The sequence below is a fragment of the Megasphaera paucivorans genome (assembly GCF_900103535.1).
GTDB lineage: Bacteria > Bacillota > Negativicutes > Veillonellales > Megasphaeraceae > Megasphaera_A > Megasphaera_A paucivorans.
Window position 1 is genome coordinate 1 of sequence record NZ_FNHQ01000019.1, and the last position, 53527, is coordinate 53527.

The window sequence follows — 53527 nt, forward strand, 5'->3', positions numbered from 1 at the left end:
AAATCCAAGAAATAGAAGTATCAGAAGCATTGCTTGAAGAAGTGGATTGTAATGCCCAGTTGGAACGTATTGATGATTTGAAGGAAATGCCTTTTAATGTGCAGGGCAATTTATTTTAGTTTTATGGATAATCCCTATGTTTAATCTATATAAAATAATCAATTTTTTCTTATAAATTCATTATACAAGGAGTGGATATTATGGAAAAATTTTTAGGAAAACCATCAAAAGTAAGATGGTATGTTTTTGCATCTTTATTGGCATTATGTACTGTAAATTATGTTGATCGGGCAGTTATTTCAATTTGCATGCCAACAATCGAAGAAGATTTGCATTTTGGTCCCGCCTTAGTAGGTATTATATTGAGTGCTTTTTTTTGGGGATATACACTTATGCAAATTCCGGCGGGCTGGTTTGCCGATCACTTTGGACCTGGAAAGACAATCTTAGGATCTGGAATTTTATGGGGTATTTTTCAAATTCTGACAGGTACATTGAGCAGTAGTACTGCCTTTATGGCTGTTCGTGCGTTGCTAGGGGCTTCTGAAGCCCCTATTTATCCTGCTAGCAGTAAGTTACAATCTGTTTGGCTGACTAAACATGAACGTACACGAGGAGCTGCATTAGTGGATTGTGGATCTGCGTTGGGAACTTCTATAGGAGGGCCTTTAATTATAGCATTTTTGACTTGGTTTGGCGGGTGGCGGGGAGCTCTTATTGGAGCAGGTGTATTTACAATGCTGGTTGTTTGTATTTGTTATAAATTTGTTCATACTACTCCAGATACCAATAAAATGATTAATCAGGAAGAACGGGACTATATTGATAATGCTTTGAAGGAAGAATATGAAAGCGAACAAATGGCTTCTGGGGGGAAAACTTCTATTGGATTACTGCGGTATCTTAATAGTTTTACATTTTGGGGAATGGTCATTGGATTTATTTGCTATGATTGTTTTTGGTATGGATTGATGACATGGGGACCTATGTATTTATCTCAGTCTTTCCATGTTAATATTATGACGGTAGGTGGTTCCATTTTTATTATTTTTGGCTGTGGGGCTATTGGTTCTTTATTTGGAGGATCTATTGTTGATTATTTCAATACTAAAGGCTATGATTCCAATAAGGTAGTAAAATATACGCTGGGGAGCTTAGGTATTGTTATGGCATTTTTTATGTTTATGTTAAGCGAAGCTTCTAGTATTACTATGGCTATTGTATATATGTCATTGGCTATGTTTTGTGAAAAATGGGTTGGTGCGACTTTCTGGATGATGCCAGCTGTAATTTCTCAACGTGATGATGTGGGAATTGTTGCGGGAGCTATGAATTTTATGGGTAATATTGGTGGTGCCATTGTTCCTATTATTGTAGGGATCATTGTGACGGCTACAGGAGGCGATTATTATTGGGCGATTATTTTGTTTTTAATTTTTGCTCTCGGTGTTAGTGTATTTCCTCTTATGATAAATATGAAAAAAAAGGTAGGTGCTGCTTAATTTTAGACTTTATGGTTACTATTGAAGGAAATTAATTACTGTATATTTTTAAAGGCACGTTCAATTGGAATGTGCCTTTTTTATATCTTAATTTGGTAAAAAGAAGAGCATGAAAAAAACATTAAGTAAAATAATATTTTTAAAAATACATTTATAATTGCAGTGGCAGTGTATTGTGCTATAATAAGCAATATGCTCTTGTCTGCAATTTATACATGCATAGTAAGATGTAAAAAATGAGATAAAATGGGTATCTTATTTTGGAGAATTTTTTTTAATAAAGATTGTGGTGTAATATAAACAGAATGGCTTCATTTTGTTTTTTGGACTGTATGATATAGAAACTACATTTTTTACAAAGGTGATGTTGAAAAGAGGGTTTTTATATATGATAGAAACTATTGCAAAGGCGGGTACTCTTGTCTCGTTTATTGTTTGTGGATATGTTTTAAAGCAATTAGGTTTATTTAGTAAGGAGTCTTTTAATACAATTTCGACTATTGTATTTGATCTTACACTGCCATCCGCTATTATTGTTAACCTAAACGGCGTTCATTTTGAGAGCCGTTTATTATTTATTAGTGCATTAGCTATTCTGTTTGATTTAATTTTTATTGGTCTGGGATATGTTCTTGGCAAAAATAAAGTAGAAAAAAGTTTCTATATGCTTAATTTAAATGGATTTAATATTGGTAATTTTGCATTACCTTTTGTTTCTTATTTTTTTGATAGCGCAGCCGTGTTGATCGTGTGTCTTTTTGATGCGGGAAATTCCATTATGTGCTTGGGAATTGCTTATGGACTAGCCTGTTGTGTCCGTGGTCATGCGGATGAAAATATTTTTCACTTGCTGGGCCGCTCTGTTCTATCTTCTGTTCCGATATTGTCTTATATTGTGATGATTTTATTGGCAGTTTTCTCGATTACTTTACCCTCTGCATTTATCAATTGGGCAGCTATCCCGGCATCGGCTAATACTTTTTTGTCTATGATGATGATTGGCGTTGCATTAGGTGTTTCATTAAAAAAAGACTTTATTCACGTTATTTATACGGATATAGGAGTGCGATTTACGGGATCTGCTGTTATGACCGCGGCAATTTATTTTTTTTTGGATTATCCCATGGAAATCAAACGGGTATTGATGATTTTACTTTTTTCACCTATTGCAGGAATGGCATGTTACTATACTGCTAAATTAAAGGGAAATATTGGAGTGGCAGCATGTATTAATTCATTATATATACTTGTTTCTATAGTCATGATGTCTACTTTGATTATTTTTCTTAGTCATGGTATTTGAATTTTTGTAATTACAAAATAGTATATATCATATTTTATGATATAATGAAACTACGTTGCGATAGATGTTCGGTATAGATATCTGTATGGAGGTAATGGTATGTCTTTCACTGTTCGAAAGGCACTGCAGATGGATCACATGAAAGATGCCGAATTAATCGGTGGATCCGGAGGCCTTGACAGAATTATCAGTTGTGTCGATATTTCAGAAACTCCCGATTTATATGAATGGCTGAGGCCGAATGAGTTTTTGATTACGACGGGATATTCCATACGAGATAATCTGGAATCACAGATGAAACTGCTGCGTTCTTTATTACAAACACAGGGAGCTGTGCTGGCGGTTAAGTTTGGTCGTTTTATTGGAAGTATTCCTCAAGAACTAGTTGATTTATCTGATGAATTTGACATTCCGCTTATTTCTTTGTCCGATAATCTTCCTTTTATTGATATTACATATCCGCTAATGCAGTGTATCGTCAATAATCAGGCACGGCAGTTGGAATATTCTGAGAAAATTTATAAAATGCTGACAAAAGTCGCATTAGAAACGAATAATTTGGAAAGTATTTCTTCAGCATTAGAGTCGATACTGGATGGAATTAAAGTTATTCAGCATGGGGCGTTGGATGGTATGACAAGAGAAGCGTTAAAAATACTGAACCGAAGGAACAGGATTGTATACTTGTAACACACTTGTCTGAGGGGTGCAGATTGCAGAAAAATATATTTTGCCGCGGATCCAAGAACATATTAATTATTTGATAAATTATGAAGAAGTAACGGGGGGGACTTATGCTTTGTACAGGGGAGTTTCCTTCATTTGATTGTCCTGTTCCGCTGCTATATCCACAAGTACTTTTGCAACATTTTACCATGACTGTTTTAGGTGATCGGATACTGGGCGTTTTAATTCCTGCATATGGACAAATTCGACAAGCTGGTCAGCGCTGGCATCGAAATGGAGCAGCAAAGGTCCTTGTTAATGCAGCATCTCCATATGAATCTTTTGATTTGGTAGTGGAGAAGGCCGTTGAACTTAAAAATTCAGGAGCACAATTTTTGGTCATGGATTGTATTGGGTATACGCAAGCTATGAAGGATGCTATTCGAACTAAAACGGGTATTCCCGTTATTTTAGGAAGGACTGTTGCTGCTCATGCAGCAGCAGAACTCTTTGGTTAAACAGAATATTTCAACATATGATATGCAGAAAGGAAGCTGGATGATGACTGCAAAAATTATATCACAAGATTTACTTGAATTTTTAGGAAAATCGACGTCTCCATACCATACAGTAGCTACCAGTGCTGATATTTTGGAATCATCAGGATTCATGGAATTAAAAGCAGGTGAAACATGGAATTTGCAAGTTGGAGGAACCTATTATATTCGTATTTATGATTCCAGTCTTATTGCGTTTCATATTAGCGGTATACCTCGAGCCGGTTTACGTATTGCTGCAGCACATACGGACTTTCCTTGTTTGAAAATAAAACCAGCCGCTTCTATATCGATGCATGGATACGGTAAAGTAAATGTAGAAGTTTATGGGGGGATGATTCGCAGCAGTTGGCTGGATAGGCCGTTGTCTGTTGCAGGTAAGGTTGTTTTGCGGGGAGAAAATCCGTTTCATCCTGTAATAAAACTAGTTGATGCTAGACGCCCTGTAATGACGATTCCGAATTTGGCTATTCATATGAATCGTCAGATAAACGAGGGAATTGAATTAAATCCGCAAAAAGATATGCTTCCGCTTATGACGATGACGGGAGAGAAAAAGAACGAAGAGTTTTTTCTTGATTTTCTGTCATCAGAGTTTTCTTGTGAAAAAAAAGATATTTTGTCTTATGAACTTACTATATATCCCACAGAAACAGGTTGCCGTATGGGTTTGAAGAATGAATTTATTTCTTCACCGCGATTAGATAATTTGACTTCTGTTAAAGCTTGTTTGACTGGTATTATTGAAGGAAAACGAGAAGATGGGATAGATGTTATTGCTCTTTTTGACAATGAAGAAGTAGGTAGTAGTACAAAGCAGGGAGCAGGCTCTTTTGTCCTTCCTCATGTTTTGCAGCGTGTGTATACGGCATTAGGATTTACTGCAGAGGATTATTTGGTTGACATAGCCTGCGGATTTATGCTTTCTCTTGATGTGGCGCACGCGATGCATCCTAACGTGCCGGAGAAAAACGATATTACTAACTTTCCGGTTCTTAATGGTGGAGTAACTCTTAAAATTGCAGCGAGTCAAGCTTATGCCGGTGATGCGGAAGCGATAGCTGTTGTTACGGCGCTTTGTCAAGATGAAAATATACCTTTTCAATATTTTGTAAATCGCTCTGATATAAAAGGCGGCTCCACGCTGGGGTCTATTTTATCAGCCAATCTTCCAATCCGAACGATGGATATAGGCGTGCCTATTTTGGCAATGCATTCCGCTAGAGAGACCATGGGGATAAAAGACCAAGAAGCAATGGAAAATCTTCTCTGCAAGTTTTTTTCATAAATAGAATTTAGCATATATGAACGGCATGTTTTATAACTTGTACCCAATTCCTTTGATCATTATAAATTTTTGAGGCATAAAAAAATATGCCTCATTTTCTGCAGGAGTAGATAGTGATATCTTATTTATGATTGACCGAGGGAAATCATTTGCATTACAATATAACAAAGGTAAGTTATATTCGTAGTTGTATAACGGCATAAAAATTTGTTTTTATTAGGAGAATACATATGAAAAAAATGCCTGTTTTATTTATCGGTCATGGCAGTCCTATGAATGCCATTGAAGAAAATGACTATGTGAAAACGTGGAGATCTATACCTTCTTTTTTTGAAAAACCAACAGCTATTCTTGCTATTTCTGCTCACTGGTATACAGCGGGCAGTTATATCAATAATTTGCTTAAACCGCAGCAAATCTATGACATGTATGGATTCCCAAAGACCTTGTATGAAGTACAATATCCTGTTTCTGGTTCTTCTGTATTAGCGTCACAAGTACAACAAGTACTTGGTGGAGATATTGCAGTTGATAATTCCTGGGGCATTGATCATGGAATTTGGACTGTTCTTCAGGCCATGTATCCGGAGGCAGATATTCCTGTTGTTCAGATGAGTGTTAACAGGAGCATAAGTTTGCAAAAGCAGTTTTTATTGGGACGGGCATTGCGGCCCTTGCGAAACCGTAATGTTTTAATTTTGGCCAGCGGTAATATAGTACATAATCTAGCCAGGGTAGATTGGGAAATGCAAGCGGGATTTCCTTGGGCAGATAAATTTGATAATACTGTTCGTGACTATATTATGCAGCATGATTATGATGCCGTATTTCGCCTAATGCAGAAAAAATCTTTATTTCAACTGTCCGTGCCTTCAGCAGATCATTTTTCTCCACTTGTATATGCGATGGGAGCATCAGTGGCCGAGGATAGTATAACTGTTTACAATGATTCCCGGACAATGGGGGCGTTATCTATGACTAGTTTTATGTTTTCCTAATCTTTTGCATAGATACAGATGGGTATATGAATAGGAGTTCGTTTAGAAAATAACATATTAAAAAAATATAAGTAAAAAATCTAATTATATATTGACAATTTTCTATGCGATGCATATAGTTAGTATGTACAAACTAATTATATGCATCGCATAGAAAATTGTATTTAAAATGATTGTGTTAGGGTATTTTAACCATATCTTATCAATGATGGAAAGGAGAAAAAGTAATGGAAACAGAAGAATTAATTGTAAAATATATAAATATATTGTCTGAAGATATGCGGAAAACCATGAGAAACTATCATGAAAAAGCGTATTGTTCCGTTCTTTTTAATTTATCTATTACACAACTTCATTATTTGCATGCCATTCAAACGATGGAGGGACCTACATTTACACAGCTTGCTGAAAAATTTTCTGTTCAAAAATCTACTGTAACAGAAATTATTCGAAAACTTATACAAAAAGATATTGTATTAAAAAAACAGTCCGAAGAGGATTTAAGGGTGTTTCATGTATATTTGACAAAAAAAGGAAGTGAATTGTTGGCTATTGAAAATATGGGATATCTTGTTTTTGCAAAAAAAATGACGCAATGTTTTGATGAAAAACAAAAAAAGCAGTTTACAGAATTTTTAGAAATAATTATTAATAATATAAGAAAATAGTATATTATATTATATTATATTTAATTAAATTTTAGGAGGAATACAAGTGAAATATAAACTTATAGTGGAAACGGTTGTTTCTTTATGCATGTTTTCCGGTGGGGTTTTGGCATTTAACGGAAACGGACTTTCTTCCAGCGGAATGGATTGGACATTGGCAAAAGGAACAACTATACCTGTGGAAGCAGTTAATTCAATATATTCCCAAAACTGCATAAAAGGACAGAAAGTAATATTTAAGATAAAAAAAGATATACTAAGTGAAAATGAAGTTATTATCCCTGCAAACACAATAGTAGAAGGGGTTGTAACAAAAGTAAAGAAAGCAGGTCCTTGGGGGAAACCAGGAGAAATTGATTTAGGATTTTCTGAAATAGATATAAAATCGGGACCTGTTATTCCTGTCACAGGGAGTTTGGTAGTAAAAAGGCATAATGCCAATTTCTTTGTCAGATATTCTTTGATGGGTGTGTTTATCAGAGGGAAAAATGCAGAAATAAAAAAAGGAACAGAAGTTGATTTAGATGTAACAAAAACAGTTTCTTCGCCTGCAGAGCATAAATATACTGCGAGCAACGTTGTATTATCTGAAAGCAGTATGAAGGAAGAGATCCAAAAATAGTTTAACCTGTCCGGTCTTAAAAGGGTGGTATATACCATGTTGTTTGTTGTTTTTTACGGAGTAAGTTTTATAATTGTGTTCGGTATTTTAGTATGTGTGGCGAGTGGTTTTTTTAAAAGACACATTATTTAGATCCATGGCAGCCATCCTATTCTGATCAATTTAATGATTTGCGTATTAAACTTACATCGTTTGGACTGCTGGCAGCTAGTAACCATAATATGCAGCCATGGAAAATTCATCTAGATACGGATCCCACTGTTTTTTATGTATTCGCAGATATCCAGCGTTTGTCCCGGGAGATGGATCCATATGCACGGCAGGTAATGATTACACAGGGAACTTTTTTGGAATATGTTACCATCGGGGCTGCGTTTTTAGGGTATCGGGCAGATATTTACCTTTTTCCGCGTGGTGCATATGATGATAATGATCTGATAGAGAGTATGAAGATCAAGCCGGTTGCCAAAGTAAATATATTTCGAACCAATCAAAGATGTCTTTCCTTTTATAAATATATGTTTTTACCAGGTACGGACCGAGGTCCATATAGCGCGCAAGAGTTAAAAAAGTCAGATATAGAGAAAATGCTTTCCGTGAATACGGACAAGAATATAGAAATAAAAATTTTTCAAGACGAAGAAAATAAGAAAAATATTGGACAGTATATTTTAAAAGGGGTTCAAATTGAATCGAGCATATATCGTATTTATCGAGAATCGGCAAATTGTTTTAGAAGTAATGAGTATAAAAAAAATAAGTACAGATACGGCTTTTCTTTAGAAGGGCAGCGAATAATGGGATTAAAGAAACATATCTTGCAGGGGGTACTTACTTTTTGTCCGTGCATATTAAATGATAAGAAATCTGCCGATATATATTTAACATCCACACAGAAGGAAGTGGAGCATACACCTGCCTATGCATTAATTATTACTGCTGGAAATAGTCGAAGCAATCAAGTGAAAAGCGGTATATTGTATAGTAAATTAGTTGTAACGGCACATGATTTGGGACTAGGAATACAGCCGGTAACACAAGTTATTGAAGAATATCCGGAAATAAAAAAACAATATGAAAAAATTCATCATGAGTATACAACGGAAGGACATGTGATACAAATGATTTTTTGTATAGGAAAGCCGATACAGAAATCTATGCTAAGTATGAGAAGAGATGTAATGGAATTAATTGATAGGACACATGTGTAAATAGTAATTAACTGCATTTTTCAGCAGTTGCTGAAAAAATATATGTATAGCCTAATCCTGTTTGCAATAAGGCAAGCAGGATTTTTTAATCCGTAAAAAATCCTTAATATAGTAAGTGATCGATATATTGACTAAGAAGTATAATAATTTTTATTAATATAAAATAATATAGATAATGCTTTTATTGACATATGTCAGAAAAAAGAATAAACTAAAATAAACGACATATGTCAACAACTTTGTGTGCTTTTTGTTTGGATGTAAAGACTTCAAAACATTGAAATGTCCGACACAGTTGTTGGAAATAATGCCTGCTGTTGTAAAAAAATAATTATAATGTATAGAATGGTGTTATTAAGGAGTTATTTATATGAAATTGAATCAAGCCACAGATTATGCATTCAGAATCATTTTGTATTTTTCGACGTTGCCGGAGGGAACTAAAGTCAGTGGTACAGAATTATCTCAAAGTCAACATATTCCTAAACGATTTTTATTAAAAATTATGAGAAATCTTATTGCCGCAGGAATTATAAAATCATATCGGGGCGTAGAGGGTGGTTTTGCTTTACAGCGGGCATCTTCAGAAATTACGTTATTTGATATTATTGCGGCGGTAGAGGGTGAACCTGAATTGCTGCGTTGTTTGCCGAATATGGAAAATTGTACTCGTAACTGTGCAGGTATGTGTGCTGTATATGATGTTTTTCGGGAGATTCAACAGGAGTTGATTCAACAGTTGCAGCGTATCGATTTTGAATCTTTAGAAAAACAAGAACATATGACTGATAGGCGTGTTTAATAAAATGTGTCAGACTATATTTCCCGTAGTATAGGCAAATTGATACGTATATTATCCTAGTTATGTAGTTTGTATTTATAGCAGTGCAATGGGGATAAGGTGTTGTTGAATATTGAATTTTGATATATTTCTTCAGGAAGAATCAATGTGTGGATAGGATACATCTTTCATTTATATTAACCATAAAGGAGTGTATTGCAATGGTATTATATGAACAGCAATTAAAAACACAAGATGCGGTACAGAAGGAGCATTGGAAACGAGCATGGGAATCATATCGGCAGCAAGAAACAGGTGAACATGACAGCACTGAAGGTGTGATAAAAAAACTCATAGAGAACGGAATGCTTAGTGGACAAAGAATTTTGGATATCGGCGGGGGGGCTGGCCGATATGCGATTCCTTTTTCTAAATATGCACAGGATGTTACGGTTACGGATATATCACCAAGAGCATTAGCGTATGCAAGACGATATGCTGAAAGAAAAGGATGTCAAAATATTCAGTATGTTGTGTTGGATTGGGATAAAATCAATATATCTACGTTGGGGTGGGACCGATATTTTGATTTCGTTTTTGCATCTATGTGCCCAGCGGTTAGAAGTAGGAAAGGGATAGACAATATGTCGGCAGTTTCAAAAGGATGGTGTCAGATTAATCAACTAATCTATATGGAGGATACTATTTTTGAAAAAGTAAAGATGCAATTTCCCGTTCAACCAGGATATGACCCACATAATGATAGAGCGGCACTGCAAGCTTTTTTTAATATACTTTGGGAACAGCAGTTTGATCCTGAAGTTACCTATTTACACCAGAGCGGATGCCAATCTGTTTCTGTTGATGAAGTTATTCCGTATTACCTTCGCCGACTGCAAGAAAATGTTAGTGAACAAGAACTTAGACAATTTTTAACTGGGTATAGCGAGGAGGGGCATTTATCTGTACATCAAAATACGATACTTTCGATGATACGCTGGAAAGTATCGTAGTAATATTAAATATACAAGAGCATGATAGTATTTGCAGACATGTATTTTTACAATTACAGTTATAATACGGGCATAATTCCCTTTTCTTTTTTATTGTTTGATTAAATTAGAAAAGGGAATTATGCTTTTTTTAAAAGGATAGAGAAAAGACCCATGTGTTCATCGAAGGATACACAATAAACCAATTGTTTTTTATAATGACGATAAGTATTTACCTATGTAATACATAGTAAAATAATATTTTACATATATTTAATATTGGACATATAATAATATAAAGTAGCTTTTTGTTGTACAAAAAGGGCGATAACCTGATAAAATTTAAAATTTCGAGTATATTTCTACGAAAGGGAGAATTTCTATGAAACGAGTCTTAGTTATTGGGGGCGTAGCGGCAGGAACCAAGACTGCTGCTAAATTCAAACGTCTTGATCAGCAGGCAGAGGTGATTCTTTTATCTAAGGGGCAAGATATTTCTTATGCAGGATGTGGACTGCCCTATTATATTGGCGGTGTTATCAACAGTTATAATGAACTTATCGTAAATACACCGCAGAAATATACGGCATTAACGGGTGTAACTGTTTATACCGGCTGGGAGGCAATTGTTGTAGATGTAGAAAATAAAGTTGTTACTGCACAGAGTCAAGAGGGAATAAAACAATTTTTTTATGATCAATTAGTTATCGCGACAGGTGCATCGGCCAGTGTCCCGTCTATTGCAGGCACCGATATGCCGGGATTTTTTACGCTGCGGACGCCAACGGATGCAGCACAGATTCTGGATTATATAGAAAAGCAAAATGTACAGCAAGCGATTGTCATTGGTGCTGGTTTTATTGGTTTGGAGGTCGCTGAAAATCTTTTAGCTAGACATATTCAGGTACGTGTAGTTGAAGCCTTGCCGCAAATTATGGCAAATGTGTTTGATTCAGATATGGCTCTATTAGTACAACGTCACCTGCAAGAAAACGGTATACAGATTTTGACGGGTGTTAAGGCTTCGGCAATGGTAGGAGAAAAAGTTGTACAAGGTTTACAGACTGATGCGGGAGTATTGGCGGCGCAGCTTGTTATTTCTGCAGCTGGAGTGCGCCCTAATACTGATTTTTTAAAAAATACAGGGATTGCAATGGTTAAGGGTACTATTCTTGTTGATGAAACATTGCAAACGAATGTTCCGGATATTTATGCTGTTGGTGATTGTGCTATGGTTTCCAATCGCTTGACTGGACAAGCTCAGTGGTCTCCCATGGGATCCAGTGCTAATATGGAAGGCAGGGTATTGGCGCAAATACTGCATGATGGGCAGGTACACTATCCGGGAGTATTGGGAACAGGCGTTATTAAGCTTCCGCTATTGAACTGCGGCAGAACAGGCTTAACGGAAGAAGCGGCAGTAAAAGCGGGGTTTCAGGCTTGTACTACGACGATGGTTATGGATGATAAACCCCATTATTATCCGGGTTCGGCTTCTTTTATCATAAAATTAATTGCTGATAAAAACACAAGGAAAATACTTGGAATGCAAGTTATCGGTGTGGGTGCTGTCGATAAAATTACAGATATTGCGGTAACTGCGATTTCGATGGGTGTAGCTTTGGATACTCTGGAATGTTTGGATTTAGCATATGCTCCACCTTTTTCAACGGCAATTAGTCCTTTTGTACAAGCTGTACATATCCTGCAAAATAAAATAAACGGCTTATATCATAGTTTAACTCCGTCAGAGTATAAAAGTGGGAAAGCTAAAGATTATGAAATTATTGATGTGTCGATACAGCCGGCGATTCCGGGAGCTCGTTATATAAATTTAACCGACGTTACCGGGCCTATTGCCGAGATTCCCTTAGATAAAAAAATTCTCCTTGTTTGTATGAAGGGAAAGCGTTCGTACTTACTGCAAACTCGGTTGCGGGCATATGGCTATACCCATACATTAGCTTTGGAAGGAGGCCTTGCTGTGAATGATGTGAAAATTTCTTTTACAGGGCGCGGTATACCTGAAGAAGAAATTAAACGAGTCAAAGGACTTGGCTTTCTTCGCGATAAGACAACACCGGATTGTTTCAATGCACGAGTGATAACACGAAATGGAAAAATTACAGCGGCGGAAAGCTACGCTATTACAAAAGCGGCTGAATTATATGGCAATGGACAAATTGCAATGACCACTCGGCTTACTATAGAAATACAACATGTACCTTATGTTAATATCGAACCACTTTGTAATTTTTTGGCCAAAGCAGGACTGGATACAGGTGGTACAGGATCTAAAGTTCGGCCGATTGTATCTTGTAAAGGAACTACTTGTCAGTATGGATTGATAGATCCGTTTTCCTTGTCAGAAAAAATTCATGAACGTTTCTACAAGGGATATCACGACGTATTATTGCCTCATAAATTTAAGATTGCGGTTGGTGGTTGTCCCAATAATTGTGTCAAACCGGATTTAAATGATTTAGGCATCGTGGGCCAGCGGGTGCCGCTTCTTGATAAGACACAGTGCAAGGGGTGTAAGAAATGTATTCCCAGAGACACTTGCCCTATTCATATTTTACAATGTGATGAAGCGGGAAAAATTCTTCTGGATACAACACGCTGCAATCATTGTGGGCGATGTATAGAAACCTGTTCTTTCCATGTTTTTGATGGATATATGGAAGGATATAAAATATACATAGGAGGTCGCTGGGGGAAGCAAATTAAACATGGAATCCCTATGGAAAAGATATTTGCTACGGAAGAAGAGGTATTGGAAACAATTGAAAAAGCGATTCTTCTCTTCCGGGAACAAGGAATTACAGGAGAACGATTTGCTGATACAATCACACGACTTGGCTTTGAAAATGTACAAAAACAGCTTCTTACAAATTCTCTTCTGCAGCGTAAGACAGAAAACCTTCAAGCTCGTGTTCATCTTAAAGGAGGCGCGACTTGTTAAAATAAATAGAGGAAGATGTATCTATCACATGGTGAAAGGCAGGGGGAAAAGATGATTTGGAATATGTTGTTTCATATTGATGAAATAAAAAAGTGGTCATTGGTCATCGGTAACATTAATAATTTTTTAAATGAGATAAAAAAACAGCCACATCATATTTATGTTATTGTAAATGCAGATGCCGTAGCGGGAATTATGGAAAAAAATCTGCGCTTACAGGAAGTGATACATGTATTAAGTACGCAAGGTGTGTATTTTGAATTTTGTAGAATAGCGTTGCGGGGGCATGCTATACAAGAGGCGGATTTGCCAATAGAAATAAAAGTTATACCCAGCGGAATTAAAAGAATAGTGGAATTGCAAATGGATGGCTATGCTTATATAAAACCATGACAGCATAGTAAATCATATATTATATACTTTTTACGTGTCATTATGTGTATAATATGTAAGAAAGGCGGAGATACCATGCATTGTAAAAACATAGGGATTTACGTTTTAGCACTGGTGCTGCTGGTTATCGGACTATACCGGCATGACTATATATATGTTTGGCAGAAGGCATCTACTATTTGTCTGGAGTGTATCGGTATTGGGTAAGCGTGAAATTATACAGTGCATTACAGCAGCTGCTTGTAATTTTAACGTTTCTGGGTTTATGAATGGCCGTATTTTTCGAGAGGAGAGTAAGGCTGTTTGTGTACCCGGGTTAAATTGTTATTCTTGTCCGGGAGCCGTTGCGGCATGTCCGCTGGGGGCATTACAAAGTGCCTGCAGCGGTACTGTATTGCGCATACCTTTTTATGTCTTAGGTACATTATTGCTGTTTGGCATTATATTTGGGCGATTCATTTGTGGCTGGCTTTGCCCTTTTGGTCTTATTCAAGATTTGTTATATCGCATTCCAGGACCCAAAATAGAACATGTACCGGGGTTATCTGTATTGCGCTGGTTTCGTTATATGATTGCTATTTTGTTTGTATGTATTCTGCCAGTTGCAGCTTACTTGATCAGCGGTATCGGTGAACCTGCTTTCTGTAAGTATATCTGTCCTGCGGGAACGCTGGAAGCGGCAGTGCCGCTGTTATTTTTGGATCAGTCTCTAACGGCAGCAGTGGGATGGATAACTGGTTGGAAATTTTTCCTTTTGGGAATTTTTCTGGTTTCTATGATTTTTATTTATAGACCTTTTTGTCGATTTATTTGTCCGCTTGGCGTTTGGTATGGATTATTTAATCATCGGGCTGCGTTGGGAATTTCTGTACTTGAAGAGCATTGTACACATTGCGGTATTTGTCATCGAGTATGTCCTATGGAAGCGACTATTGCGGGTAATGCAGAATGCATTTCTTGCGGAAAATGTACAGATAGTTGCCCCTCTTCTGCAATTTATTTTCGTAATCCTATCAGATACGGTGGACCTACGGAGGGAAAAAATAAATGAAAAAGATTATTGTATTTTGTATAGCCGTTATGTTGTCGACGTCTATAATGGGCTGTGCTGCACAGGAATCTTCTCCTAAAGAAGGCAACAATTCACAGCATCAGACGGCGGTCAATACAAAAGCGGATGAGAAAGCTCCTAATTTGCAGTTGAAAACCTTGGATGGTAAAAAGACTTCAGTAAAACAATTGTATCAAGATAAACCTGTATACTTAAATTTTTGGGCCTCATGGTGTCCGCCTTGTGTTCAAGAAATGCCGCATATTGAACATTTACAAAAAGAATATGGAAGCAAGCTTCATTTTGTGGCGGTTACTGTTGATGAGAATCCAAGTGATGCAGCTTATTTTATTAAAAAAAATAGTATAACTATGCCAGTATATACAGGAGATTTAAAAGCTATAACACAGCAATACGGTGTATCAGCAATCCCTGTGTCAATTATTATTGATACAAATGGAAAAATTATAGCAAAACGTGTAGGAGGGATGGATGAACAAGAACTGAAAGAATTTTTGGCACCTGTTTTAAACAAATAGGATAATAAATATTTAATGTTTTATTATAAATAATACAACTTGACCATTACAGAGAACGGTGTGATAATAAAAAAAGCAAAGGTGCTTGCAGGCACCTTTGCTTTTTTGCTTTTTGGCAATATGTTTTAATATTAAAATATGTAGTAAAATACACCAAAAATGCTCTTGCATTATGTATAAGAATAGAGAGCGTTAGCATAACATAGGAGATTTTGTCTTTACGGGGGGAATAATTAATATGAATATTAAACAGTGTGTACATGATAATGTTGATGAAATCGCTGACTTACATCAGTATTTTCATATGTATCCGGAATTATCTACAGAAGAGTTTCGCACGATGGAATATATTCAAAAAAAGTTAAAAGAGTACAATATTCCATCAGTACATATAGAAAATGGCGGAATATTGGGGATTATTGATAGTGGTAAACCGGGGAAAACATTATTGTTACGAGCGGATATAGATGCTTTGCCAATTACAGAATCAGACATTAATATATCAAAACAAAAAAAATATATATCCCAGAATAAAGGAATTATGCATGCTTGTGGGCATGATGGTCATACGGCAATGCTGTTAGTGGAGGGGAAAATATTACAAGAAAATCATAATGAATGGGAAGGTAAAGTAGTATTGATGTTTGAAGAAGGCGAAGAAAACGGCAGCCGGTATTTGCTTCAATTTTTTGCATATTTTGAGAAGCATGCTATTCATATAGATGGATGCTACGGTACACATGTCAGATGGGATATTCCTTCGGGAAAAATAAGTATTATAACTGGGCCGGCAATGGCAGGTGTATTTGCTTTTGATATTACATTGATGGGAATTGGCGGACACGGTTCCCGGCCTGATTTGGCTGTTAATCCGATTGATTGCTTTGCAGCTATTTATAACGGAATCAATACTATCCGTATGCGGAATATATCTCCGCAGCATTGTCTGACTGTATCTATAGGAAAACTTAAAGGTGGTGATCGGATAAACGTGATATCTGATATGCTGGAATTTGGGGGAACTGTACGATATTTTAATGAAAATGATGGCCAGCAGTTTAAAGAAAATTTAGAACGCATTCTAGAAAATGAATGCAGCAATTTTGGCTGCCGATATATCGTCAATAAAAAATCCTTGAATTATGTTTTGCGCAATAATGAAGATTGTGCCAGAATTGCTTGTAATGCAATTGCAAAGGACTTGGGAGAAGATGTTTTATATGCGGGACAGCCTTGGATGGCTTCAGAAAGCATGGCTCTTACACTTCGGGTATATCCGGGTGTGTTTTCATTTACTGGTATTGCTAATGCGGAAATTGGCAGTGGAGCCAATCATCATACAGCCGCTTTTGATATAGATGATGCAGGATTGGCGACGGGAGTTGCTGCGGCTATTGCCTACTCTTTGGCATTTTTGGCGTATACACAGCCTATTTCTTTTACGGCGCAATCTATAGAGTAAGCTTGTTTTTTACCATATAGAATTTATTTATCGTCTTTATACGTTTTTATAATAAGGGAGGTAAGACAGATCATTATTTCTGTCTTACCTCCCTTATTATAAAAACGTATATTTTAGAAATTAAAATGTTATAGGGTGCGCCCCGTCAAGAACAGACACATTCAGCACGGACAGAATCTTTGCAGAAACGCATAGCAGACATTGTTTTTTGAAAGAGTGTGGATATATCCCAGACGAGTATTTCTTAAAGGTATCACGAGCACAGCCGGAAGCAAAACTTTTATCTTTAAATTTGTTATTAATGATTTTTAGTTCCATGTCGTTTGTGCTTTTCGAGGGAATCATTTTTGCAGTGGCCCATATTAAACTGGTTAATTCATCAATTGTAAAGAGAATTTTTTCCATTTCATGCGCTGGCTTACGAATGCTGCATATGCCATATCCGTGACAACATACTGCATGAATACAAGCTGTGTCAGCATCAATTTTCTTGAGTAATTCAGGAACTTTCTGGCAATGCTGATTTGGATACATTTCAAAATCAATGTTATGCAGTAATCTGACAAGTCCCTAAAAGTCAACTTCTTCATAATATCCCATTTCATTAGCATGCCATCGCATTACACTTCCGGCGGGTAGTCCATGAAAAATATGAAACGGATCGGTATTATATTTTTTATAACCGTTACGAGTACTATAGCATGATATAGCTTGCCATTTTAGAGCCAGAATGGCACTATATGGATACTATCAGTTTTATGAAAATATTTTGGAAGTGTTATGATGAGGAGTTTGCATGTTGAATTTAACCATTGATCGTAGTATTCGCATCCCTATTATTCGTCAATATTTACCATCAAATTAAGAAATTAATATTAAGTGCAGCGTTGAAAACTGGAGATAAATTACCTTCTTCATGTATGTTGGCAAGAAATTTTCATGTTTCCAGAAATGTAGTGTGAGAAGCGTATCCGCTGTTTCTGGCAGAGGGATATATTTGTCAGCAAGTTACGCAGCGGTACATATGTATCCGGAGATATATATGTAGAAAAAGAAAGACAAGAAGTTTAAATGGTGCCGCAGATCATGAAGAATAAATTCAAAAACAACAATCTTGATTTTTTGCTGTACGAATTGAAGATGCCATTTTGTCGAGAGCATTGCAGGAATCCTTCATGGCATGTAAAAAATTATGTAAAAGGTATAGTGATTATTTTAATTCAGCATACGATCAACCTACACTAGCGTGTTTTTTGGAGTCAGGATTGATAAAAATATATTTAAAATGAAAAAAATATACTTAAAAAATGCATTTTGCGTATAGAGGCATTAAAAAAATATTTCGGTACTTGTGTTGCTGCTATAGGAGAAAATACAGGATTATATTTAATTGCGGAATTTTTGGTATAGAATTTACAAAAAAATGCATTGATTTTTTTACAAGCAATATATTCTTATTTATCCGATTTAGGAATATTCTATGTTTCCGGCATATCTTAAGAATTAATTATTGGGTATAGTCTTCATTTGTTGGAAAATTGTATTGTACAATACGCTGAAATTTTTTATCGGATAGTGAAACAATACACGGGGGCAGGATGATTATATCCTTGTGTGTTTGCAATACACTTGTGTATGTAGTAATCTAGAATTAAATATATTTATATGAGGTGAAATATATGAAACTGACTGTTCTTGTTGATAATAATACCCTAATTGATCGCTATTTTTTTGGAGAACCAGCTTCGTCCTATTATTTAGAAGAAGGGGACATAAAATTATTGTTTGATGTTGGATATACGGATATATTTATTAAAAATGCTCAAAAAATGAATATAAATTTAGATAATGTAAACACTCTCGTAGTGTCTCATGGGCATAATGATCATGTTGGCGGGTTGGCAGATTTAATTCGATATTATGCGGCGGCTTTTGTAGAGCGTGGAAAATATAATAAACCGCGATTGATTGCACATCCGTTGACCTTTTGTGATAAATATGAGGGAAAAAATGAAATAGGATCGGTAATTAAAGAACATACGCTGCAAAAACATTTTAATGTCACATTAAGTAAAGATGAAATATGGCTGACAGATAAGCTTGTTTTTTTGGGAGAGATTAAGCGAAGAAATAATTTTGAAAATAAGCGGCCTATAGGAACCATTATGAGTCAAAATGGCTGGGTAGATGATTTTGTGTTAGATGATTCTGCATTAGTATATAAATCTTCTGATGGATTAGTTATTATAACAGGATGTTCACATGCGGGTATTTGCAACATTATAGAACAAGCCAAAATAATTTGTAAGGATACAAGAATAGTCAATATCATAGGAGGATTTCATTTACTTAATCCGGATAAATACATTCTTGAGGCTACGTGTGACTATATGAAACAAAATAATATACAAAACATCTCTCCGTGTCACTGTACTGATTTAAACTCTAAAATAGCATTATCTAGAGATATTCCTATTCATGAAGTGGGAGTAAGTACCTTGTTTGAATATAGTTAAATGATATTTTTACTAATGAACAAAAAGCCTTTATATATCTGCGACATAGGAGATGTATAAAGGCGGTTTTTATATTGTATGTCTGTTCCTGTTATCATCTATGATTTTCTAAAATTGATTTTAGGATACGTTCCATTCCCGTTTTAATAATAGAGCGCGGCATAGCGAGATTTAAGCGGACAAATCCTGCGGCATTACCAACAAACAGGGCATCACCGCCTTCCAGAAGCACACCGGCTTTATTGGCAAAAAACAACGGTACGTTTTTTTCATCGTTGAGATAGGCATTAAAGTCGACCCAGGCTAGATATGTCGCATCAGGGATTTCAAAAACTGCTTGAGGAAGATTTGTTTCAAGGAAACGTTTGACATATTGAAAATTATCATCTAAATATGTTTTTAATTGATCGAGCCAGTCAAGACCGTCGGTATATGCCGCTTTATGAGCAGCAATGGACAGCGGATTAACCAATCCCACATTTTTGTCATTAGACATAAATATTTTACGTATAGTAGGATCACGAATAATAATATCAGAAAACATTAACCCTGCTATATTAAATGTTTTACTGGCAGACATGCAGGTAATAAGTTTCGCATAAGCAGGCATGATTTTACCCATAGGAATATGTTTTTTTCCTTGGCGGATAAGATCACAGTGAATTTCATCAGATATAATCCAAAGGTCATATTTTTCTGCAATAGCAGCAATTTTTTTAGATTCCTCTGTAGTCCACATGCGGCCTGTTGGGTTATGCGGATTGCACCATAAGATAACCTTCATTTTGGGGTCGGATGCTTTTTTTTCAAAATCTTCAAAATCAATAGTAAAATGTCCTTTCATATCACGTTTCAGAAAAGAACGAACTAGTTCACGGCCATTATAATCTGCAGCGTGTTTAAAATAACCATAAGCAGGTGCCGTGATTAAAATTTTTTCATTTTTTTCTGCTAAGTCCCCGAGTAATTCGTAAAGAGCAGGAATGACACCTGCTGAAAACATCAATTCTTCTTTGGGAAATGTCCATTCGTATTGTGTTTTGCACCAATGGGAAAATGCTTCATAGTAGTCATCGGAAAACACCATACTATAACCGAATATACGTTTATCAACCCGATCTTTGATTGCTTGGCAAATAGGGGGAGCGGTTGCAAATTCCATATCGGCAACCCACATGCGAATAAATTCGTCATCTTTAAACGGAAATTTTTTATCAGGTCCTGCATGGAAAATATAACCGCGAAAACCATCGGTGTTCAGGGCATTCGTATGTCTTCTTTCGATTATTTCATCAAAATTATATTTCATTGTTGTCTTCATCCTTCCTGAATATAATATATTGGGTCTATATAAGGTTCGTACATTTGATTATGCGCTAAAATACGAATTTCGTCATACTTTCCGGATTTTACAATCATAGTATGACAGAATTTTTATCAATTTTCAAATAGAATATATTTTCATTTGAAGAAACTTTTATTTAAATATATTTCGTTTCAAGCGATTTTTATATAAAATTATTTTATAATTTTATTAATTTATCAAATGAGACGTTTTTGGGGGATTTATTTATATTAAAAAAACTATTGAGGTAGGATATGGAAAAATTAATACAGGAAATTGGGAAAAAATTAAAGTTTATCAAAAAAGAACTTAAATCTACAGGATTTAGCCAATCGTATTTATAAAAGCAAAGCAACAAGTTCTAAATATGAAAATGGATAAATTGTTGTTGATATTGTTACACTTTACGATATTACTTGTTACTATCCATTGCTAACTAAGCAATCCGTAGTGACAGGTGTTTGACGTATGTTTGAACATAACGATACATGTTTATTGTTATGATATCAACATACAATTGGAATTAATATAATTAGGCACCTAATAAATACATTGACAAAAATACAGAAATTATATTATATTATATATAGGTACCTAATTATATTAAATATAAGGAGAAATATGTATGGAAGATAAACAAGCTATTCAACTATATCAGGCGTTGTTTCATTTAAGCCGTAAAATGCACCGCATGGATCATTGGAGCGGACATAGATGCACCACAGAACATAGGGCGTTGCATCATAGTCAGCATCATTTGCTGGAACTTGTGTCTAACTATAATGGAACCATGCAGCAGGATCTGGCTGAAAAAATGGATATTCGCCCATCGTCTATGACCGAATTATTAGGGAAATTAGAGCAGGCAGATTATATTGTACGAAAAAAAGATGAGGAAGACCAACGTATTATGCGGGTTTTTATTACGGAAAAAGGACAACAACATGTTGGACAGTTTCAAAAAGCGGCAGCTGAATTGACGATGAATCTTTTTGATTGTTTGACGAACGATGAACAATCTCACCTTTTGATACTCATAAAAAAGGTGAGTACTAATATTGATCGTAAGATAAAATCTTCTGCTTTACCGATGTGTCATCATCAAATAAAACATCAGGGACATGGGCAGCATAGCCGTCATTCGGCAGTGACGGATTTTGATAAAAACCATGATCAGGGAAATTGATGGTGAGGGTGAAGCAGAAAAGATTTTTAACAGTAAATTTATTAATTGTTTTTACTTAAATTATAAAAAGACATTAGTTTATGACGAAAAGACACATTACTACTATTAGGAATGTGTCTTTTATGCTATAATCAAGCTATAATTTAAACGGATAAATGGGTAACAAAATAATAACATTAAATAGTGTGAGTTGTAAAAAATTAACCTGCTGGCGGAAATATTACATACTTTATTAATTATGTAATATAGAAGGTACATATATTTTGCTGTAAAAGGCTGTTGAGTATAAAGTGCAAGTAATATCATTTTATATTTCGTGTCATATAAGAGAGAAAAAAATGGCATCAATACGTTGGGAGGAGTATAAGCGGAGAAGAGTAGGCATGAAAATAAGGCAGATGGTTCTGAATAATGTGAAAGAGTAACTATATGAAAGAAGGTGTATTAGTTTGGCTTTTTTAAAGAAAGCACCAATATGCTGTGTCTTAATGGGTTTGATGATAGCAGTGGGAACATTGTTGAGTGGATGTGGCAATGAACAACAGCAAACGAATGCCGCCGTGTCGGTAAAGGCTATGAAAGTGCTGCAGCAGGATACGCCGTTATCTATTGAGTACGCGTCTCAAATTAAAGGAAAAGATGAAATTAAAATTCAACCGAAGGTTACGGGAACTATTGTTGAAAAATATATAAAAGGAGGACAATATGTACAAGCGGGGCAGCCTTTGTATAAAATTGATTCTCGGCAATATGAATCCGCCGTGCTTTCCGCTGAAGCGGCAGTAGAACAATCAGAAGCTACACTGAATAATTCCCGCATTGATTTAAGCCGCTATACACAGCTTGTAAAAACAGGCGCTGTTTCAGAACAAACGGTAACGACGCAGGAAGCAAACGTAAAATCTTATCAAGGTGCTTATAATAATAATGTAGCTTTATTAAAGAAAGCACAGGAAAATCTTGATGACACAGTTATCTATGCACCTGTAAGCGGCAGACTTTCTGTTGATGACGTTGCTGCCGGGGGATACGCCACCGCGGGAAGTACAAGTTTAGTTACTCTTGGCACAACAAATCCTATTTATGCTCAATTTAGTATCAGTGAAAATGAATATCTTAAGTACTTAAGCTTTCGTTCGGATGAATCTGATATGTCCAATGATTGTGATGATACAAATGTGCAGGCAGCACTTATCTTAGGAAATGGAAAAGTATATCCTTATAAAACCAATATAGTAGAAATAGATCGTGCACTTTCTGATAATACAGGAACGCTTACGATTAAAGCACTTTTTGATAATCCCGAAGGAGATTTAATTCCGGGGATGTTTGCTCGTATACGGATTACAGGGACTACGATACCTAATGCTATTTTAGTGCCGCAGCGTGCTGTACAGCAGCTTTTGGATAAATCTTTTGTTATTGTTGTGGGATCGGATAACACTTCGATTTCTAAGAACGTTACGCTAGGAAGCAAGATTGGCAGTTATTATGTGATAAAAAATGGATTATCTGCCGATGATATTGTTGTTGTCGAAGGCCTGACCAATTTACAGGAGGGCCAGTTGATGAATGTTACCATGGTTACACCGGAAGAAATGAAGTTTTCCCTGATATCGGATGCGGTAAAACCCATGGAGGGTACCACTGCTTCCTCTTCTTCAAAAATGTAAGGAGGGGATATTGTGTCCAGATTCTTTATTTATAGACCGGTATTTGCTATTGTAATTGCTATTATTATTGTGATTTTGGGAATTGTTTCAGCTGTGCAGCTGCCTATAGCCCAATATCCACAGATTTCACCGCCGACGATTAATGTCAGTACTTTGTATACAGGCGCTAATGCCAGTGTTGTTAATGAAACGGTTGCTCAGATTATAGAACAGCAGGTCAATGGTATACAAGGCATGGATTATATGAGTTCTAATTCTGATGACACCGGTATGTACAGTTTATACGTAACGTTTAAACTTGACACCGATGGAGATATGGACTCTGTAAAAGTTCAGAATAATGTTGCAATTGCTAATGCTAGTTTGCCTTCTGATGTACAGGAAGCGGGTGTAACTACTAGTAAGGCTTCATCAGATATGGCATATTTAGTGTCTCTGTATTCACCGAAAGGAACCTATGATACAGTATTTTTAAAAAATTATGCAGATATTTATTTAATTGATAAAATAAAGAGAGTCAAAGGAGTTGGCGGTATTAATATTTTTGGGGCCGATTATTCCATGCGTATATGGCTGAATCCTGATAAATTAGCGGAACGGGGACTTACTGTAGCGGATGTTACGTCAGCAATCAAGGAACAAAATATACAAGCTCCGGCTGGAACTATCGGACAAATGCCGGTTCCTGCTATTCAGGAAAAACAATATACGGGGAAAGTACAAGGACGCCTTATAAAACCTGAAGAATTTGGCAATATTATAATTAAATCTGATTCTAATGGACTTTTTGTGCGGTTGAAAGATATAGCCACCATTAAAACGGGAGCTAAAAATAACAATTATGTGTCTGAAGTAAATGGGCAGGAAGGTATTGGTTTTGGCATACAACTTACAAACGATGCCAATGCGATAGAGACAGTCGGGCAGGTTAAGAAAATACTTAAGGAAGCATCAGCAACGTTTCCTCCTGATTTACAGTATAAAGCGATTGTCGATAGCACGGATTACATCAATGAATCTATTAAGGAAGTAATCAAGACATTTTTTGAAGCGTTGATTCTTGTTGTATTGATTATTATTTTATTTTTACAGAGTGTTCGCGCTACCGTTATTCCTTTACTGGCTATTCCTGTATCTTTAATTGGTACGTTTGCGATGTTTACTCTTTTAAATTTTTCTATTAATACGTTGACTTTGTTTGCTATGGTCTTAGCCATAGGACTTGTTGTTGATGATGCCATCGTAGTTGTTGAAAATGTGGAACATCATATGCGCGCCGAGGGGCTGGCACCTAAAGAAGCAACGCTCGTCGCTATGGATGAAGTACAAGGACCTGTTATTGCGATTGCAGCGGTATTGGCAGCTGTATTTGTACCGGTTGCTTTTCTTGGAGGGATGATGGGAGTGCTGTACAAGCAATTTGCACTCACTATTGCTATAGCTATGGCGATATCTGCCTTTGTGGCTTTAAGTTTGACACCTGTCTTGTGCTCTTTACTGCTGAAGCCATATGACAAAGATTCCTATACAGGATTCATGGGGCGTTTTTTTTCTGGTTTTAATAATTGGTTTGATAATGTAAAAAATAATTATACCGGTAAAGTAGGCTGGTGTATAGGTCATGCTAAATTTGCCGTCGTTTTCTTGCTTATTGTTTGTGGACTTATGGGACTTTTGTACAAAATTCTGCCAACTACTTTTGTGCCGGAAGAAGATCAAGGGTATTTCATTGCCAGCGTTAATTTACCAGAAGGAACCTCTTTAAACCGTACACAGGAAACGGTAGATAAAGTGGCTGAAGATGTCAAACATATTACTGGGGTGGAAAATGTTCTGAATGTAACGGGGTATGATGTTCTCTCTTCGGCAGTTAAATCTAATTCCGGTACACTGTTTATCGGCTTGAAACCATGGCCGGACAGAACAGAGACAAAAGATAAAGTAAATGGGATTATTGGTCAAGTAAATGCAATAGGTGTACAGCGCTATCCAGAAGCGTTTACCTTGGCATTTAATATGCCGGCCCTTCCCGGATTGGGTATTGTTGGCGGCTGGACTATGGAACTTCAAGATATGACCGGACATACGGATGAAGAATTAAATTCGATTACACAGAAATTAGTTGCAGCAGCGAATCAACGTCCTGAGTTACAAGGTGTTCGTTCTACGTTTAAAATTAATTCTCCAAATTATATTTTTGAAGTAGATCGGGAAAAGGTCAAAAATCTTGGAATTAATTTAGCAGATGTATTCACAGCACTGCAAGTAAATTATGGCGGATACCAAGTTAATGATTTTAATCAATTTGGACGTACATACAAGGTCATGCTGCAGGCTGATACGGGATATCGGAACGAAGCGGAAACGGCAAAATTTATTTTTGTAAAAAGTTCTTACGGTACAATGGTTCCACTGGATACGATATTAAAATCAAAGATTAGTACAGCTCCTTCGATTATTTCACGGTTCAATGGGGTGCGAAGCCTTACTATTCAAGGAAATGCCAGTGCAGGATACAGTTCAGGACAAGCTATGACAGCGATGGAAGAGGTTGTAAAGCAAAATGCGCCTGCGGGGTTTAACGTGGAATGGTCAGGACAAAGTCGAGAAGAAAAATCGGCAGGTTCATCTACTATGAAAGTTTTGGCATTGGCTCTTGTTTTTGTATTCCTTTGCTTGGCAGCTTTGTATGAAAGCTGGAGTGTTCCCTATGCAGTTTTACTTACGGTACCGACAGGAATTTTTGGAGCATTGTTTTCCGAATATGTGTTACGTAATATAGGACAACTATTCGGAGTAGTTAATGCCGGCTTACAGGATAGTGTTTATATGCAGATCGGTGTCATCATGATTATTGGACTTGCAGCTAAGAATGCAATCTTAATTGTAGAGTTTGCAAAAGTGCGTGTTGATAAAGGAATGGATCCAGTACAGGCATCTATAGAAGCAGCAGGTCTTAGACTGCGGCCTATCCTTATGACGTCTTTGGCCTTTATTATTGGTTGTTTGCCTTTGGCCGCAGCGACTGGGGCGGGAGCAGCAGCTCGCAGCGGTATGGGAGTGGCTGTAGTTGGAGGAACTTTGTTTGCTACAAGTCTGGGAATTTTTCTGATTCCTGTATTTTTTGTACTTGTAGAATACATGGCGAAAAAGACAGGTTTGTTAAAAGAAAAAATAAATATAAAGAAGCAGCGATAGATAGGCCTTGGATTTTGCAGATATTTTATCTGAATACGAAATAGGATAGTATATTCAAGCAATTAAGAAAATATATTCTAAACGATAAAAACGAGCCAGTGATATATCAACTGACTCGTTTTATCGTTTAGAATTTTGAATATATATTACATATAAGCTTTTTGATATATTTTAATGCAATCATCTATCGTTAATTCCAAACGGTCACTTTGAAATAAAAATCCCATGGAAGTTTTGGCATTTTCTGCCATGGCAGGAAACTCATCAGGAGAAATTCCATAATCGGACATTTTTAAATTGGCAACACCACAATCTTGTTTCAGTTTCGTTAAGGCTGTAAGAAAATCAGATGGGTGAGATGCTTCCTGCATACCCATAATCTGAGCTAATCGGATAAAACGGTCATCACATGCATGGTGTGTAATAAACCAAGAAAAATAAGAAGTACTTAGCATAATTAATCCGGCACCATGAGGCAGCTCTTGATGATAGGCACTGAGAGCATGTTCTAAGGAATGTTGGCTTGATGTAGAACAAACGCACATTTCTATGCCGCCTAAATAATTGCCGAAGGCTATTTTTTCCCGCGCATCAATATTAGCACCATTGCGTATGGCCTCCGGTAAATTATGACTAATATGTTCAATGGCAGTTAAAGCAATCATGTCGCTCATAAGGCTGGCTTTTTTAGAGATGTATCCTTCAATATTATGGAATAAAGCGTCAAAACCTTGCAAGGCCGTGAAATGAGGAGGGACAGAAACCATAAGTTCAGGATCAACAATTGCTAATACGGGAAATAATAGTTCATCCTTAATCGGTGTTTTTTCTTTTGTTTCTGGATTCGTGATAACACCACCCATGTCTGTTTCTGAACCAGTGCCAGCAGTTGTGGTAATAGCTACGATGGGCAGTGGTTTATTGTTGATAGGTTTGCTTTTCCCAGTACCGTTTGTGATATAGTCCCAAAGATCGCCCTCGTTTGTAGCTACGACAGCGATTCCTTTAGCGGCATCCATGCAGCTGCCGCCGCCAAGAGCTACGAGAAAATCACAGTCAGCATCTCTGGCAGCTTTGCCGCCGGCCATGACGGTTGATTTCAATGGATTAGCTTCTACTTTGTCAAATAAAATTGTTTCTATACCGGACATATGAAGCTGTTCCTCTGTTCTGGATAAATATCCATTGACCTTGACCGATTTTCCGTTTGATGTGATAAGCATAGCTTTTTTGCCGGGCAATTGTTGCTCGTGCAGATGATTTAATTGTCCGGGTCCAAATAACGTCTTTGTTGGTACGAACATTTTAAAATTCATATTATATACTCCTCCTTTGTTGCAGCATATGTTGTTTTTTTATTATACCGTAATACTATCAAAAAATCTTGGAAAAATCAGACATGAATTAACCTGATTTTGATTTTTTCGAAAAAAACACTTACTATATGAAAAATTATGATAAGCCTAATCAAATTGCATGCTTATACTTTCCTGGTTATTCATGGAATAACCACCTTTTTCAACATCATCAAAATCTAATATCTCGTCTTCTGCTTTCAGCGGACTTAATTTTTTTATTATTCCATACGAGTTTTTTAGAGAGAGGTGATCCCCTTTTCCTGATAAAACCCATAACGTTTTGTATTTTTTAGGAGAGATAAGAAGCTCGTTTTCTCCTAGTCCATCTGTAAAATATACGAGCAAATCAATTTTTTTTGTATTCGCATATTCGAATACCGGAGAGAATTTTGTTCCGCCTCTGACATTGATACGCTCTTTTAGATCTTGAATTGTTCTGACAACATAGGTTCGTCTAATTTCATCATCACATTCAACAATGGTAATTTCATGATTATAATTTTGTACAATACGTAATACTTCCTGCATGGCTTGCTTAAATTCGCCATCACTGATACTGCCGCTAATATCAATGGCAATTATTATTTTAGCTTTATGATTTTTCAAATGACCAGGAAGGTCTAACCGTTCGGGCTGTCTCCTATTTCTTCGCGTTGTTGTTTTTTTTCGGTCACAGGTGATAGATCCCATCATTTTTTTTAAATATAAATTCCACGGCAATTCATATAAACTTTTTTTCAATGACGCAATCATACTTTCCAGATATTTTGGGATCATCCCTTTTTGCGAAGCGTCAATATATTTCTCTGTGAATTTTTTTAATGTTTGATTATCTAACTCATCAGAGTCATTCCAAATATCATGCGTTGTTTTTGGATCATATTTTGTTTTGATTTTTTCGTTTGTTTTGCTGTCTGCATCGGGTATGTTTTTTGTTTTTGTTAATGAATCGAGTGCGGTTTGGATATTGTCTGCATAATATTCAAAAGATTCAAACGGCAAAAGAAAAAGTGAATACGTCATGTTTATCCAGTGTAAGGTTACAGCATCGGGAGGTAAATGTGTTAAATATGTGTTTACGACAATGTCCATGGACATGTTTAATGCTAATTTGCTGTAATTATTTTTTAAATCTCTTGCCCGAAGAAGATGTAAAGATACAATATGCAATATTTCATGCTTAATGGTAGTTTCCATTTGCTCGAGTGTTAAGGTTAAAAAAATTAATGGATTAAAGTATATTACATATTTTGCATTTTTAAAGTTTACGGCGGTGGGACTGCTGATATCAAAACGAATTTTTCTTGTCATTTGAAATAAAAAATATCCGTAAAAATTATCCTTGTCTTCCATAAGTTTTACGTTGACTTTATCTATAAAATTAAAAAATTCTTTTTTATAATCTACTGGCACTATAATGGAAGCAGACGTATGATCTGACTGCTTTTTTTGGTAATCATCAATGAATGAATATGTTTTTTGGTATAACAGGGCAGCTTCACTGATAAAATAATTTTCCATAAAAATCACCTGATTGAATGATAGGTTTCAAAATATGCAGCTATAAAGGCTTCATTTTCTTTTGCATGTTTATATACTTTGGGAGCATTGTTTCGAATATCCTTCATGATGCCAATCATTAAATCTACAGGATACATTTTCAAAAATTTCATTAAGCGATTAATATACTCCTCTGGGTGACCGTTTTCTTTATCTATATCGGTATTTAATTGCTTTAATATGTTTTTTGCCGCTAAATATAATCGAGTGTGACTTTCTTCTGCTATTTTAGCAGGGAGGACATCGGAAATCGAATCTGTTGAGAATACATCTGCATAGGAAATAAGCGGACGATAATCAGCTTCTACAAAATTTACAAATTCTTCGGCAATGACTTTTCCCACATTGCCGCGGATAACATTAAAAAATACAGTTCTGGGGATAGTATTTTTATTTTTCTTATAAATTGAATACACTCTTGAAATCCGCTCATAACTTCTAGGTGTTGCATTAATATCATCATCATTGGTTTGATATAAATATTGAGGAAATGTGGAAATAAATTCCATAACCTTTTGTTCTATCCCTGTTTCTTCAGCCCAATCCAACCATTGTATATAATCGGGTTCCATATACAACCACACAAAGCGATTTTCTTGTGCAGCATCCATGTCGACCGCCTGATAATCATATGTATTGGAAGGATTCATGGCGGCAACAATTTTCACATCTTTTTGTAATACATATCCATTGATTTCTCTATTAAGAATAAGATTCATCAATTCTTGCTGTACAGCGTGTTCACAACGATTTATTTCATCAATAAATAAAAGGACGGTGTTTCCTTTTTCTATCTCTGAATCTATTTCCAGAAGTTTGTGATGCACGGCATATACAGTTGTTTTTTTCTTAGCGGCTAAACCGTTTTCATTGGGTTGTGTATATGTGTCGATAGTTGGCAGTCCGCCAATTTCTCCTTCTTTAAGGAGATTTCCATCAATACTAATAAGATGCCAGTTGTTTTTTTGCGCTATTTTTGCGGCTAACGCTGTTTTTCCAATGCCTGTTTCTCCGACGAGCAACGGAACTTCGCCAGCAGCTAATATTAAATCTACGCTTTTTAATGTATCTGTAAAATTCATTGTTATGTCCACCTATCTAAACTTTAATTTTTCATCAACGGTAATTTTTTTTGCTTTTTTGCTTCCATACCGATATACAAGCATTATTTTGTCTATGGGTATGAGCGCGTTATGTTTATCGATAGCACTGCAATTTATAAAATCCCGAATATATTTTTCTTCAACATCCTCCTTTGACAAAGTATCTTTTACTACTTGTTCGATATCCTCCTTTGACAAGTTTATTTCTTTGGGAATATATTTAATAACCAAAATATTTATTTTTAAGAACTCTAATATTTTACTTTTATCTAAGTTTTGTATAAAACGGAGAGCCTGTTCATTATTTTTGATTGCAATGCATTCGGCTTCATGAGAAGGTGATTGTATATATCTTAATGCTTCGTAATCAATGCGTACAGCTGCTTCTTGTGCTTTTTTACATGGATTTTTAATGTATTTAACTGCATCGTAATTTTTTTGTACTGCCAGTAATTGTAATTCTTCACTGGGATTTGTGACATATTTAATAGCCCAGCCTGATTGAGAAAGTGCAAGTTTGATTAATTCTTCCGATGGATTCTTGATATACTCTAAATTATTCCAGCCATTATAAATTGCTTTTACTAATAAATCTTTTGATGGGTTTTGGATAAATTGAATAGCACGGGCGGTATTGTTTATAGCTGTTTCCTGTATTTTTTTTGTGGGTTCAGTAATGTATTGCAATACAAGACCATTTTGCTCAACCGCTAATAATTTCATTTCATCTGTGGGGTTTTCTATGTGTTTTAAAACATAGGGATTATTTTTTATCATTTTTATATAGTTAGATTCGTCCATATCGTATATTTCCTTTCATACTTTATACATATAGATATTTAATTTATTATACCATAGAAATAAAATAGGCAGTATAAAATAGGTAACAGCAGATGCGGTATAGCAGTTAGTGATTTTTTTATATTGTGATTCTTTCTGATAGATGCTATGATATAAAAAATTTTAAGACTAAGGAGAAAATCAAAATGGAATTTTTTACAGAAAGTATGGATTATTTTGTTAGCCATGTCGTGCATGGTGGATTTCATGTTCATGTCGCTTCTTTGATTTTTTGTGTTATCATTGGTATTTTTCTTTTACAGACAGCATCAAAAGTTGTTTTTAGGATTATAGCAAGAAATAATGATGAATTATACAATTTGCTTCGTGAAATATGTGCGGGGACACCCACGTTGTTAGGCATTTTAGGCGGCATCTATGTAGCACAAGAATCGTTAGCAATACCACCGCATCCGGCTGCTTTTTTGGAACATATATTTCATGCGATTTTAATCATGACCATTGCTTTGGTTGTAGCACATATGGCTTCAGGATATTTGAAATACAAATTGGGAAAATCCTCGGAACAATTGGCTTCTACGTCCATTTTGGTGACCACTATTGACATAACCGTATATGCAATTGGCGGCCTGGTTTTATTAGAATCGCTGGGAGTGGCTATTTCTCCGCTGCTGACGGCTTTAGGTATTGGCGGATTAGCTACGGCACTTGCATTGCAGGATACGCTGGCAAATCTTTTTTCCGGTATTAATACATTATTATCTAAACAAGTTAAAATAGGCGATTTTGTTAAACTGTCATCAGGAGAGGCTGGTCATATTATTGATATGAACTGGCGCAATACAACAATTAAAACTACCACAGAAAATATGATTGTTGTGCCAAATCAAAAGATAGCATCTTCTGTTATTATTAATTATGCTCAGCCTTTTGCGGCTTGTTCTATTTTGATACCCATAGGTGTTGGATACGGCAGCGATTTAGATCATGTAGAAGCCGTTACGCTGGAGGTCGCCAAAAAAGTATTGTTAGATAATGAAGGCGGAGCAGCAGAATTTGAACCACTTGTCCGATATCGTGATTTTGGTGATTACAGTATTCACTTTGATGTAGTTCTTCGGGTTAAAACAATTATGGATCAGAATTATATTCGTCATCAATTTATTAAAGCTATATATGACCGATATGGGAAAGAAAAAATTATGATTTCTGTAAAAAATGCTGTCTGATGATAGACAGCATAAAAATTTATATATTTTTTTTATTATTCCGGACAGAGGGAGATTTGCAGGCCGTCCCTTTAGGTGATGATCCGCGGGCTAATGAAGCAAATATTCCGATAAAACAGGTAAAAGAAAGAATAATAAAGGACCAATGAACACCCTGCGTAATCGCTTGTTCATAACTACTCAAATACATTGTTGTATGGGAAAAAATTAAACTTACTACAGCCATACTGATCGCTTGCCCTAATATTCGCATCAGGGCTAGGACGGAAGACGCAATACTATGTTGCTTTTCTGGCGCCGCAGTTAGAATGGCACTTGTATTAGGAGTTACAAAAAGTGCGGCACCTATACCTAAAAAAATTAAAAGCAATATTGTCAAAGGAATTGAAATATTCGGTAAAAACGCAAATAAAAATAAGCAGGAAGCAGTAAGTGCCATTCCCGTGGAGGCAATATATCTAGGTTCATGTCGATCTGCTAAAGAGCCGGCTCTTGTTGAGCAGATCGACATTGTGATCGGATGAATAAGTAAAATAAAACCGGTACTGGCTGCATTGAGATGTAATACCAGCTGCAGTTGAAAAGATAGTAAAAATGTGATTGCATAGGTAGCACTATAATGTGCTAGTGAAGCTAAATTAGACATGGAAAACGCAAGATTATGAAATAGGGATAGAGGCACAATGGGGTAGGAAATTTGTTTTTCATGCCAGAGAAATACGGTAATTAAGGCAAGGCCTGTAAAAAACATATACTTTCCTACTAATATACTGTTAAAAGCGGATAACCCATATATGGTGCAAATAATAGCAGGCATACTGAGTAGACTTCCCGTCCAATCAAACATTGTTTCTTGTTCGCCGAACCATTCTTCCTGTATGGATGCCATGCAAATATAGGCGAAAAATAACGCGAAAAATGAGAAAAAGAAGACAGCACGCCATGATACATATTGTGTCAAAATGCCGCCGATGAAAGGACCAGCGGATAAGCCGAGATAGGTAGAAGCAGAACTGATTCCGATAACCTTGCCTTGTTCTGATGGATGACTTTCCAGCAAAAGCGGCAGATAAGAAGCGAAGACCAAAGATAATGCAATTCCTTGAAAGGCGCGAAAACCTGTTAGCAGAAAAACTGTCGGAGAACATGCAGCACCTAATGTAAAAATGGCAAAAGCAACCACTCCAATCATAAAACTGCGGCGGCGCCCTAATGTGTCAGATAATTTGCCACAGGGTAAAAGAGTGGCGGCGGTGCTGAGAAGGAATACCGTTATGATCCAGCTAAGCTGAGTAGCGGGTACAGCAAATTCGGAAGCCATTGTAGGAATAGCAACGTTAATAGAACTAGCCATAAAGGGACCGACGAAACAAGTGGTACAGGTTGCTATAAGGATGCGTCGGGAAGTATTCATACTATAGCCTCATTTTCGGTGTAAATTGGAAAAATAGCTATCACGGTGGTGCCCTTGTGAAGCGTACTTTCTAATTGCAATTTTGCACGATTGCTCTTAGCAATGTATTTAGCAATGGAAAGTCCCAATCCAGAGCCTCCGGTTTCTTTTGTTCTGGATGAATCCACACGATAAAACCGTTCAAAAACACGATGCAAATCTTTTTTCGGAATACCAATTCCCGTATCCCGCACTTTAAAATATACCTTGTTTTCTTTGATTTCGCAGGATAAATATATGAACCCTTCAGCAGGAGTATATTTAACAGCATTATCAATAAATATGCGCAGCATTTGTTTTACGCTGCCTGGTTCGGCATAAATTAATGCGGATTCGTTTTTTTCAAGAATAATTGCAGGGTGTTCCGATATAAGAGATGATGCGTTATATACTTCTTGCAGCAGATCGGCGGAGTCAGTCATTACAAAGTGTTCAGATAACGTGCCGCTGTTAGAGCGAGCAAAAAATAACAAGCGTTCAATGAGTTGTCGCATGTAGTTTGTCTCTGATTTAATTGCTTCGATACCTTCTGACAGTGTGTTAGGATCATTTTTTCCCCAGCGATCCAGTAAATCTACATAGCCAGAAATGACTGTAATAGGCGTGCGCAGTTCGTGAGATGCATTGTTGATGAATTGCTGCTGCTGTTTATATCCATATTCAATGCGATCCAATGCTTTATTAATAGTCAGGGCCAAATCGTAAATTTCATTTTTTTCGCTGGATAATGTAATACGTTTACCTAATTTATTTACTTCAATATTTTTTAATGTATCCCGAATTGTATTTAGAGGAGCTAAGGATTTTTTCATGACATAAATGCCGGAAAGAATCGTTAGTACTAAACTGATAAGGATAGAAGCTAACAGCTGTTTTGATAAAAGTGTGAGAAATGCGTTTTCTCTTGCGGCCCGCCGGGAAAAACGCAGATAATATCGCTGGCCGAGGGAATCGTCCCATTGGCGGTAATAGGAAAATCGGGTAGATTCATTTCCTTGTATGGTGTCAGGCAGCGATTGGGTCGTGTTATGTTCAATATATTCATCAATATAGCGATCGCTTAATTGTTTGACTGCATACGTGGGACTGTTGTCGAGAATCAGTTTTCCTGATGCGTCATACACTTGCAAATTAGTAAACGGCGGCAGTTTGGAATAGATAAAAATAGAGGTATCCATTTTTTTATGAGCATCTAAGTAAGATAGTGTTGTTTTGGAGCCCGATAACAAATCTTTGCCAATAGAGTCTGTTATAATGTAATGGACGCTGGTCACTGTGATAATTGAAACAATCAGCAAAATTGAAAAAACGATGATTGAATATAATAACACCATGCGGGCAAAAATAGGTAATGGGGATATAGAAAATATACGATGCAGTTTTTCGTTAATCTTTGGCCACATATCCGACGCCTCGGATCGTAAATATATATTTTCGTCCTACTGTTTCATCAATTTTACTGCGAAGGTATCGAACATAGACATCGACAACATTTGTATCACCGATATAGTCATATCCCCAAACTTCTTCTAAAATGCGGTCACGCGTCAGTACGATATTTTTGTTGCGCACTAAATAGGCTAACAGTTCAAATTCTTTTTTAGTCAGTGTAAAAACATCATTTTCTATCTGTACTTCATGTCGGTCTAAATATAAAATCATATTTTGCAGCTGGAGAAAATTTTCACTTAATCGTTCGGAACTGCGTTTTCGCAGTAAAACCCGGATACGGGCAAATAATTCTCTGCTATTAAAGGGTTTTGTCAAATAATCGTTAGCGCCTAAATCCAGTCCAGCTACTTTTGTTTCGATATCATCTTTTGCAGAAAGAATCAGAATAGGGACGGCTGACATTTCACGAACTCGTTGACAAATACTGAGGCCGTCTATATCGGGCAGCATGATGTCTAAAAGAATTAAATCAAAATGGTCTTGGCCTATGCGATCTAAAGCGCCAGTTCCGTTGTGTTCGATAATGCAGTCATAGCCTTCGTGCTCTAATTCAAGCTGCAGAAAGCGGCCAATCCGTTTTTCGTCTTCTACAATTAATACGCGATCCTTAATATTCATTAATAAAGCCTCCTGCGATATAGATATAGAATTAATCAATTATATACACCATTATACATGAAGTATGCGTTTTTTGATACTCTAATTTGCTTATTAGTAATTATAGATTGGTTAAAAATAAAAACAAATTTTAATCAAATTTTAATTTTTAAACAATTTACTTTTTGAGTATTTCTGTTACAATAGACACGTAGAAAGAATAATCTACGACACGTTCAAGATATAAGTTGTTCAATACCCCTCGAACACCCCTATCTTATATCTTGCAACATTGAGGTACTGTCTTCCCCCGATAGTATCTTACATTGAAAGGATCAGCTCCCCTCGCTGGTCCTTTTTTCTATGGGAAGGTATAAAGTATATTTATATATAATATTGACAGTACAATGCTTGTGGCTTTATACTATAAATTAGTTGAAATATAAACTAATTTATAGCGGGGAGGAAATCTATGAAATTATTAGATGATACTATACTTCGTAATATTGGAGCATTGTCCCGAAGTATTCACTCCATTAATGATATTTATTTTAAAAAATATCATTTACAGCGAAGTCAATTTATTTTTCTTACAAGAATATGTGAAAATCCGGGGATTAATCAGATTTCGCTTTCTAATATGCTGAAAGTGGATAAGGCAACGACGACCAAAGCGGTACAGAAATTGATGGCGGAAGGATATGTAACAAAAGAACGCAATGCTTTTGATAAGCGTGAATGGAACTTATATCCTTCAGAAAAGGCAAGACAGGTATATATACCTATTATTGCTGAAGAAAATCGGGATATTGCTATTTGTTTCTCCGGATTTAATGATGTTGAGCGTCAAACTGTTTGTACATTATTGGAACGAATGACAAACAATATAGGACAAGAATGGAAAAAATATAAAAGTTATAAGGTATAATCAGAAAGGGTTGGTATTATGGAATTGCGGCTGGCACAAGCAAGCGATATAAATAGGATATATGAAATTATTATGCAGGGACGTAATTTTCTCAAAAGATGTGGTGTAAATCAATGGCAGAATGGATATCCTAATAAAGAAAATATTATGGAGGATATTGAAAGACAGACAGGGTATATGCTATGTGATGCTGAAAAAAGTGCAGCCTATGCTTGTATTGATTTTGACGGAGAGCCGGCATATGATCATTTGAGGGGTACCTGGCTAGATCAAAATGACTATGCTGTTATTCATCGCATGGCAGTGGATGATAGTTATAAGGGACAAGGGCTGGCCAAACAGTTTTTTGAAAAAATTGAGACGTTTGTATGTGCCAGAGGTATTTTATCTATTCGGGTAGATACAGATAATGATAATAGTATTATGAAACATTTAATAGAAAAATCAGGATATGTATATTGTGGTACTATTTGGTTCGATAATAGTATAAAAATTGCATATCAAAAGCAACTGGGATTGGACAAAAGACCATGATAATAGGTACCATTGAGGTAACAACAGTATGTATCAGAGTTCATTGACTTTTTTATTATTTCGTGCCATAATGAGAATGATCAAGGGAAGGGTAACTTTTCCTACGAAATATTTTTTGGAGGTGAAATGAAATGCATGTAATTAGTGATGAATGCGTAAAATGCGGCTCTTGCGAATCCACTTGCCCAGCAGGTGCTATCGTTGAAGGCGAAGCAAAATACGAAGTAACCGATGCTTGCATCGATTGTGGTGCTTGTGAATCAGTATGTCCTACCGGTGCTATTTCTGCAGAATAATAGCATAAATAAGCAACTGTGCCAAAGAGAGACATGTTTATGTCTCTCTTTTTCTTTGCAGAGAATGTTGATTTGGCTGTATTGAATTTTAAGGATAACTGTGGTAGGATATATGCGTTATATAGATTAATATGTAAACATGTAGATACTAAAGATTTTTTAGGAGGATATTCTGTGCCTGTTTTTTTAATAGCTTTATTTATTGTAGCCTTAGACCAAATGAGCAAGTTTGTAATTCGTCAGTTTATGGCTATGTATGAGTCGATTCCGGTCATACCGGGATTTTTTCATATTACGTATATATTAAATAAAGGAGCCGCTTTTGGTATTCTGGAAAATCAACGCTGGTTTTTCTTAGCCATAGCCGTGGCATTGTTTTTTATATATTTTTTGTTTAGAAAAAAGATGCCGCAGGATCTGCTTGTTCACTGGGGTGTTGGATTATTGCTGGGTGGGGCATTGGGAAATGCTTTAGATAGATTTTTTCAAGGCGCGGTTACCGACTTTTTTGATTTTCGAATCTGGCCTGTATTTAATGTTGCTGATGTGGGGATTGTCATTGGAGTGTGTTTGTTGCTATGGTATAGTTGGAATCATGGCAAGGATTAGGAGTGTATGAATGATGGATAAGCATGTTTTTAAATCGGAACCGGAAGAAGCGGGAATTCGAATTGATATATATTTAGCGGCTAAAATGGGAATATCCCGCAGTTTTGCACAGCAACTTGTAAAAACGGGCGAGGTTGTGATAAATGATAAATCTGTCAAACCTAATCATAAAATTGGGAGTCAGGATATTATTGCAGTGCAATTGGAAGTCCAAGATGTGCTAACTGTGGAAGCAGAGGCACTTCCATTAGATGTTGTATATGAAGATAAGGATATCATTGTTGTAAACAAGGCTCGCGGCATGGTCGTCCATCCGGCGGCAGGGAATCCAAACGGCACTTTGGTTAATGCGCTGTTATATCATTGCCGAGGAGAGTTGTCAGGGATTAATGGTATTATCCGCCCAGGTATTGTTCACCGTTTAGATAAAGATACATCGGGTGTTATGGTGGCCGCTAAAACGGATGAAGCTCATCGAGGGTTAGCTGCGCAGATTAAGTCGCATACGGCATGTCGGACGTATTGGGCTTTAGTTCACGGTAATATTTCCGAAGAGCGAGGAACAGTGGAAGCCCCTATTGGAAGGCATCCTAAGGATCGGATTAAAATGGCGGTTACTTTTAAGCATGGCAGGGAAGCCGTAACACATTTTTCTGTTCTAAAGCGGTATGGAGAATATACGTGGATTGAATGTAAATTGGAAACAGGAAGAACCCATCAAATTCGTGTGCATATGGCATATATTGGACATCCGGTGGTGAATGACCCTTTATATGGATATAAAAAGGATAGATTTCCTATTTCTGGACAGGCACTCCACTCTCATTGTTTAGATTTAGTCCATCCTGTGACGGGGACTGTCATGCATTTTGAAGCACCTGCACCGACAGATTTTAAGGCGTGTCTGCAGCAAGCAGCAGCACAATCAAATAATGAATGAGGTATTTATGATGTGGAACAATAAGACACTGCTAATGGACGAAAAAGCTATAGGACGAGCTATTAGGAGAATTGCCCATGAGATTATCGAACATAATAAAGGGTTGGATAATACTGTTCTTGTAGGGATTCATACAAGAGGGATTCCATTGGCTAAAAGATTAGCAGCAGAACTAGCAGCGATTGAAGGAAGTCCGGTTCCTGTTTATGAGTTGGATATTTCGGCATATCGGGACGATCATAAAAAAAGCAGTATTAATACAGTCGGCAGCAGTCCCAATCGGTTCGATGCAGATGGGAAAACAGTTGTGCTTGTAGATGATGTCCTGTTTACGGGCCGTACAGTTCGGTCTGCTTTGAATGCAATTATGGAATTAGGCCGCCCGCAGTATATTGAATTAGCTGTTTTGGTTGATAGAGGACATCGTGAACTGCCAATTCGTGCAGATTATGTAGGAAAAAATGTTCCTACCTCGCGGAGGGAAGATATATCGGTGCAATTAGGTGAAATAGATGGGCAAAACCAAGTTGTTTTGCGGGAAGAAGTACGCGGATAATTCGCCGCGTGCTTTTTTGTCGTTTTTTTTATAATATTGTGAGGAAAACAGTAATATTTATTATGAAGCTACTAAGGAGGAGCGGCATGCTGCGGCGGTTTGGTAAAAGGGTTTGCGCTTTTTTTTTCGTTATAACCATACTATTTATGGGAAGCGGACTGTATATAGGAAATATAGCATATGAACATTTTCTTAGTGCACACTGGGATCAGATATTGGGAGTGGAGAATCATACACAGGATATCCGTCCTATACAACGGGCAGAGCGGCGATTTGGCTGGAGAAAAACCTATGTTGCAGCTTCTGACGGAACTCTTTTGCGGGGCACGTATATTGAAGCTGAAAGAAATTCACATCGTACCGTTATTTTACTGCATGGATTATACCAGAACCGATCTATGTGTTTGCCATATGCTGAAATATATCATAATTTAGGATATAATGTTCTTCTGGTTGACCTGCGAGGGCATGGCGAGAGTGGAGGGATGCATACAGAGTGGGGAATTCGTGAAGTCGGAGATATAGAGGCATGGGTACAATGGCTTAGAAAAGAAGATCAGTTATCAATAATAGGACTCCATGGAATTTCTCTTGGAGGTGCGATGGCATTGCTATACGCTGGCAGCGAACAAGGTTCACAATTGGCTTTTTGTGTGTCGGACAGCTCTTATGGCAATATACTTCAATTAGGAAAAGATAAAGCGTTTGATTGGCTTCAGGATCCTAAAGCTATTTGGGGGGTAAATATAGTAGCACCTTTTTTTCAAGCGGCTATGTTTTACCATACGCATCAATTTCTTTCCGATATAGAACCGCTGCGGGCAGTTACGCATATCACTGTGCCAGTTCTTATTCTTCATGGCAGTGCGGACGAATTGATTCCCGCTGCTACGGCAGAAGATTTATATCAAATGTGTGGAAGCAATAGTAAATATATATATATTTTTAAAAAGGCACCTCATGCTGTCGCCATTGAAAAAAATTATAATGAGTATCGCCGGGTTTTAACTGATTTTTTAGAACAAAAATAAACACTGTGAAAAGGATTACGATTAGTTTAACTTTTCTGCAGTGTTTATTTTTTTTTAAATATAGAATCAAAATACGGTATAAATAATTCGGCGGCTTTTTTTTGCAGTTCTATAGAAAAGTTTCTATATCGTGTTAATAAATCTACCCCTTCCACTGTAAGTGTTGTTCGTCCCCCTTTGGTGCCTCCCTGCCAGCGTTTTACCAAAGGAAAACCTAATTCTTTTTCTGAATTATTAATAAGATTCCAGCCAGAACTATAAGAGATTTGCATTTGTTTGCAGGCCGACAGCATGGAATGGGTATAATTGATGAGAAATAACAACATTGCAATCCGGGAATCAAAAAAATAATTTTCACCAGCTAATTTAATGTCGACAACCGGGCGTACAATTTGATGGTTATGATATGCCAGCAGCGCCTCGAAATCCTCGGGTGTATCCATATCATAGAGAATCCCTTTATCGGGGACTTCGACATACGATATATGGCCGCATTGCTGCAAAGTTTTACGAAGACCGCCGGGGGCGTTCGTATGGCATACCTTTTGTGCCACTGTGCTGGAAATCAAAATAGGGTGTCCTGGCAGGCCTTCATATGTTGGAACAATTATATCTCCAGGGGTGATAAGTAATTCTTTTATTGTATCAGCTGTAAATAAAGGTACATCAACAGGACTAAACAGAATGCGGCTGCATTGCGGATATAAATATTTGAGACCTATAACTGCGGAGTCAAACATTTCTGTTGATTCGGGATGATTGTTTCTTAAAAACATGACTTGATTTTGTGCGAGATGGTGTTCCAATTCGTCAGCGTGAAAACCCGTCACCACTACAATTATTTCTGTGCCCGCTTGTTTCAGCGTAGTAATAATTCTTTGGGAAACCGAAATCGCGCCTATGTTCAGCAATGGTTTAAAATCCCCCATTCTGGAGGACATGCCGGCAGCTGTAATAACTGCACCCAGTACCATTTATTCATTCCCTTCTTTCTCTTTAACATGTGCTTTTTTGAACGAAGCAAGTAATATTTAGATACATGTTGACGCTATGTAAAGCTGTTGGTAAAATCTAATTACAAAAATGAAACATAAATATGCGTTATTTGCAATTATCTTTATCGGGACCACTGCCGGTCAAGTCTTTTAGCTTGTCCACACCTTCCTTGCTGTAGAAAATCATTTCGACAGGTTTTCCATCTAACCCTTCCCCTTTTAAACGCAGACAATAGGAATTTTCATAATAGTCGATGGGAAGTTCTCTGATAAAAATTTTACCTGTTTTGGTATCTTTTATTTCTAATTTAACGGAAGAAGATGATATTTCCTTATATATAGTATCCAATAATAAACACTCCCTCTATATTTTATGAAGTTAAGAAGATTATACACTATTATACATAGAGGAGAAAAGCTTTATATTTGGATTTAATACTATAGAAAAAATTGTTTTATGGAATATCTGCATGATCTGATTCATGCAGGGGAATATGAAATTGGTATTACATAGGCATAGCATGAGGAGGAAACCTATATGATTAAGAAACCACTTATTATTAATGGAATTCAGCGAATTATTCTGGTTGAAGAGACGGAAACACTGGCGGCGGTATTGCGTGAACGATTACTGCTTACAGGTTGTAAAATCGGTTGTGGGCAGGGGCATTGCGGGGCTTGTAACGTTATTTTAGATGGAAAAGTAACGCGTTCTTGTATCGTCAAAATGAAACGAGTGCCGGATAATGCTAACATTACAACTATTGAAGGTATCGGGACGGTAAGTCATATGCATCCGCTGCAAGTTGCTTGGATGGCTGTTGGTGCTGCACAGTGCGGCTTCTGTACACCGGGATTTATTATTAGTGCTAAAGTACTTCTGGATCAAAATAACGATCCCTCTCGGCAGGAGGTCCGTGATTGGTTTGATAAAAATCGTAATTTGTGCCGATGTACCGGATATAAGCCGATTATTGATGCGGTTATAGAGGCGGCATCAGTTATACGTGGTGAAAAGACGAAGGAAGATTTAATTTTTAAATCGAATGGGGAAAGTATTGTCGGTACAAAATACATCCGTCCGTCAGCTGCTCAAAAAGTAACAGGTACTTGGGACTTTGGCGCTGATGATGCACTTCACATGCCGACAGATACATTACGATTAGCTTTAGTGCAGGCAAACGTATCTCATGCGAATATTAAAAATGTAGATACATCATCAGCAGAAACTATGCCTGGTGTATTTCAAATTATTACAGCAAAGGATGTACCTGGAAAAAATCGTATTAACGGATTGGTCATGCTGCCATTAAATAATAAAACAGATGGATGGGAACGACCGATTCTGTGTGATGAAAAAATTTTCCAGTTTGGTGATGCTATTGCTATTGTAGCTGCTGATACGGAAGCACATGCCAGAGCAGCAGCGGATGCTGTGAAGGTTGATATTGAAGAATTACCGGCCTATATGAGCGTTCCTGAAGCGATTGCACCGGATGCTATTGAGATTCATCCGGGAATTCCTAATGCATATTATGAAACAAATTGCATCAAAGGTCCGGAGTTTGATTGGAATACAGTACCTGATAAAAATATGGTTGAAATCGAAAGTTATTGTTCACGGCAACCACATTTACATTTAGAACCGGATTGTGGATATGCATATATTGATGAAGACGGCATGCTTGCGATTCACTCTAAATCCATTGGTATTCATCTTCATATGCCAATGATTGCTGATGGGATTGGCATTTCTATGGATAAACTGCGTATAGTTCAGAATCATACAGGCGGGACTTTTGGATATAAATTTTCGCCGACAAATGAAGCTCTATTGGGTGTTGCTGCTTTGGTTACCCAGCATCCAGTGTCTCTTGTGTTTAATCAATTTCAAAATATTACCTATACAGGCAAACGTTCACCTGCGTTTCTTCATATTAAATTAGCAGCTGATAATACAGGAAAGTTAAAAGCTTTATGGGGAAATAATTATGTGGATCATGGGCCGTATTCTGAATTTGGCGATTTACTGACGCATCGTTTGAGTCAATTCATCGGAGCTGGATATGGGATTGAGAGTATACGAAATAAAAATACTACTGTTTTTACCAATCATGCGTGGGGATCGGCTTTTAGAGCGTATGGGTCTCCGCAGTCTTATATGGGATCGGAAATAGCAATAGACTGTCTGGCAGCTAAAATGGGAATTGATCCGTTTGACATGAGAGAAATGAATTGTTATAAATCTTCCGAACATACTACAATTCCAACTGGATATGAGCCAGAGGTATATTGTGAGGAGGAACTTTTTAAAACAGCACGTCCGTTGTATGAAGCTGCTAAAAAACGGACAGCGGAAAAAAATGCTAAATCTGACGGCATGATAAAGTATGGTATTGGTGTATCTCTCGGGGTGTATGGCTGCGGTCTTGATGGGGTGGATAGTTCTAATGCTGAAGCGGAACTTATGCCTGATGGGACGGTAACAATTTATACAGCATGGGAAGATCATGGGCAAGGTGCCGATATGGGAGCTCTCGTTTCGGCTCATGAAACGCTGCGGCAAGCGGGAATTAAACCGGAAGATGTTCATCTTGTTATGTGTGATACAAAACTTGTTCTGAATGCGGGCCCTGCAGGTGGATCTCGTTCTCAAGTCATGAGCGGCAATGCCTGTCGACTGGCGGCAGAAAATCTGCTGGCGGCAATGAGAAAGAATGATGGAACCTATCGCTCTTATGAAGAAATGAAATCGGAAGGAATTGATACAAGGGTAAAAGGAGAATGGGTAGCTACTTTTTGTTCGGCACATCCTGTTGATCAGGCTACGGCGCAAGGAGAACCTTTCTCCGTTTATATGTATACGATTTTTTTACCGGAAGTTGCTGTTGATACAGAAACAGGTAAGGTCAAGGTGGAAAAATTTACTTGTGTTGCCGACGTAGGGACAATTATGAATCAACTGCTTGTAGAGGGGAATTTCTATGGTGGTTTGGTACAGGGTATCGGACTTGCCTTGTCAGAAGATTTTGAAGATTTAAAAGTTCATACAAGTTTGATTAAATGTGGGATTCCTTATCCAAATGATGTGCCGGATGATATAGAACTTCACTTTAATAAGACATACCGGCCTGAAGGACCGTATGGTGCGGCTGGTTGCGGCGAAGCGCCTTTAGATGCACCTCATCCAGCAATCCTTAATGCGATTTACAATGCTACTGGAGCACGTATTACCCGGGTTCCTGCAAAACCCCATGTTGTTTTGGAAGCATTGCGAAAACTGGAAAAATAATGCAGAGATAAAGCGTGCATGATACAATATAGAGAGGCGTATACTGCCTCTCTATTCTCTTTTTAATCGTAAGCTTAACTTGTGGAGAATCGTTATGACGATAAAAGAACGGTCAACAAAAATATATCGCACAAAGACTATGTTTTCAGAAGAAGAACTCATAGAAAAAGAACGTGTGTGCATTCATGAAGAACTGCCTTATTGCAGTGCCGCCTGTCCTTTGAAGTTAGATGTGAGAACCTTAGTGGGACAAATTGCGGCTGGAGATTTTACGGCGGCGCTGGCAGTATATACAAAAATTACCCCCTTACCGCATATTCTTTCCCAAGGTTGTGAAGCACCTTGTCAGAAATATTGCAAACTGTACGATATAGGTGAAGGTATTCGTATCACGGCATTAGAACGTACAGCCACCCAGATGGGAGAGATAAATAAAGGATCCGGTATGCTGCGGATGAAAAAGAAAAAAACGGCAGCTATCTTTGGGGAAGGATTATTTGCTGCTTTTTTTGTTGGCGAAATGGCTAGAAAAATGTATCCCGTAACGGTATACAGTAAATATGATAATATGTATGATATGTTAAAAGCGGCAGCACCTTTTGCTGATGAAGAAGGAATCGCTGAGGATGCCGCAGTTATAGCGCATACAAATATTATTTTTGTTCATGCCGAGGCACTTACTTCGGAATTCTTTGAACAGGAGCGGCATCATTATGATTTAATTGGAGTGTCTCCTTCTTTTCTCCAAATTCTGGGCGGCGAAGTGGATGAAACCGTTATGCTTTGGCATGCCGAAACGGTTATTTCTGCACCCATTGAACAACAAGATGTGATAGAAAACGCGTTTAATGCCCGAAAGGCGGCTTTGACAGCAGATCGTCTGGCCCAGAGATTGGCTCCGGAAAACAGCCGCGGAGAGGAAGGCTGCAAAGAAACTCGCTTATATACTAATTTAAATGGTATTGCGGCAAGCGCATCTCTTCCTTGCGGCATAGATGGGCGGTACACTCGAGAGAATGCGATTAGCGAGGCAAAACGTTGTATACAGTGTCATTGTGATGAATGCGTCAGAGGGTGTGTATATTTACAGCATTACAAAAAATATCCTAAAAAACTTACGCGGGAAATCTATAATAATGCCAATATTATTATGGGTGATCATATGATGAATAAACCAATTAATTCTTGTTCATTATGTCGGCAGTGTACGGTTACTTGTCCTAATGGATATAATATGGCCGATATTTGCTTGATTGCACGGCAGAACATGGTGACAACCGGGAAAATGCCGCTGGCACCTCATGAATTTGCTCTTATGGATATGGAATTTTCTAATACAGATGCTTTCTTGTGCAGGAAACAGGCAGGATATACGCACTGCCGGTATGTTTTTTTCCCGGGATGTCAAACTTCGGCAATTGCACCGGATACTGTATATAAAGCGTATGCTGATTTGACAAAGCGGCTTACCGGCGGCGTTGCATTGTTATTGGGGTGCTGCGGAGCTATTGCAAAATGGGCTGGGAGAGAATTAATGTATGCTGAAACCGTACGTATGTTAAATGAACATTTTGCAATATTGGGGCATCCTGTTATTATTGCCGGATGTCCTATGTGTGCAGATATGCTGAGCAAACATAGTCATGAACAGGTAATTGGCATTTGGGATATATTGGCGGAGATAGGATTTCCCGAAGGTGCGAAAGGTTTGGATTATCCGGTGGCTATGCATGATTCATGCGGAGCTCGCGGCAATATTCATATGCAGGAGACGATGCGGCTTATAGCGGAAAAATTGGGTTGTGTACTTATAGATACAGAATATTCAGGAGATTATTCACCTTGCTGCGGATATGGTGGATTAGTCATGTATGCCAACCGTGAAGTAGCACATGAAATGGCCAAAATGTGTGCGGAACGTTCTGACACACCATATATTACCTATTGTATGGCTTGTCGTGATCGATTGGCGCGGGAGAATAAAGAATCAAGGCACCTGCTGGAGTTGATATATAATGAAAATGCAGGAGTACCTCCTGATATAAGCGAAAAAAGATATAACCGGATTCAATTAAAAGAACGGCTGCTGAGAGAAGTGTGGAAGGAGTTGGTAGAACCTGTGGAATATGGATTTAAAGTTATATTTACACCGGAAACCCGCCGCATGATGGAGGATCGGATGATATTACGTACGGATGTTATGCAGACATTGCAATATATGCGTGAGACTAAAGAGGCTATTTTAGAAGAAAAAACAGGATTGCTCGTCACTAGGCATCGAGAGGGAAATGTTACTTTCTGGGTAAAATATGAGCAAAAAGACGATGTATATGTGGTACATTGTGCATATAGCCACCGTATGAATATTGTTACAAGATAATCGGGGGTAAAATTATGACGGCTGATAAGAACTATTATACGATGGATACGCAGGGAAATTTGAAATGTCTAAAATGCGGGGTGCCATTAGTAAAGGGAAAAGCAAAATTTATGTATTTAGATAACGGATTTCCTGTAGAACTTCCTGTATGTCCTATCTGTGGGTTTGTTTATGTTCCGGAGGAGCTGGCATTAGGAAAAGTATTGTCAGTGGAAAAGGCGTTGGAGGACAAATGAATAGACATCCTGGCGGTGATGAACATACGAAAGAGATGTTACGCTTGGCATCCGTTACAGTACCTGCCCGTATTTTGGATATGGGAGCAGGTGATGGACAGACGGTACGATTGCTGCGAGACTTGGGATTTTATGTACAGGGCATTGATTTAATAACAAGTACGGATGTAACATGGGGAGATTTTCTTCATACGTCATATGATGCGGAGAGTTTTGATGTTGTTTTGTCGCAATGCAGTTTCTTCATTTCAGGCAGAATACAGGAGGCCTTTACAGAAGCATATCGCGTAGTAAAGCCTCATGGTTTTTTGTTATATTCAGATGTAGGGATTAGGAATAGTCAGAATTTGATAGATAGTGTCGTAAATGTCGGTTTTCACATTATCTGTTTTCAAGATATGACAGAGATATGGCGGCAATATTACGTTGAATGTTTATGGCGCGGAGAGGATATAAGTAAACTATATTGCCCAATACCTAAAGGAAAATACGGATATTATATGCTGATATGTCGTAAGGAGGGATAATATGGAGTTATTTAGTAGAATATTAGAACTTTCCCGGCAGGGATTTTTCTGTTCGCAAATCATGATGATTTTGGCCTTGGAATCAGAAGGAAAAGAAAACCCTGATTTAATTCGGGCTATGGGAGGATTGAATGGAGGATTGGGATTTACAGGAGATGTTTGCGGTTGTTTAACAGGGGGGTGTTGTTTCCTTTCTTATTTCTTAAACAAAGGGGAAGCAGATGAATTGGAAGACCCTGCGTTAAGAGATGCTATCGCTGATTATATCCGATGGTTTCGTGATATGACGCAATCCGCTTATCATGGGGATACCTGTTATGATATAACAAAAAATAAGGCTGTAAAACGAATTGAAAATTGCCCGTCCTTGATTGAAGCTGCCATGGAAAAATGTATGGAGCTTCTTGCTGAAAGAGGTGTTATCTAATGCAATCGCTTATTTATATGAATAATGCTGCGACCAGTTGGCCGAAACCGGGTTGTGTTGCTGACGCCGTGTCGGAGGCATTATGCGCCCCGCCGGGATCAGCGAATCGCGGCGGTATTGAGGACTTCGATGTGTTTGAGGAAACACGAAAATCTTTGACCCAGTTGATGAAAGGACAACATTATAACCGTATTGCACTGGGAGCTAATTCTACATGGGGACTGAATTTGGCGATACAAGGGTTTCCTCTCAAGACAGGAGACACCGTCGTTACCACAGCGGCCGAGCATAATAGTGTGCTGCGGCCTTTGTACAAGCTTAGACGGGAGCGGCATATAAAAATTATATGGGTGCCTGTGGATGATGGCGGCCGAGTTTGTCCCGAATCTTGGGAAAAAGCTTGTTATACATATAAACCAGCATTATGCGTATTGACTCATGCATCTAATGTAACAGGTGCGGTTAACAATATTTGCTTACTTACCCATATTGCTAAGCAGGTAAATGCGACGGTGCTGATAGATGCTTCTCAAACGCTGGGGATGGTCCCCGTGCAAATTGATGATTGGAATATTGATATGTTAGCTTTTACGGGGCATAAATACCTGCTGGGGCCCCAAGGTACAGGCGGATTATATGTAAAGCCTGGTTTGCATCTGGAACCCTTGTTATGCGGTGGAACCGGGATTCAAAGTGATAGGAAAGAGATGCCTCCGGAAATGCCGATTCATCTGGAAGCAGGAACAGGAAATGAACCGGCTTATTATGGGTTATTGGCAGCTCTTCGCTGGAGTGAGGAAAATCCTGCGGATATAAAACGGATAGAGTTGCTGACAGAGCATTTGAAACAAGGACTTGCCGATACAGGGGCGGCAGTTATTGCACCGCAGGGAAAATGTACGCCTGTTGTGAGCTTTGTCATAGAGGGGAAGTCTGCTGCTGAGATAGGGTATATACTGACGGAAAGTTACGATATTGTTTGCCGCAGCGGTTTACATTGTGCTCCCCGTATTTTTACCGATCTAGGCTGTGATAGTACGGTGCGCTTGAGTCTTTCGCGATTTACTACAGAGGAAGAAATTAAAGCAGTGATACAGGCTGTTAGTAGTATCATGAGGTAAGTCACATGGATTTTGAATGCAGAAAAACAGAAAATTGTTTAGCAGATTCTCAGATATATGAATACAAGCTGCCTATTACCGTAAGAGAATTCAAAATACATTTGAACGGATGGACTGTAGAAGAAAATCATCGTTACCGCAGACCGATGATGATAGCGATGAATAGAGGACTACAAATTAAAGGGATATTAGACAGATATATTATTACTGTAAGGTTTCCTGAAGATACGTATAGTGAAGCAAAAATGTTTTTTGAAGCGTGGTTAAAAAATGAGGAGAATTGACATGACGAAAGACATATCAAGAACTCAAAGTGTTTGTCCTGTCTGTTTGCAAGTTGTTAACGCTAATATTCTTCAAGGCAAGGATGGAAATATTTATATGCAGAAACGTTGTCCAGAGCATGGCGTATTTACGGTACTGCTTTGGGAAGGAAGCATGGAGGAATATTTGTCTTGGGGAACATATGCAAATAACGATGATGTTATAACTGCTCCACGACCTGTTGACAAGGGCTGCCCTTATGACTGCGGTTTATGTCAGGGGCATCAATCCAATGGTTGTTGTGTTTTGCTGGAATTAACTAATCGGTGTAATTTGTCTTGTCCTGTTTGTTTTGCTGATTCCGGTTCGCAGAACGAACATGATATGACACTTCGGGAAATTAGTGATCAATATGATATGCTTATGGATCGCGGCGGGCCTTTTAACATTCAACTTTCTGGGGGAGAACCTACACTGCGTGATGATTTACCGGAAATCATACAATTGGGACGTAAAAAAGGCTTTACATTTTTTCAGCTTAATACGAATGGAATCCGCTTGGCAGAAGAAAAAGAATATGCGCATGCACTGAAAACAGCAGGTTTAAGTTGTGTATTTCTGCAGTTTGATGGATTTGCGAATACCACGTTTATGGTGCTCCGCGGCAAACTGCTTTTGGAAATAAAGCAACAGGCTATCGAACATTGCCGGCAAGCTGGACTGGGTGTTATTTTAGTACCGGTTATTGCACCAGGTATAAATATAAATGAGATAGGAGCATTGCTTCGATTTGCTGTTAATCAGATGCCTGTTGTCCGAGGTGTTCATTTTCAGCCGGTTAGTTATTTTGGCCGATGTGTTTTAAAAAATTCTGCGTGGCGGATTACCATTCCCCGTATGCTGCGGGAAATTGAAAAACAAACAAAGGGCTGTATGAAACAATCTGATTTTAGCGGCGGCGGAGCAGAAAATCCTTATTGCTCCTTTCATGCTAGTTATATGCGGTTCTCTGACCGCAGTTTACAAGCATTATCGCCTCGATATCATCAAGGGTGCTGCATAAAAGCTTCTGAAGCACGTGATTTTGTGGCTAGACAATGGAGTGGCAGCAATCTGGAAGATTTGCCGATAGAAAAAAAATGTTGTAAAAATTCATCCATGGAAAATACGGATTCGCTGGATGAATTTTTGGTGCAAGCTAAGGAAAATACGTTTACTGTGTCGGGAATGTTATTTCAAGATGCTTATAATTTGGATTTGCGTCGATTGCGGCGTTGTTATATTTGTGAAGTGGACAGCACATTTGGGATGGTTCCTTTTTGTGCATATAATATAACAGATGGCAAGGGAAAGGCTTTGTATAGAAGATGAAAATAACTTGTTTAGAGAACTATATGAAGAGAATAACTCAATTAGACCGATTGTCTCGGACTAGTATAGGCACATTTCAATTGACTGCATTGAATACCGTCCTGAAGCGGGAACATGCCCGGGACGGTTTTTATCGTATGCTGCCTTCTCATATTACCTCTTTGGAGGAATTGCAGTATTTTCCTTTTACAACATCCCGTCAGTTAATGGATAACAGCACTTCACTGCTTCTTTGTTCGCAGGCAGAGATTCAGCGGATTATAACTGATCAGACAAGCGGCACGACAGGGGTACCGAAAAGAGTGTTTTATACAGCGGGGGATTGTAAAAATACCTTGGATTTTTTTGTCGCCGGACTTGCTGAAATGGTGTTTCCCGGAAGCCGCACAATGATTTGCATGCCCTTTTCCGGGCCGTATAGTCTGGGAAGCCTTATTTCACAAGCAATAGAGCGGCTGGGAGCCGTTCCTATCAAGGCGGGTACGGAATGTACTTTTGGGGAATATTCGACTATATTACAACAGCAAAAACCGGATACATTTATAGGAATGGCAGCTCCCTTATTATCTATATTGCGATTTTGCGGTTCCTATGCATTAAAACGGGCCTTATTGAGTGGTGATGCTTGTCCTGAAACGGTAAAATCTGCGATTGAGCATTTTGGAATTGTACTTTTTCCGCATTATGGCTCGCGGGAAATGGCTTTGGGCGGAGCTGTAACTTGTGCTGCTCATGAAGGAATGCATGTCAGGGAAAATCATGTCATTGTTGAAATTATTGGAGAAAAAGGGGAACAATTGCCGCCAGGAGAATATGGGGAATTGGTTATTACGACAATTGGAATGGAAGCGATGCCGCTTATACGTTACCGTACGGGGGATATAACACGGATTTTTCCGAATCAGTGTCCTTGTGGAAGTGAGATTATACGACTGGATCATGTTAGAAGGAGCAATCATTACATGGAACTGTTAGATAATATTCTTTTTTCTTATGAATGGCTGGTAGATTATTGCATTACGATAAGTGCGCAGATTGTTGATATACGGATCATTACTTTATCAAAATCAAAGTTAGAAAATACGATCAATAGCAAAATTACAGAAATTTTTCCGGGAAAAGAAATACATCTATCTGCAACCCCTTGCGATATTTCTGATACATTATTTTATCGGGGGAAACGGGGCATACAAATCTGTTGAAAAAATAAAGCTTAGTGTAAAATAGTTCTCGGTAAGATATTGCAAAAAAAAGAAAAGACCTAGATAATAGATATATTGCCTAGCCAGCAAAATATATCACAACCGAAGGTCTTCTCATGGAATATATTATAGCAGAAATTATCAAAACAATAAAGGAATCCGATACCGCGATCATACGCGAAACAAAATTATTGCAGCTGTTTATGCGGATTTTCACAGAGGCACTGGTTTGTGCGTTAGAAATCATGGATACAGAATTGGTGGAACAGTACAAGAAACAAGGATATCAGATAGAACGGCGGGATCGCCGTACGATACAAGGACTATTCGGCACCGTTACCTATCAGCG

At 37.5% G+C, this 53527-nt stretch carries 51 protein-coding genes; 40 read left to right on the forward strand and 11 right to left on the reverse strand.

The window, feature by feature from the left end:
* The first annotated feature begins 200 nt into the window (after positions 1 to 200).
* From BLR11_RS09160 to BLR11_RS09235, 17 genes are all read left to right on the forward strand, one after another.
* Positions 201 to 1502, forward strand: a complete 1302-nt coding sequence (locus BLR11_RS09160; RefSeq protein WP_218118760.1) for an MFS transporter — start codon at positions 201 to 203, stop codon at positions 1500 to 1502.
* A 388-nt stretch (positions 1503 to 1890) separates the two neighbouring features.
* Positions 1891 to 2805, forward strand: a complete 915-nt coding sequence (locus tag BLR11_RS09165) for an AEC family transporter (protein WP_091651159.1) — start codon at positions 1891 to 1893, stop codon at positions 2803 to 2805.
* Positions 2806 to 2904: 99 nt separating this feature from the next.
* Positions 2905 to 3495, forward strand: coding sequence for a PucR family transcriptional regulator ligand-binding domain-containing protein (locus BLR11_RS09170; protein ID WP_091651047.1), 591 nt, complete (start codon positions 2905 to 2907; stop codon positions 3493 to 3495).
* Positions 3496 to 3599: 104 nt separating this feature from the next.
* Positions 3600 to 3989 carry an AroM family protein gene (locus BLR11_RS09175; RefSeq protein ID WP_091651050.1) on the forward strand — a complete coding sequence of 130 codons (390 nt, stop codon included), beginning with the start codon at positions 3600 to 3602 and terminating at the stop codon, positions 3987 to 3989.
* Positions 3990 to 4032: 43 nt separating this feature from the next.
* Positions 4033 to 5316, forward strand: a complete 1284-nt coding sequence (locus tag BLR11_RS09180) for a M18 family aminopeptidase (RefSeq protein WP_091651161.1) — start codon at positions 4033 to 4035, stop codon at positions 5314 to 5316.
* 230 nt (positions 5317 to 5546) lie between these two features.
* Complete coding sequence (gene ygiD / locus BLR11_RS09185; RefSeq protein ID WP_091651053.1) at positions 5547 to 6314, forward strand: 4,5-DOPA-extradiol-dioxygenase; 768 nt, start codon at positions 5547 to 5549, stop codon at positions 6312 to 6314.
* 227 nt (positions 6315 to 6541) lie between these two features.
* On the forward strand, positions 6542 to 6982 hold the full coding sequence (locus BLR11_RS09190; protein ID WP_091651055.1) for a MarR family winged helix-turn-helix transcriptional regulator: 441 nt from the start codon (positions 6542 to 6544) through the stop codon (positions 6980 to 6982).
* 46 nt (positions 6983 to 7028) lie between these two features.
* The gene (locus tag BLR11_RS09195) at positions 7029 to 7604 is read left to right on the forward strand and encodes a hypothetical protein (protein ID WP_091651058.1); all 576 of its coding nucleotides are present in this window, start codon (positions 7029 to 7031) and stop codon (positions 7602 to 7604) included.
* A gap of 170 nt (positions 7605 to 7774) precedes the next feature.
* Positions 7775 to 8815, forward strand: coding sequence for a hypothetical protein (locus tag BLR11_RS09200; protein ID WP_218118761.1), 1041 nt, complete (start codon positions 7775 to 7777; stop codon positions 8813 to 8815).
* A 370-nt stretch (positions 8816 to 9185) separates the two neighbouring features.
* The gene (locus BLR11_RS09205; RefSeq protein WP_091651062.1) at positions 9186 to 9617 is read left to right on the forward strand and encodes an RrF2 family transcriptional regulator; all 432 of its coding nucleotides are present in this window, start codon (positions 9186 to 9188) and stop codon (positions 9615 to 9617) included.
* A 200-nt stretch (positions 9618 to 9817) separates the two neighbouring features.
* Positions 9818 to 10609 carry a class I SAM-dependent methyltransferase gene (locus BLR11_RS09210; protein WP_091651064.1) on the forward strand — a complete coding sequence of 264 codons (792 nt, stop codon included), beginning with the start codon at positions 9818 to 9820 and terminating at the stop codon, positions 10607 to 10609.
* Between the two features lie 361 nt (positions 10610 to 10970).
* A complete protein-coding gene (locus BLR11_RS09215; protein ID WP_091651066.1) occupies positions 10971 to 13553 on the forward strand; it encodes an FAD-dependent oxidoreductase in 2583 nt (860 codons plus the stop codon).
* Positions 13554 to 13604: 51 nt separating this feature from the next.
* Positions 13605 to 13946, forward strand: a complete 342-nt coding sequence (locus tag BLR11_RS09220; protein WP_176762936.1) for a DsrE family protein — start codon at positions 13605 to 13607, stop codon at positions 13944 to 13946.
* Positions 13947 to 14021: 75 nt separating this feature from the next.
* Positions 14022 to 14153 (forward strand): CD1871A family CXXC motif-containing protein, encoded by a 132-nt coding sequence (locus tag BLR11_RS14605; RefSeq protein WP_281240851.1) that lies wholly within the window; start codon positions 14022 to 14024, stop codon positions 14151 to 14153.
* Positions 14146 to 14997: a 4Fe-4S binding protein gene (locus tag BLR11_RS09225; RefSeq protein ID WP_218118762.1), complete on the forward strand. Its 852-nt coding sequence runs from the start codon at positions 14146 to 14148 to the stop codon at positions 14995 to 14997. Before BLR11_RS14605 ends, BLR11_RS09225 begins: the two co-directional genes overlap by 8 nt.
* On the forward strand, positions 14994 to 15536 hold the full coding sequence (locus BLR11_RS09230) for a TlpA family protein disulfide reductase (RefSeq protein WP_091651074.1): 543 nt from the start codon (positions 14994 to 14996) through the stop codon (positions 15534 to 15536). The genes BLR11_RS09225 and BLR11_RS09230 overlap by 4 nt, the downstream gene beginning before the upstream one ends.
* A 238-nt stretch (positions 15537 to 15774) precedes the next feature.
* Complete coding sequence (locus tag BLR11_RS09235; RefSeq protein WP_091651076.1) at positions 15775 to 16998, forward strand: M20 metallopeptidase family protein; 1224 nt, start codon at positions 15775 to 15777, stop codon at positions 16996 to 16998.
* Positions 16999 to 17369: 371 nt separating this feature from the next.
* On the opposite strand, the gene BLR11_RS14140 is transcribed toward BLR11_RS09235, so the two are convergent.
* The gene (locus BLR11_RS14140; protein WP_176762937.1) at positions 17370 to 17603 is read right to left on the reverse strand and encodes a hypothetical protein; all 234 of its coding nucleotides are present in this window, start codon (positions 17601 to 17603) and stop codon (positions 17370 to 17372) included.
* 207 nt (positions 17604 to 17810) lie between these two features.
* Here BLR11_RS14140 and BLR11_RS14755 point away from each other — a divergent pair, with 207 nt between their 5' ends.
* Both BLR11_RS14755 and BLR11_RS09250 read left to right on the forward strand, forming a co-directional pair.
* Positions 17811 to 17960 (forward strand): GntR family transcriptional regulator, encoded by a 150-nt coding sequence (locus tag BLR11_RS14755; protein ID WP_091651078.1) that lies wholly within the window; start codon positions 17811 to 17813, stop codon positions 17958 to 17960.
* Between the two features lie 717 nt (positions 17961 to 18677).
* Positions 18678 to 19514 carry an MBL fold metallo-hydrolase gene (locus BLR11_RS09250; protein ID WP_091651081.1) on the forward strand — a complete coding sequence of 279 codons (837 nt, stop codon included), beginning with the start codon at positions 18678 to 18680 and terminating at the stop codon, positions 19512 to 19514.
* 94 nt (positions 19515 to 19608) lie between these two features.
* Here BLR11_RS09250 and BLR11_RS09255 read toward each other — a convergent pair whose 3' ends face one another.
* Positions 19609 to 20823, reverse strand: a complete 1215-nt coding sequence (locus BLR11_RS09255) for a MalY/PatB family protein (RefSeq protein ID WP_091651082.1) — start codon at positions 20821 to 20823, stop codon at positions 19609 to 19611.
* Positions 20824 to 21484: 661 nt separating this feature from the next.
* Between BLR11_RS09255 and BLR11_RS09260 the strand changes: the two genes are divergently transcribed.
* From BLR11_RS09260 to BLR11_RS09270, 3 genes are all read left to right on the forward strand, one after another.
* Positions 21485 to 22045: a MarR family winged helix-turn-helix transcriptional regulator gene (locus tag BLR11_RS09260; protein WP_091651085.1), complete on the forward strand. Its 561-nt coding sequence runs from the start codon at positions 21485 to 21487 to the stop codon at positions 22043 to 22045.
* Between the two features lie 449 nt (positions 22046 to 22494).
* Positions 22495 to 23718: an efflux RND transporter periplasmic adaptor subunit gene (locus tag BLR11_RS09265; RefSeq protein WP_218118763.1), complete on the forward strand. Its 1224-nt coding sequence runs from the start codon at positions 22495 to 22497 to the stop codon at positions 23716 to 23718.
* 12 nt (positions 23719 to 23730) lie between these two features.
* A complete protein-coding gene (locus BLR11_RS09270; RefSeq protein ID WP_091651087.1) occupies positions 23731 to 26916 on the forward strand; it encodes an efflux RND transporter permease subunit in 3186 nt (1061 codons plus the stop codon).
* A 146-nt stretch (positions 26917 to 27062) separates the two neighbouring features.
* On the opposite strand, the gene BLR11_RS09275 is transcribed toward BLR11_RS09270, so the two are convergent.
* The 4 genes from BLR11_RS09275 to BLR11_RS09290 all read right to left on the reverse strand — a co-directional run bounded on the left by BLR11_RS09275 (position 27063) and on the right by BLR11_RS09290 (position 31738).
* Positions 27063 to 28232 (reverse strand): iron-containing alcohol dehydrogenase, encoded by a 1170-nt coding sequence (locus tag BLR11_RS09275; protein ID WP_091651089.1) that lies wholly within the window; start codon positions 28230 to 28232, stop codon positions 27063 to 27065.
* A 147-nt stretch (positions 28233 to 28379) separates the two neighbouring features.
* A complete protein-coding gene (locus tag BLR11_RS09280) occupies positions 28380 to 29795 on the reverse strand; it encodes a vWA domain-containing protein (RefSeq protein ID WP_091651092.1) in 1416 nt (471 codons plus the stop codon).
* Positions 29796 to 29800: 5 nt separating this feature from the next.
* Entirely contained in the window at positions 29801 to 30916 is a 1116-nt protein-coding gene (locus tag BLR11_RS09285) for an ATP-binding protein (protein ID WP_091651095.1), read from the reverse strand.
* 12 nt (positions 30917 to 30928) lie between these two features.
* On the reverse strand, positions 30929 to 31738 hold the full coding sequence (locus BLR11_RS09290) for a hypothetical protein (protein ID WP_091651097.1): 810 nt from the start codon (positions 31736 to 31738) through the stop codon (positions 30929 to 30931).
* Positions 31739 to 31923: 185 nt separating this feature from the next.
* Here BLR11_RS09290 and BLR11_RS09295 point away from each other — a divergent pair, with 185 nt between their 5' ends.
* A complete protein-coding gene (locus BLR11_RS09295; protein WP_218118764.1) occupies positions 31924 to 32967 on the forward strand; it encodes a mechanosensitive ion channel family protein in 1044 nt (347 codons plus the stop codon).
* Positions 32968 to 32986: 19 nt separating this feature from the next.
* On the opposite strand, the gene BLR11_RS09300 is transcribed toward BLR11_RS09295, so the two are convergent.
* Genes BLR11_RS09300 through BLR11_RS09310 form a run of 3 tightly spaced genes read right to left on the reverse strand, consistent with a single transcriptional unit; the run spans position 32987 to position 36490 of the window.
* Entirely contained in the window at positions 32987 to 34381 is a 1395-nt protein-coding gene (locus tag BLR11_RS09300) for an MFS transporter (protein WP_091651100.1), read from the reverse strand.
* A complete protein-coding gene (locus BLR11_RS09305; RefSeq protein ID WP_091651103.1) occupies positions 34378 to 35823 on the reverse strand; it encodes a HAMP domain-containing sensor histidine kinase in 1446 nt (481 codons plus the stop codon). Before BLR11_RS09305 ends, BLR11_RS09300 begins: the two co-directional genes overlap by 4 nt.
* Positions 35807 to 36490, reverse strand: a complete 684-nt coding sequence (locus BLR11_RS09310; RefSeq protein WP_091651106.1) for a response regulator transcription factor — start codon at positions 36488 to 36490, stop codon at positions 35807 to 35809. Before BLR11_RS09310 ends, BLR11_RS09305 begins: the two co-directional genes overlap by 17 nt.
* A 451-nt stretch (positions 36491 to 36941) precedes the next feature.
* Here BLR11_RS09310 and BLR11_RS09315 point away from each other — a divergent pair, with 451 nt between their 5' ends.
* The 7 genes from BLR11_RS09315 (at position 36942) to BLR11_RS09345 (ending at position 41363) form a co-directional block, all read left to right on the forward strand.
* On the forward strand, positions 36942 to 37397 hold the full coding sequence (locus BLR11_RS09315; protein ID WP_091651108.1) for a MarR family winged helix-turn-helix transcriptional regulator: 456 nt from the start codon (positions 36942 to 36944) through the stop codon (positions 37395 to 37397).
* An 18-nt stretch (positions 37398 to 37415) separates the two neighbouring features.
* Positions 37416 to 37931, forward strand: a complete 516-nt coding sequence (locus BLR11_RS09320) for a GNAT family N-acetyltransferase (protein ID WP_091651110.1) — start codon at positions 37416 to 37418, stop codon at positions 37929 to 37931.
* Between the two features lie 131 nt (positions 37932 to 38062).
* Positions 38063 to 38227: a DUF362 domain-containing protein gene (locus BLR11_RS09325; RefSeq protein WP_091651112.1), complete on the forward strand. Its 165-nt coding sequence runs from the start codon at positions 38063 to 38065 to the stop codon at positions 38225 to 38227.
* A 174-nt stretch (positions 38228 to 38401) separates the two neighbouring features.
* Positions 38402 to 38836, forward strand: coding sequence for a signal peptidase II (gene lspA, locus BLR11_RS09330; RefSeq protein WP_091651170.1), 435 nt, complete (start codon positions 38402 to 38404; stop codon positions 38834 to 38836).
* Positions 38837 to 38849: 13 nt separating this feature from the next.
* Positions 38850 to 39776 (forward strand): RluA family pseudouridine synthase, encoded by a 927-nt coding sequence (locus BLR11_RS09335; RefSeq protein WP_176762941.1) that lies wholly within the window; start codon positions 38850 to 38852, stop codon positions 39774 to 39776.
* Between the two features lie 10 nt (positions 39777 to 39786).
* Positions 39787 to 40332, forward strand: a complete 546-nt coding sequence (gene pyrR / locus BLR11_RS09340) for a bifunctional pyr operon transcriptional regulator/uracil phosphoribosyltransferase PyrR (protein WP_091651117.1) — start codon at positions 39787 to 39789, stop codon at positions 40330 to 40332.
* A gap of 86 nt (positions 40333 to 40418) precedes the next feature.
* Positions 40419 to 41363 (forward strand): alpha/beta hydrolase, encoded by a 945-nt coding sequence (locus BLR11_RS09345; RefSeq protein WP_091651118.1) that lies wholly within the window; start codon positions 40419 to 40421, stop codon positions 41361 to 41363.
* A gap of 44 nt (positions 41364 to 41407) precedes the next feature.
* Here BLR11_RS09345 and BLR11_RS09350 read toward each other — a convergent pair whose 3' ends face one another.
* Entirely contained in the window at positions 41408 to 42337 is a 930-nt protein-coding gene (locus BLR11_RS09350; RefSeq protein WP_091651120.1) for an NTP transferase domain-containing protein, read from the reverse strand.
* Positions 42338 to 42464: 127 nt separating this feature from the next.
* On the reverse strand, positions 42465 to 42707 hold the full coding sequence (locus BLR11_RS09355; protein ID WP_091651122.1) for a hypothetical protein: 243 nt from the start codon (positions 42705 to 42707) through the stop codon (positions 42465 to 42467).
* A gap of 189 nt (positions 42708 to 42896) precedes the next feature.
* On the opposite strand from BLR11_RS09355, the gene BLR11_RS09360 reads away from it, so the two are divergent.
* From BLR11_RS09360 to BLR11_RS09405, 10 genes are all read left to right on the forward strand, one after another.
* Positions 42897 to 45650 (forward strand): molybdopterin-dependent aldehyde oxidoreductase, encoded by a 2754-nt coding sequence (locus BLR11_RS09360; protein ID WP_091651124.1) that lies wholly within the window; start codon positions 42897 to 42899, stop codon positions 45648 to 45650.
* A 94-nt stretch (positions 45651 to 45744) separates the two neighbouring features.
* Positions 45745 to 48030, forward strand: coding sequence for a pyridine nucleotide-disulfide oxidoreductase/dicluster-binding protein (locus tag BLR11_RS09365; RefSeq protein ID WP_091651128.1), 2286 nt, complete (start codon positions 45745 to 45747; stop codon positions 48028 to 48030).
* 14 nt (positions 48031 to 48044) lie between these two features.
* Complete coding sequence (locus tag BLR11_RS09370) at positions 48045 to 48266, forward strand: DVU_1557 family redox protein (RefSeq protein ID WP_091651131.1); 222 nt, start codon at positions 48045 to 48047, stop codon at positions 48264 to 48266.
* Positions 48263 to 48793: a class I SAM-dependent methyltransferase gene (locus tag BLR11_RS09375; RefSeq protein WP_176762938.1), complete on the forward strand. Its 531-nt coding sequence runs from the start codon at positions 48263 to 48265 to the stop codon at positions 48791 to 48793. Before BLR11_RS09370 ends, BLR11_RS09375 begins: the two co-directional genes overlap by 4 nt.
* Before the next feature lies 1 nt (position 48794).
* Positions 48795 to 49220: a DVU_1555 family C-GCAxxG-C-C protein gene (locus tag BLR11_RS09380; protein ID WP_091651138.1), complete on the forward strand. Its 426-nt coding sequence runs from the start codon at positions 48795 to 48797 to the stop codon at positions 49218 to 49220.
* Positions 49220 to 50341, forward strand: coding sequence for an aminotransferase class V-fold PLP-dependent enzyme (locus BLR11_RS09385; RefSeq protein WP_091651141.1), 1122 nt, complete (start codon positions 49220 to 49222; stop codon positions 50339 to 50341). The genes BLR11_RS09380 and BLR11_RS09385 overlap by 1 nt, the downstream gene beginning before the upstream one ends.
* Positions 50342 to 50346: 5 nt before the next feature.
* Entirely contained in the window at positions 50347 to 50625 is a 279-nt protein-coding gene (locus BLR11_RS09390) for a hypothetical protein (RefSeq protein ID WP_091651143.1), read from the forward strand.
* Between the two features lies 1 nt (position 50626).
* A complete protein-coding gene (trsS, locus tag BLR11_RS09395; protein ID WP_218118765.1) occupies positions 50627 to 51976 on the forward strand; it encodes a radical SAM (seleno)protein TrsS in 1350 nt (449 codons plus the stop codon).
* Positions 51977 to 51999: 23 nt separating this feature from the next.
* Complete coding sequence (locus BLR11_RS09400) at positions 52000 to 53178, forward strand: DVU_1553 family AMP-dependent CoA ligase (RefSeq protein WP_176762939.1); 1179 nt, start codon at positions 52000 to 52002, stop codon at positions 53176 to 53178.
* A gap of 116 nt (positions 53179 to 53294) precedes the next feature.
* On the forward strand, positions 53295 to 53527 hold a 233-nt coding region (locus tag BLR11_RS09405), incomplete at its 3' end, for a UPF0236 family transposase-like protein (protein ID WP_176762940.1).

Excerpts from the sequence above, each read along its gene's own strand:
- BLR11_RS09160 (WP_218118760.1), top strand. The coding sequence starts at position 201 with ATGGAAAAATTTTTAGGAAAACCATCAAAAGTAAGATGGTATGTTTTT.
- BLR11_RS09165 (WP_091651159.1), top strand. The coding sequence starts at position 1,891 with ATGATAGAAACTATTGCAAAGGCGGGTACTCTTGTCTCGTTTATTGTT.
- BLR11_RS09170 (WP_091651047.1), top strand. The coding sequence starts at position 2,905 with ATGTCTTTCACTGTTCGAAAGGCACTGCAGATGGATCACATGAAAGAT.
- BLR11_RS09175 (WP_091651050.1), top strand. The coding sequence starts at position 3,600 with ATGCTTTGTACAGGGGAGTTTCCTTCATTTGATTGTCCTGTTCCGCTG.
- BLR11_RS09180 (WP_091651161.1), top strand. The coding sequence starts at position 4,033 with ATGACTGCAAAAATTATATCACAAGATTTACTTGAATTTTTAGGAAAA.
- ygiD (WP_091651053.1), top strand. The coding sequence starts at position 5,547 with ATGAAAAAAATGCCTGTTTTATTTATCGGTCATGGCAGTCCTATGAAT.
- BLR11_RS09190 (WP_091651055.1), top strand. The coding sequence starts at position 6,542 with ATGGAAACAGAAGAATTAATTGTAAAATATATAAATATATTGTCTGAA.
- BLR11_RS09205 (WP_091651062.1), top strand. The coding sequence starts at position 9,186 with ATGAAATTGAATCAAGCCACAGATTATGCATTCAGAATCATTTTGTAT.
- BLR11_RS09210 (WP_091651064.1), top strand. The coding sequence starts at position 9,818 with ATGGTATTATATGAACAGCAATTAAAAACACAAGATGCGGTACAGAAG.
- BLR11_RS09215 (WP_091651066.1), top strand. The coding sequence starts at position 10,971 with ATGAAACGAGTCTTAGTTATTGGGGGCGTAGCGGCAGGAACCAAGACT.
- BLR11_RS09220 (WP_176762936.1), top strand. The coding sequence starts at position 13,605 with ATGATTTGGAATATGTTGTTTCATATTGATGAAATAAAAAAGTGGTCA.
- BLR11_RS14605 (WP_281240851.1), top strand. The coding sequence starts at position 14,022 with ATGCATTGTAAAAACATAGGGATTTACGTTTTAGCACTGGTGCTGCTG.
- BLR11_RS09230 (WP_091651074.1), top strand. The coding sequence starts at position 14,994 with ATGAAAAAGATTATTGTATTTTGTATAGCCGTTATGTTGTCGACGTCT.
- BLR11_RS09235 (WP_091651076.1), top strand. The coding sequence starts at position 15,775 with ATGAATATTAAACAGTGTGTACATGATAATGTTGATGAAATCGCTGAC.
- BLR11_RS14140 (WP_176762937.1), bottom strand. The coding sequence starts at position 17,603 with ATGAAATGGGATATTATGAAGAAGTTGACTTTTAGGGACTTGTCAGAT.
- BLR11_RS09250 (WP_091651081.1), top strand. The coding sequence starts at position 18,678 with ATGAAACTGACTGTTCTTGTTGATAATAATACCCTAATTGATCGCTAT.
- BLR11_RS09255 (WP_091651082.1), bottom strand. The coding sequence starts at position 20,823 with ATGAAATATAATTTTGATGAAATAATCGAAAGAAGACATACGAATGCC.
- BLR11_RS09260 (WP_091651085.1), top strand. The coding sequence starts at position 21,485 with ATGGAAGATAAACAAGCTATTCAACTATATCAGGCGTTGTTTCATTTA.
- BLR11_RS09275 (WP_091651089.1), bottom strand. The coding sequence starts at position 28,232 with ATGAATTTTAAAATGTTCGTACCAACAAAGACGTTATTTGGACCCGGA.
- BLR11_RS09280 (WP_091651092.1), bottom strand. The coding sequence starts at position 29,795 with ATGGAAAATTATTTTATCAGTGAAGCTGCCCTGTTATACCAAAAAACA.
- BLR11_RS09285 (WP_091651095.1), bottom strand. The coding sequence starts at position 30,916 with ATGAATTTTACAGATACATTAAAAAGCGTAGATTTAATATTAGCTGCT.
- BLR11_RS09290 (WP_091651097.1), bottom strand. The coding sequence starts at position 31,738 with ATGGACGAATCTAACTATATAAAAATGATAAAAAATAATCCCTATGTT.
- BLR11_RS09295 (WP_218118764.1), top strand. The coding sequence starts at position 31,924 with ATGGAATTTTTTACAGAAAGTATGGATTATTTTGTTAGCCATGTCGTG.
- BLR11_RS09300 (WP_091651100.1), bottom strand. The coding sequence starts at position 34,381 with ATGAATACTTCCCGACGCATCCTTATAGCAACCTGTACCACTTGTTTC.
- BLR11_RS09305 (WP_091651103.1), bottom strand. The coding sequence starts at position 35,823 with ATGTGGCCAAAGATTAACGAAAAACTGCATCGTATATTTTCTATATCC.
- BLR11_RS09310 (WP_091651106.1), bottom strand. The coding sequence starts at position 36,490 with ATGAATATTAAGGATCGCGTATTAATTGTAGAAGACGAAAAACGGATT.
- BLR11_RS09315 (WP_091651108.1), top strand. The coding sequence starts at position 36,942 with ATGAAATTATTAGATGATACTATACTTCGTAATATTGGAGCATTGTCC.
- BLR11_RS09320 (WP_091651110.1), top strand. The coding sequence starts at position 37,416 with ATGGAATTGCGGCTGGCACAAGCAAGCGATATAAATAGGATATATGAA.
- BLR11_RS09325 (WP_091651112.1), top strand. The coding sequence starts at position 38,063 with ATGCATGTAATTAGTGATGAATGCGTAAAATGCGGCTCTTGCGAATCC.
- BLR11_RS09335 (WP_176762941.1), top strand. The coding sequence starts at position 38,850 with ATGGATAAGCATGTTTTTAAATCGGAACCGGAAGAAGCGGGAATTCGA.
- pyrR (WP_091651117.1), top strand. The coding sequence starts at position 39,787 with ATGTGGAACAATAAGACACTGCTAATGGACGAAAAAGCTATAGGACGA.
- BLR11_RS09345 (WP_091651118.1), top strand. The coding sequence starts at position 40,419 with ATGCTGCGGCGGTTTGGTAAAAGGGTTTGCGCTTTTTTTTTCGTTATA.
- BLR11_RS09350 (WP_091651120.1), bottom strand. The coding sequence starts at position 42,337 with ATGGTACTGGGTGCAGTTATTACAGCTGCCGGCATGTCCTCCAGAATG.
- BLR11_RS09360 (WP_091651124.1), top strand. The coding sequence starts at position 42,897 with ATGATTAAGAAACCACTTATTATTAATGGAATTCAGCGAATTATTCTG.
- BLR11_RS09365 (WP_091651128.1), top strand. The coding sequence starts at position 45,745 with ATGACGATAAAAGAACGGTCAACAAAAATATATCGCACAAAGACTATG.
- BLR11_RS09370 (WP_091651131.1), top strand. The coding sequence starts at position 48,045 with ATGACGGCTGATAAGAACTATTATACGATGGATACGCAGGGAAATTTG.
- BLR11_RS09375 (WP_176762938.1), top strand. The coding sequence starts at position 48,263 with ATGAATAGACATCCTGGCGGTGATGAACATACGAAAGAGATGTTACGC.
- BLR11_RS09380 (WP_091651138.1), top strand. The coding sequence starts at position 48,795 with ATGGAGTTATTTAGTAGAATATTAGAACTTTCCCGGCAGGGATTTTTC.
- BLR11_RS09385 (WP_091651141.1), top strand. The coding sequence starts at position 49,220 with ATGCAATCGCTTATTTATATGAATAATGCTGCGACCAGTTGGCCGAAA.
- BLR11_RS09390 (WP_091651143.1), top strand. The coding sequence starts at position 50,347 with ATGGATTTTGAATGCAGAAAAACAGAAAATTGTTTAGCAGATTCTCAG.
- trsS (WP_218118765.1), top strand. The coding sequence starts at position 50,627 with ATGACGAAAGACATATCAAGAACTCAAAGTGTTTGTCCTGTCTGTTTG.
- BLR11_RS09400 (WP_176762939.1), top strand. The coding sequence starts at position 52,000 with ATGAAGAGAATAACTCAATTAGACCGATTGTCTCGGACTAGTATAGGC.